General features: G+C 64.9%; 44 protein-coding genes and 3 pseudogenes. 35 read left to right on the top strand and 12 right to left on the bottom strand.

Annotation, left to right across the window (positions count from 1 at the left end; translation table 11 throughout):
* From DN412_RS31410 to cheZ, 13 genes and pseudogenes are all read left to right on the top strand, one after another.
* Positions 1-424: pseudogene (locus tag DN412_RS31410) on the top strand (methyl-accepting chemotaxis protein); the annotation flags it as partial.
* A 10-nt stretch (positions 425-434) separates the two neighbouring features.
* Positions 435-1,169, top strand: coding sequence for a DUF4088 family protein (locus DN412_RS31405; RefSeq protein ID WP_115215138.1), 735 nt, complete (start codon positions 435-437; stop codon positions 1,167-1,169).
* Between the two features lie 494 nt (positions 1,170-1,663).
* Positions 1,664-1,981, top strand: a complete 318-nt coding sequence (flhD, locus tag DN412_RS31400; RefSeq protein WP_010812713.1) for a flagellar transcriptional regulator FlhD — start codon at positions 1,664-1,666, stop codon at positions 1,979-1,981.
* Positions 1,978-2,583: a flagellar transcriptional regulator FlhC gene (gene flhC / locus DN412_RS31395; RefSeq protein ID WP_115215137.1), complete on the top strand. Its 606-nt coding sequence runs from the start codon at positions 1,978-1,980 to the stop codon at positions 2,581-2,583. Before flhD ends, flhC begins: the two co-directional genes overlap by 4 nt.
* A 119-nt stretch (positions 2,584-2,702) precedes the next feature.
* The gene (gene motA / locus DN412_RS31390; RefSeq protein WP_115215136.1) at positions 2,703-3,566 is read left to right on the top strand and encodes a flagellar motor stator protein MotA; all 864 of its coding nucleotides are present in this window, start codon (positions 2,703-2,705) and stop codon (positions 3,564-3,566) included.
* 24 nt (positions 3,567-3,590) lie between these two features.
* Positions 3,591-4,556, top strand: a complete 966-nt coding sequence (motB, locus tag DN412_RS31385) for a flagellar motor protein MotB (RefSeq protein ID WP_115215135.1) — start codon at positions 3,591-3,593, stop codon at positions 4,554-4,556.
* Between the two features lie 55 nt (positions 4,557-4,611).
* Positions 4,612-6,612: a chemotaxis protein CheA gene (gene cheA, locus DN412_RS31380; RefSeq protein WP_115215134.1), complete on the top strand. Its 2,001-nt coding sequence runs from the start codon at positions 4,612-4,614 to the stop codon at positions 6,610-6,612.
* Between the two features lie 28 nt (positions 6,613-6,640).
* The gene (locus DN412_RS31375) at positions 6,641-7,135 is read left to right on the top strand and encodes a chemotaxis protein CheW (RefSeq protein ID WP_111521529.1); all 495 of its coding nucleotides are present in this window, start codon (positions 6,641-6,643) and stop codon (positions 7,133-7,135) included.
* Between the two features lie 22 nt (positions 7,136-7,157).
* Positions 7,158-8,069 carry a CheR family methyltransferase gene (locus DN412_RS31370; protein WP_208647690.1) on the top strand — a complete coding sequence of 304 codons (912 nt, stop codon included), beginning with the start codon at positions 7,158-7,160 and terminating at the stop codon, positions 8,067-8,069.
* On the top strand, positions 8,069-8,719 hold the full coding sequence (cheD, locus tag DN412_RS31365; protein WP_115215133.1) for a chemoreceptor glutamine deamidase CheD: 651 nt from the start codon (positions 8,069-8,071) through the stop codon (positions 8,717-8,719). The genes DN412_RS31370 and cheD overlap by 1 nt, the downstream gene beginning before the upstream one ends.
* A 23-nt stretch (positions 8,720-8,742) precedes the next feature.
* The gene (locus tag DN412_RS31360) at positions 8,743-9,825 is read left to right on the top strand and encodes a protein-glutamate methylesterase/protein-glutamine glutaminase (protein ID WP_115215132.1); all 1,083 of its coding nucleotides are present in this window, start codon (positions 8,743-8,745) and stop codon (positions 9,823-9,825) included.
* Between the two features lie 87 nt (positions 9,826-9,912).
* Entirely contained in the window at positions 9,913-10,299 is a 387-nt protein-coding gene (gene cheY / locus DN412_RS31355) for a chemotaxis response regulator CheY (protein ID WP_078198988.1), read from the top strand.
* 17 nt (positions 10,300-10,316) lie between these two features.
* Entirely contained in the window at positions 10,317-10,949 is a 633-nt protein-coding gene (gene cheZ, locus DN412_RS31350) for a protein phosphatase CheZ (protein ID WP_115215131.1), read from the top strand.
* Between the two features lie 15 nt (positions 10,950-10,964).
* On the opposite strand, the gene DN412_RS31345 is transcribed toward cheZ, so the two are convergent.
* The 3 genes and pseudogenes from DN412_RS31345 to DN412_RS31335 form a co-directional block, all read right to left on the bottom strand.
* On the bottom strand, positions 10,965-11,459 hold the full coding sequence (locus tag DN412_RS31345) for a hypothetical protein (RefSeq protein WP_115215130.1): 495 nt from the start codon (positions 11,457-11,459) through the stop codon (positions 10,965-10,967).
* Positions 11,460-11,472: 13 nt separating this feature from the next.
* Positions 11,473-11,723, bottom strand: a pseudogene (locus DN412_RS31340) (GlsB/YeaQ/YmgE family stress response membrane protein).
* Positions 11,724-11,838: 115 nt separating this feature from the next.
* On the bottom strand, positions 11,839-12,324 hold the full coding sequence (locus DN412_RS31335; RefSeq protein ID WP_115215140.1) for a DUF3761 domain-containing protein: 486 nt from the start codon (positions 12,322-12,324) through the stop codon (positions 11,839-11,841).
* A gap of 393 nt (positions 12,325-12,717) precedes the next feature.
* Between DN412_RS31335 and flhB the strand changes: the two genes are divergently transcribed.
* From flhB to DN412_RS31305, 6 genes are all read left to right on the top strand, one after another.
* A complete protein-coding gene (gene flhB / locus DN412_RS31330; protein ID WP_115215129.1) occupies positions 12,718-13,860 on the top strand; it encodes a flagellar biosynthesis protein FlhB in 1,143 nt (380 codons plus the stop codon).
* Positions 13,857-15,938 (top strand): flagellar biosynthesis protein FlhA, encoded by a 2,082-nt coding sequence (gene flhA / locus DN412_RS31325; RefSeq protein WP_115215128.1) that lies wholly within the window; start codon positions 13,857-13,859, stop codon positions 15,936-15,938. Before flhB ends, flhA begins: the two co-directional genes overlap by 4 nt.
* 10 nt (positions 15,939-15,948) lie before the next feature.
* Complete coding sequence (gene flhF / locus DN412_RS31320; RefSeq protein WP_115215127.1) at positions 15,949-18,288, top strand: flagellar biosynthesis GTPase FlhF; 2,340 nt, start codon at positions 15,949-15,951, stop codon at positions 18,286-18,288.
* An 11-nt stretch (positions 18,289-18,299) separates the two neighbouring features.
* Positions 18,300-19,094 carry a MinD/ParA family ATP-binding protein gene (locus DN412_RS31315; RefSeq protein WP_115215126.1) on the top strand — a complete coding sequence of 265 codons (795 nt, stop codon included), beginning with the start codon at positions 18,300-18,302 and terminating at the stop codon, positions 19,092-19,094.
* 98 nt (positions 19,095-19,192) lie between these two features.
* Entirely contained in the window at positions 19,193-19,909 is a 717-nt protein-coding gene (locus tag DN412_RS31310) for an RNA polymerase sigma factor FliA (RefSeq protein ID WP_078199000.1), read from the top strand.
* Positions 19,910-19,947: 38 nt separating this feature from the next.
* The gene (locus DN412_RS31305; protein WP_244222848.1) at positions 19,948-20,346 is read left to right on the top strand and encodes a flagellar protein FlhE; all 399 of its coding nucleotides are present in this window, start codon (positions 19,948-19,950) and stop codon (positions 20,344-20,346) included.
* Here DN412_RS31305 and DN412_RS31300 read toward each other — a convergent pair.
* The 4 genes from DN412_RS31300 to flgA all read right to left on the bottom strand — a co-directional run bounded on the left by DN412_RS31300 (position 20,339) and on the right by flgA (position 22,864).
* The gene (locus DN412_RS31300; protein WP_115215124.1) at positions 20,339-20,971 is read right to left on the bottom strand and encodes a type IV toxin-antitoxin system AbiEi family antitoxin domain-containing protein; all 633 of its coding nucleotides are present in this window, start codon (positions 20,969-20,971) and stop codon (positions 20,339-20,341) included. The genes DN412_RS31305 and DN412_RS31300 overlap by 8 nt on opposite strands.
* A 138-nt stretch (positions 20,972-21,109) precedes the next feature.
* Positions 21,110-21,571, bottom strand: coding sequence for a flagellar protein FlgN (locus tag DN412_RS31295; protein ID WP_115215123.1), 462 nt, complete (start codon positions 21,569-21,571; stop codon positions 21,110-21,112).
* Between the two features lie 5 nt (positions 21,572-21,576).
* Positions 21,577-21,885 carry a flagellar biosynthesis anti-sigma factor FlgM gene (flgM, locus tag DN412_RS31290; RefSeq protein WP_078199003.1) on the bottom strand — a complete coding sequence of 103 codons (309 nt, stop codon included), beginning with the start codon at positions 21,883-21,885 and terminating at the stop codon, positions 21,577-21,579.
* Positions 21,886-22,048: 163 nt separating this feature from the next.
* Positions 22,049-22,864 (bottom strand): flagellar basal body P-ring formation chaperone FlgA, encoded by an 816-nt coding sequence (flgA, locus tag DN412_RS31285; protein ID WP_115215122.1) that lies wholly within the window; start codon positions 22,862-22,864, stop codon positions 22,049-22,051.
* A gap of 269 nt (positions 22,865-23,133) precedes the next feature.
* Here flgA and flgB point away from each other — a divergent pair, with 269 nt between their 5' ends.
* The 12 genes from flgB (at position 23,134) to DN412_RS31225 (ending at position 34,433) form a co-directional block, all read left to right on the top strand.
* Complete coding sequence (flgB, locus tag DN412_RS31280; protein ID WP_078199005.1) at positions 23,134-23,541, top strand: flagellar basal body rod protein FlgB; 408 nt, start codon at positions 23,134-23,136, stop codon at positions 23,539-23,541.
* A 7-nt stretch (positions 23,542-23,548) separates the two neighbouring features.
* Complete coding sequence (gene flgC / locus DN412_RS31275; RefSeq protein WP_078199006.1) at positions 23,549-23,956, top strand: flagellar basal body rod protein FlgC; 408 nt, start codon at positions 23,549-23,551, stop codon at positions 23,954-23,956.
* A 36-nt stretch (positions 23,957-23,992) separates the two neighbouring features.
* Entirely contained in the window at positions 23,993-24,667 is a 675-nt protein-coding gene (locus DN412_RS31270; protein ID WP_115215121.1) for a flagellar hook assembly protein FlgD, read from the top strand.
* Positions 24,668-24,728: 61 nt separating this feature from the next.
* Complete coding sequence (gene flgE / locus DN412_RS31265) at positions 24,729-25,982, top strand: flagellar hook protein FlgE (protein WP_115215120.1); 1,254 nt, start codon at positions 24,729-24,731, stop codon at positions 25,980-25,982.
* Positions 25,983-26,025: 43 nt separating this feature from the next.
* Complete coding sequence (gene flgF / locus DN412_RS31260) at positions 26,026-26,769, top strand: flagellar basal-body rod protein FlgF (protein WP_115215119.1); 744 nt, start codon at positions 26,026-26,028, stop codon at positions 26,767-26,769.
* A gap of 32 nt (positions 26,770-26,801) precedes the next feature.
* Entirely contained in the window at positions 26,802-27,587 is a 786-nt protein-coding gene (flgG, locus tag DN412_RS31255) for a flagellar basal-body rod protein FlgG (protein ID WP_115215118.1), read from the top strand.
* Positions 27,588-27,592: 5 nt separating this feature from the next.
* Positions 27,593-28,297 (top strand): flagellar basal body L-ring protein FlgH, encoded by a 705-nt coding sequence (flgH, locus tag DN412_RS31250; protein ID WP_425267458.1) that lies wholly within the window; start codon positions 27,593-27,595, stop codon positions 28,295-28,297.
* Positions 28,281-29,450, top strand: coding sequence for a flagellar basal body P-ring protein FlgI (locus DN412_RS31245; protein ID WP_115215117.1), 1,170 nt, complete (start codon positions 28,281-28,283; stop codon positions 29,448-29,450). Before flgH ends, DN412_RS31245 begins: the two co-directional genes overlap by 17 nt.
* Before the next feature lie 2 nt (positions 29,451-29,452).
* Positions 29,453-30,496 carry a flagellar assembly peptidoglycan hydrolase FlgJ gene (flgJ, locus tag DN412_RS31240; RefSeq protein WP_115215116.1) on the top strand — a complete coding sequence of 348 codons (1,044 nt, stop codon included), beginning with the start codon at positions 29,453-29,455 and terminating at the stop codon, positions 30,494-30,496.
* 222 nt (positions 30,497-30,718) lie between these two features.
* Positions 30,719-32,641: a flagellar hook-associated protein FlgK gene (gene flgK / locus DN412_RS31235; protein WP_115215115.1), complete on the top strand. Its 1,923-nt coding sequence runs from the start codon at positions 30,719-30,721 to the stop codon at positions 32,639-32,641.
* Positions 32,642-32,677: 36 nt separating this feature from the next.
* Positions 32,678-33,904 carry a flagellar hook-associated protein FlgL gene (flgL, locus tag DN412_RS31230; protein ID WP_115215114.1) on the top strand — a complete coding sequence of 409 codons (1,227 nt, stop codon included), beginning with the start codon at positions 32,678-32,680 and terminating at the stop codon, positions 33,902-33,904.
* Between the two features lie 334 nt (positions 33,905-34,238).
* On the top strand, positions 34,239-34,433 hold the full coding sequence (locus tag DN412_RS31225) for a helix-turn-helix transcriptional regulator (protein WP_115215113.1): 195 nt from the start codon (positions 34,239-34,241) through the stop codon (positions 34,431-34,433).
* Positions 34,434-34,671: 238 nt separating this feature from the next.
* Here the strand turns inward: DN412_RS31225 and DN412_RS31220 are convergent, their stop codons facing one another.
* Entirely contained in the window at positions 34,672-34,980 is a 309-nt protein-coding gene (locus tag DN412_RS31220; protein WP_115215112.1) for a hypothetical protein, read from the bottom strand.
* A 128-nt stretch (positions 34,981-35,108) separates the two neighbouring features.
* Here DN412_RS31220 and DN412_RS31215 point away from each other — a divergent pair, with 128 nt between their 5' ends.
* Both DN412_RS31215 and DN412_RS31195 read left to right on the top strand, forming a co-directional pair.
* Positions 35,109-35,771 carry a DUF429 domain-containing protein gene (locus tag DN412_RS31215; protein ID WP_115215111.1) on the top strand — a complete coding sequence of 221 codons (663 nt, stop codon included), beginning with the start codon at positions 35,109-35,111 and terminating at the stop codon, positions 35,769-35,771.
* A gap of 1,669 nt (positions 35,772-37,440) precedes the next feature.
* Entirely contained in the window at positions 37,441-39,906 is a 2,466-nt protein-coding gene (locus DN412_RS31195) for a DUF2339 domain-containing protein (protein WP_115215107.1), read from the top strand.
* Between the two features lie 175 nt (positions 39,907-40,081).
* On the opposite strand, the gene DN412_RS31190 is transcribed toward DN412_RS31195, so the two are convergent.
* Positions 40,082-40,456 (bottom strand): PHA-granule associated protein 4, encoded by a 375-nt coding sequence (locus DN412_RS31190; RefSeq protein WP_115215106.1) that lies wholly within the window; start codon positions 40,454-40,456, stop codon positions 40,082-40,084.
* 218 nt (positions 40,457-40,674) lie between these two features.
* A complete protein-coding gene (locus tag DN412_RS31185; protein WP_115215105.1) occupies positions 40,675-41,418 on the bottom strand; it encodes a DNA/RNA non-specific endonuclease in 744 nt (247 codons plus the stop codon).
* A 185-nt stretch (positions 41,419-41,603) separates the two neighbouring features.
* Here DN412_RS31185 and DN412_RS31180 point away from each other — a divergent pair, with 185 nt between their 5' ends.
* Positions 41,604-41,927, top strand: a complete 324-nt coding sequence (locus tag DN412_RS31180) for an H-NS histone family protein (protein WP_115215104.1) — start codon at positions 41,604-41,606, stop codon at positions 41,925-41,927.
* 37 nt (positions 41,928-41,964) lie between these two features.
* Here the strand turns inward: DN412_RS31180 and DN412_RS31175 are convergent, their stop codons facing one another.
* Complete coding sequence (locus tag DN412_RS31175; RefSeq protein WP_115215103.1) at positions 41,965-42,384, bottom strand: GNAT family N-acetyltransferase; 420 nt, start codon at positions 42,382-42,384, stop codon at positions 41,965-41,967.
* Between the two features lie 485 nt (positions 42,385-42,869).
* On the opposite strand from DN412_RS31175, the pseudogene hfq reads away from it, so the two are divergent.
* Positions 42,870-43,074, top strand: a pseudogene (gene hfq / locus DN412_RS44825) (RNA chaperone Hfq); the annotation flags it as partial.
* A 359-nt stretch (positions 43,075-43,433) separates the two neighbouring features.
* On the opposite strand, the gene DN412_RS31165 reads toward hfq, so the two are convergent.
* Positions 43,434-43,964: a GGDEF domain-containing protein gene (locus DN412_RS31165; protein ID WP_244222845.1), complete on the bottom strand. Its 531-nt coding sequence runs from the start codon at positions 43,962-43,964 to the stop codon at positions 43,434-43,436.
* Between the last annotated feature and the right edge of the window lie 557 nt (positions 43,965-44,521).

The following is a 44,521-nucleotide window of genomic DNA, read 5'->3' as shown; positions in this document are numbered from 1 at the left end:
TGAGCAGAGCTCGGGTATCGAGCAGGTGAACCAGGCGGTGGCGCAGATGGACGAGGTCACGCAGCAGAACGCGGCGCTGGTGGAAGAGGCCGCGGCCGCCGCAGGCTCGCTGGAAGAGCAGGCCGGCCGCCTGCAGTCCGCCGTGGCAACCTTCCGCCTGGCGGCCGAGGATGCGCGCGCGGATCGCTTCGACGTATTGCCGGCGGCCGCTGCGGCGCCCGTGCCGGGCAAGGTCTCCCGCACGGCAGGCGCGGTGCGTGCCATTGCTTCCGCCAAGCCTGCCGCCAAGCCCGCCGCAGCGGACCCCGAAGCCGCGCGCAATGCGGCCGAGCCAGCGGCCGCGCAGCCGGCACGGATGACTCCGGTCAGGGCGCCGCGGCCCGCGCTGGCAGCCGCTGACAACGGCGACTGGAGCGCGTTCTGACCCCGATGCCATGACGACCGATATCACCCTGGCGCTGCCGCAAGATGATGCGGCCAGGCTGCGCAAGGAATTCGACCAGTTCATCGGAGTCTCGACCGGCCTGGACCGCGAGTTCCTGCCGCCCGAGTTCAATGACTTCCTGCGCGCGCGGCTGCTGCAGCATGACGGTCCGCTCACTGAGCGCGCGGTCTCGCGGCTGCTGTCCGGGGGCGAATACGGCTGGGCGCGCCGCGTGTTCGACAAGCAGCTGCCCAATGCGCTGGCGGCGCTGATGCGCGATGCCCAGCGCTTTGGCTTCGGGCTGGCGGTCCAGCCTGGCTGGACCGCAGGGCAGCGCCTCGCGCATGCACGCGAATGGGCCGCGCAGGTGCTGGCCGAATGCGGCGCCGATACGGCCTTTACCGAAGCCCTTGCCACGCAGGTGGCGGCATCGGCGGAAGACATGCGCGTGCTGGAAGAGCGCATGCGCACGCCGGCATGGCGCCTGGCTGAAAGCCTGCGCCAGCGGGCCTATGACCTGATGTACGCGCTGCAGACCGAGGGCGACGACGCCACCGGCCGCGCGCGCGTGGGCGAGCTGCGCGGCATGCTGGGGCTGGCGCTGGAGTATGGATCGGTGCTGCCGGAAGAGGCGTCGCGCGTGCTGGAGCAAGTGGAGCGCGTGCGTCCCGCCTTGTTTCGCGAAGCGCCTGACGATGTGTTCGCGCGGCTGGCGGCATGGCTGCGGCGGATGTTCGGACATTGAGCCGCGCAGGACCGCTGCAGGGCTGAGCCAGGCGCTGATTTGCGCGCCGAGTTTCGTACGTATTACGGACAGCGTGCGTGTGAGAAGCACTGCGCGCGGCCCTCGTCAATAGAGGAATCCAGCAGGCTACCAAAGGTGACTGCTGCGCGTTGGACGCAAATGACGTTTGCTGAACAGCTTTGCGCAGGATCAAGCGTCAGGAGTGTGAATTGTTACAAAATGCGCGCCGTCATGTATGTTTCATGCGACATTTGCTTTCACCCCGCGTAAGTAGGGATTGGCATTGCGGGTCGATTGCCGATATAAACGTAACAGTCACACTTACACTCTGTAACACCTGTAACGGAGTTGATTACAGTTTGACACGGGCGTAGTTCCTTAGTCGTACGTTGTACCCGCCCAGCCGCACACCAACGATCTGGTCGCCGGGCCCGCGAGGGCAACGGTAAGCGCCGGACAAGCGGCCACGGTGGGTTTTTGGTAGCGGGGATAAATTGGAAAGCAGTGAAGTTCTCCAGGAGATCAGGGAGGTTAACCTCGCCTATCTGCTGCTCGCGCAACGCCTGGTGCGCGAAAACCAGGTCGAAGCCATGTTCCGGCTCGGGGTCAGCAAGGAAATTGCGGATATTCTTGCCAAGCTGACTTCCGCGCAACTCGTCAAGCTGGCGGCATCCAACATGGTGCTGTGCAGGTTCCGCTTCGACGACCACGCGCTTCTGTCCACTCTCACCCACACGGCCAAGAGCCATGACATGCAGCAGATCCACGCCGCGATCCTGCTTGCACGCCAGCCTGTGGAGTCGCTCAATTGACCGCGCTCCTGCAGGTTGAGCCAACCCGGAGTTACACGGCCACCTCCGTTCCCAGCCGCAAGAGCGTGCTCCAGGACGCCAACCAGACCCAGCTCGCCATCGAGCTGATCGGCCTGGGTGCGCGCCTGCAGGTGCTTGAAGCCGAGACCACGCTGTCGCGTGACCGGCTCATCCGCCTGTACAAGGAGCTGCGCGGCGTCTCGCCCCCCAAGGGCATGCTCCCCTTCTCGACGGACTGGTTCACCACCTGGCTGCCGAATATCCACTCGTCGCTGTTCTTCTCTGCCTACCAGTTCATGGTGCAGGAAGGCGAGACCGTGGGCATTCGCGCGGTGGTGGCTGCCTACCGCCTGTACCTTGAACATGTTTCGCTGCTCGGCGGCGAAATTGTCTTAAGTTTCACGCGGGCCTGGACGTTAGTACGGTTCTTCGAGAGCAACATGCTGCAGCTGTCCCGGTGCACGTGTTGCGGCGGACAGTTCGTCACGCACGCGTATGAGCCGCACGCGAATTTTGTGTGCAGCCTGTGCCGTCCGCCGTCACGCGCAGGGAAGGTGAAGAAGCTCTCGAAAGACGCCGCCGCTGTGCAGACCAACGCCTGATCCTGGTCAAGGTCCGCCGGCTGGCAAGCTTGCTGCGCTGGCGGACGGATTCTCTCCGTGCGCCCGTGCAACGGGCAAATGAGCGTGGCTGACGCGCGTTTTTAGACGGGGATCCGATCGTGCTAGTAGTTCTTGGCTATGTCGTCGTGGTAGCGGCGGTGCTTGGCGGTTACGCCATGACCGGCGGCCATATGGGCGCGCTTTATCAACCTGCGGAAGTGGTGATCATTGCGGGCTCCGCCATCGGCGCCTTTATCGCCACCAATACCGGCAAGGCCATCAAGGCCACCGCGCGCGCGCTGCCGGGCCTGTTCAAGAGTTCCAAGTACAAGAAAGAGCTGTACCTGGACGTCATGTCGCTGCTGTACGTGCTGCTGTCCAAGGCACGGCGCGAGGGCATCCTGTTCCTGGAAAAGGAAATCGCGGATCCCGCCTCCAGCAGCGTCTTCAGCCAGTACCCGCGCATCCTGACCGATCCGGTGGTGATGGAATTCCTCACCGACTACCTGCGCATGATGGTCAACGGCAATATGAATGCCTTCGAGATCGAGGCCCTGATGGACCACGAGATCGAGACCTTCCGCCATGAGGCCGAGATCCCCGCCCACGCGCTGGCGCGCATGGGTGACGGCCTGCCGGCCTTCGGCATCGTGGCCGCGGTGATGGGCGTGGTGCATGCGCTGGGCTCCGCCGACCTGCCGCCGGCTGAGCTGGGCGCGCTGATCGCGCACGCCATGGTCGGCACCTTCCTGGGCATCCTGCTGGCCTATGGCTTTGTCTCGCCGCTGGCCGCGCGCGTCGAGCTGCAGGTGTCCGAGAACGTCAAGGTCTACGAATGCATCAAGGTTGTGCTGCTGGCCTCGCTCAATGGCTACGCGCCGCTGGTGGCGGTGGAATTCGGCCGCAAGGTGCTGTACTCCACGGTGCGGCCGTCGTTCCTCGAGCTCGACGACCACGTGCGTGAAGTCAAGAGCCTGAACTGACGGGTAGCAAAGGAGGGCACCGCCATGGGCAGCGCACATGACATGCGTCCGATCATCGTCCGCCGGGCGAAATCGCACGCCAGGCCGCACGGCAACCACAGCTGGAAGATCGCCTACGCCGACTTCATGACGGCGATGATGGCGCTGTTCCTGGTGCTGTGGCTGCTGTCCAGCGCCAACAAGAAGACGCTGGAAGGCATTGCCGAGTACTTCCGCATGCCGCTCAAGGTCGCCATCGTCGGTGGCGAGAAGAGCAGCCAGACGCCCAGCATGATCCCGGGCGGCGGCATGGACGCGATGCGCAAGGATGGCGAGATCATGCGCGCGCGCGACAACGATCCCAGCGACGAGCAGCGCCGCAACGAGCAGCAGGAGGCGCAGCGCCTGCGCGCGCTCAAGCAGCGGCTCGAGCAGATCATCGAGAACAACCCGGTGCTGCGCCAGTTCCGGCCGCAGCTGCTGCTGGACATCACCAGCGAAGGGCTGCGCATCCAGATCCTGGATACCCAGAACCGCCCGATGTTCCGCACCGGCAGCGCCGCGGTCGAAAGCTATATGCGCACCATCCTGCGCGAGATCGGCCCGGTGCTGAACGAGCTGCCCAACAAGGTCAGCCTGTCGGGCCATACCGACGCGGCCAACTATTCCAATGGCGAGCGCACCTACAGCAACTGGGAGCTGTCCGCCGACCGCGCCAACGCCTCGCGCCGCGAGCTGATCGGCGGCGGCATGCAGGAGGGCAAGGTGCTGCGCGTGCTGGGCCTGGCCGCGACCATGCCGCTGGACAAGGAAGACCTGCTGGCGCCGGTGAACCGCCGCATCAGCATCGTGGTGCTTAACCATAAGGCGCAGGCGCGCTTCGAGGCCGAGAACGCCAGCGCCGCCGAGGTCACGGTGGCGGCGCAGGCCGGCAAGGCCGCGCAGGAGATGCAGGCAGGACTGGCGGCAGCCTCGGCACCGGCAGCCGCGGCCGCGGGCAGCAAACCATGACGCGCGGCCGCGCCGCCGGCGCGCCCAGCGTAGTAACCACGTGACTCAGGACGCCATGTCTGTCGATATCGATATCACTCAGTTTTACCAGACCTTCTTCGAGGAAGCGGAAGAACTGCTCGTCGAAATGGAGCAGCTGCTGCTCGGCCTGGACATCGAGTCGCCCGATCCCGAACATCTGAACGCGATCTTCCGGGCGGCGCATTCGATCAAGGGCGGGGCCGCTACCTTCGGCTTCGCGGCGCTGACAGAGACCACCCATATTTTCGAGAACCTGCTGGACCGCACGCGCCGGCAGGAACTGGCGTTGACCAGGACCATCATCGACACTTTTCTGGAAACCAAGGACGTGTTGCAAGATCAGCTCAACGCCTACCGCAACGGCACCGAACCCGATCCGGAAACGCTTGCACGCATCTGTGCCGTGCTGCAGCAGCTGGCGCAGGAAGCCGCCGGCCATGCCGGGGCACCCGCACCCGCCGCGGCACCGGCCCCCGCAGCCGCGCCCGCGGGCGGCGGCCTGAAGATCCGCCTGATCAAGGTCTCGGCCGCCGACCAGGCGCTGCTGCGCGAAGAGCTGGCCAACCTGGGCGAGATCACCGGGCAGGAGGAGGTGAACGGCGAGCTGGTGGTGTGGCTCAACACGCAATGCAGCGCCGACGACATCATCGCGGTGTGCTGCTTCGTGATCGACATGGACCAGATCGTGATCGAGGCCGCGACCGACGCACCGGCTGCCGCACCGGCGGTGGTCGAGGTGCCCGCGCCGGCGCCCGCCCCGGTGGCGCCGGCTGCCGCCGCAGCACCGGCCGCGCCCGCCGCCGCGCGCGAGAAGGCCAGGCCCGCGCCGGCCGCCGCGCACGCGCAAGGCGAGGGCTCGATCCGCGTGCCCACGGAAAAGGTCGACCAGATCATCAACCTGGTGGGCGAACTGGTGATCACGCAGTCGATGCTGGCGCAGACCGCCTCGTCGCTGGACCCGGTGCTGTTCGACCGCCTGTTCTCCGGCATGGGCCAGCTTGAGCGCAATGCGCGCGACCTGCAGGAAGCGGTGATGTCGATCCGCATGATGCCGATGGACTATGTGTTCTCGCGCTTCCCGCGCCTGGTGCGCGACCTGGCCAGCAAGCTCGGCAAGCAGATCGACCTGGTCACCTTCGGCAAGGCCACCGAGCTGGACAAGAGCCTGATCGAACGCATCATCGATCCGCTCACGCACCTGGTGCGCAACAGCCTGGACCACGGCATCGAGACCCCCGACAAGCGCGTGGCCGCCGGCAAGGACGCGACCGGCCAGCTGATCCTGTCCGCGCAGCACCACGGCGGCAATATCGTCATTGAAGTCAGCGACGACGGCGGCGGCCTGAACCGCGAGCGCATCCTGGCCAAGGCCATCCAGAACGGCCTGCCGGTGTCCGAGACCATCACCGACGAAGAAGTCTGGCAGCTGATCTTCGCGCCGGGCTTTTCCACCGCCGAGGTCATCACCGACGTGTCCGGCCGCGGCGTGGGCATGGACGTGGTCAAGCGCAACATCCAGGAAATGGGCGGCCATGTCGAGATCAGCTCGCGCCCGGGCCTGGGCACCACCATCCGCATCGTGCTGCCGCTGACGCTGGCGATCCTGGACGGCATGTCGGTCAAGGTGGGCGAAGAGACCTTCATCCTGCCGCTGAACTGCGTGATGGAGTCGCTGCAGCCCAAGGCCGAGGACGTCCACACCGCCGCCAACTCGGACCGCGTCATGCATGTGCGCGGCGAATACCTGCCGCTGCTGGAGATGCACCGCGTGTTCAACGTGGCCGGCGCGCTGCAGGAGCCCACGCAGGGCATCGCCGTGATCCTGCAGGCCGAAGGCAAGCGCTTTGCGCTGCTGGTGGACCAGCTGATCGGCCAGCACCAGGTGGTGCTGAAGAACCTGGAAACCAACTACCGCAAGGTGCCGTGCATTTCCGCGGCGACCATCCTTGGCGACGGCAGCGTGGCGCTGATCGTCGATGTCGGCGCGCTGCAGCGCACCGGCGTGCGCCGGCAAGAGCCCGCGCTTGCGCAGTAATCGTCCAATCACAGGAGAGCTAGACATCATGGCCGGCATCGGACACATCGATACCCCCGGAAGCGACGCTTCGGGCCAGGAGTTCCTGGTCTTCACGCTGGGGTCGGAGGAATACGGCATCGACATCCTCAAGGTGCAGGAGATCCGCAGCTACGAGACAGTGACCCGCATTTCCAGCGCACCGGATTTCATCAAGGGCGTGACCAACCTGCGCGGCGTGATCGTGCCGATCGTCGACCTGCGCCTGAAGTTCCGCCTGGGCAACGTGCGCTACGACCACCAGACCGTGGTCATCATCCTGAACGTGGCCGGCCGCGTGGTCGGCATCGTGGTGGATGGCGTCTCGGACGTGCTGACCCTGACGGGGGATGCGATCAAGCCGGCGCCCGAGTTCGGCGTGTCGATCTCGACCGAGCACCTGACCGGCCTGGGCACCATCGACGGCCGCATGCTGGTGCTGATCGACATCGAGAAGCTGATGACCAGCCCCGAGATGGCACTGGTCGAAGCCGAATACGCCTGACCTTGCATCGCTGAAGCAACCCATGACGCCGTTCCGCACTGCCGCCAGCGTACCCGGTCACACCGGGCAGGTCCCCGCGCCGGCCGCCCTCCTGCGGCGCGACGAGGCGCGCGACTTCCTGCTGACCGAACGCGACTTCGATAAGATCCGCGCGCTGATCCACCGGCGCGCGGGGATCTCGCTGGGCAGCCACAAGCGCGAGATGGTGTACAGCCGGCTGGCGCGCCGCCTGCGCACGCTGCAGTTGTCGGACTTTGCCTCGTACCTGGCGCTGCTGGACGCGGATGACCGCTCGCCGGAGTGGGAATTCTTCACCAATGCGCTGACGACCAACCTGACCTCGTTCTTCCGCGAGTCGCACCACTTCCCGCTGCTGGCCGAGCACGCGAAGAAGACCGGGCGCCCCTACAGCGTCTGGTGTTCGGCTGCCTCCACCGGCGAAGAGCCATACTCGATCGCGATCACGCTGGCCGAGGCCCTGGGCGATCGCGCCGGCACGGTGCTGGCCACCGATATCGACACCCAGGTGCTGGCCAAGGCCCGCAGCGGCGTCTATTCGGCCGACCAGGTGGCGCGGCTGTCGCCGGAACGGCTCAAGCGCTTCTTCCTGAAGGGCACAGGGCCGCGCACCGGCTCGGTCAAGGTCAAGCCGGAGCTGGCCGCCACCATCGCGTTCGAGCCGCTGAACCTGCTTGCGCCCGACTGGGGTATCCGCGAGCAGTTCGACGCCATTTTCTGCCGCAACGTGATGATCTACTTCGACAAGCCGACCCAGGGACGCATCCTGGAGCGCTTCGTGCCGCTGCTCAAGCCGCACGGGTTGCTGTTCGCCGGCCATTCGGAGAACTTCTCTTACGTCACGCGCGCGTTCCAGCTGCGCGGGCAGACCGTCTATGAACTGGCACCGGATGCTGCCAGGGCAGGAAGGCCGTGATGCGCACGCCCCATCTGCCCGAAGCCCTCGCCACGCGCACCTACTTCGACCGCGAGTTCGGCAAGCAGGCCATCAAGCTGCTGCCCAACGAGTATTACGTGACCCGCGAGGACGTGGTGCTGACCACCGTGCTGGGCTCTTGCGTGGCCGCCTGCATCCGTGACGAGACCGCCGGCGTGGGCGGCATGAACCACTTCATGCTGCCCGAAGACGACGGCAGCGCCGATCGCATGCTGTCGGCGTCGATGCGCTACGGCAGCTATGCGCTGGAAGTGCTGATCAACGAACTGCTCAAGATGGGCGCGCGCCGCGAGCGGCTGGAGGCCAAGGTCTTCGGCGGCGGCGCGGTGCTGGCCAACATGACCACGCTGAACATCGGCGACCGCAATGCGGATTTCGTGCTGCGCTACCTGAAGACCGAGGAGGTGCGCGTGGCGGCGCAGGACCTGCGCGGCCCGCATGCGCGCCGGGTCAGCTATTTCCCCGTAGGCGGGCTGGCGCTGGTGCGCCGGCTGACGCGGCAGGACGACCAGGTCTCGGTGGCGCGCGACGAACGCGCGCTGGCGCGGGCCATTGCCACCTCGGCGCGCGAGCCGGCGCGCACGCCTGAACTGTTTGCTCGGCAGCCTTACCCGCGCCAGCTTTCCTGAAACCCTTACAAGCACGATCAATCATGACTGCCGCCAAGATCAAGGTGCTCTGCGTGGACGACTCCGCGCTGATCCGCAGCCTGATGACGGAGATCATCAACAGCCAGCCCGACATGGAAGTGGTGGGCACCGCGCCGGACCCGCTGGTGGCGCGCGACCTGATCAAGCGCCTGAACCCGGACGTGCTGACGCTGGACGTTGAAATGCCGCGCATGGACGGCCTGGACTTCCTGGAGCGGCTGATGCGGCTGCGGCCGATGCCGGTGCTGATGGTGTCCTCCCTGACCGAGCGCGGTTCGGAGATCACCATGCGCGCGCTGGAGCTGGGCGCGGTGGACTTTGTCACCAAGCCCAAGCTGGGCATCCGCGACGGGCTGCTGGAATACACCGACACCATCGCCGACAAGCTGCGCGCCGCTTCGCGCGCGCGCGTGCGCGCGGCGGGGCAGCCGGCCGCGCCATCCGCCAGCGGCACCGCGCCCGTGCCGATGCTGCGCAGCCCGCTGTTGTCGACCGAGAAGCTGATCATCCTGGGCGCCTCCACCGGCGGCACCGAGGCCATCAAGGAATTCCTGATGCCGCTGCCGCCCGATAGCCCCGCGGTGATGATCGTGCAGCATATGCCGGCCGGCTTTACGCGCTCGTTCGCGCAGCGGCTGGACGGGCTGTGCCGCATCACCGTCAAGGAGGCCGTGCACGGCGAGCGCGTGCTGCCGGGCCACGCGTATATCGCGCCGGGCGACTCGCATCTGCTGCTGGCGCGCAGCGGCGCCAACTATGTGGCGCATCTGTCGCAGGAAGCGCCGGTCAACCGCCACCGGCCGTCGGTCGACGTGCTGTTCGATTCGGCCGCGCAGCACGGCGGCAAGAACGTGATCGGCGTGATCCTGACCGGCATGGGCCGCGACGGCGCGCGCGGCATGCTGCGCATGCGCGAAGCCGGCGCCTACAACCTGGCCCAGGACGAGCACACATGCATCGTGTTTGGCATGCCGAAGGAGGCGATTGCCGCCGGCGGCGTGCATGAAGTCGTGCCCTTGCCGGCGATGACCCAGCGCGTAATGGCGCGCCTGGCCACGTACGGCACGCGCGCGCAGCGGGTGTAAACAAATCGGGCCGAGCGCCGCGCGCATGCCTGCGCGCGGCGCTGGACCTGGCAACAAGCCATAACTGCATTAACTGGAGCCGTCAAAGTGGACAAGAGCATCAAGATCCTGGTCGTGGATGATTTCCCGACCATGCGCCGGATCATCCGCAACCTGCTCAAGGAGCTGGGTTTCGCCAACGTCGAGGAAGCCGAGGACGGCGCCGCCGGCCTGGAGAAGGCCAGGGACGGCAGCTTCCAGTTCGTGATCTCGGACTGGAACATGCCCAATATGGACGGCCTGACGATGCTGCAGGCGATCCGCGCCGACGCCAATATCGGCAAGGTCCCGGTACTGATGGTGACCGCCGAGGCCAAGAAGGAGAACATCATCGCGGCTGCACAGGCCGGCGCCAACGGCTACGTGGTCAAGCCGTTCACGGCCGCGACGCTGGACGAGAAGATCACCAAGATCTTCGAGAAGCTCGGCGGCTGAGGCGGAGGCGCGTTTCCATGACCCTGACCCTGAGCAACGATTCCGCCGAACAACTGATCCTGCGCATCGGCAACCTGACGCGGATGCTGCGCGACAACATGCGCGAGCTTGGCCTGGACAAGGAGATCGAGCGCGCCGCGCAGGCCATCCCCGATGCGCGCGACCGGCTGAACTACATCGCCGCGATGACCGAGCAGGCCGCCGAGCGCACGCTGAACGCGGTCGAACTGGCGCAGCCGATCCAGTCCGATATCGAACAGCAGGCTGAAACCCTGGACAAGCGCTGGGGGGCATGGTTCGAGCAGCCGGTGGAACTGGCCGACGCCCGTTCACTGGTGCTCGATACCCGCGCCTTCCTGTCCGAGGTGCCCGGCCAGGCCCGCGCCACCAACAGCCACCTGCTCGACATCATGATGGCGCAGGACTTCCAGGACCTGACCGGCCAGGTCATCAAGAAGATGATGGACATGATCCGCGCGCTGGAGCAGGAGCTGCTGCAGGTGCTGATCGACAACGTGCCGTCCGAGCGCCGGGTGGAGGCGCCGGCCGCCACGCTGATGAACGGGCCGCAGATCAATCCGGAAGGCAAGCCGGATGTGGTGTCGGACCAGGCGCAGGTGGATGATTTGCTGGCGAGCTTGGGGTTCTGAGGGCCTTGGATTGCCTCAAGCCTGTAGGTGATCCTTCATCTTCGCCAGCACGATGGCCAGCGCAGCCCCGCCCAGCGTCTTCACCAGCGTCGGGTGCTGCGCATAGAAATTGCCGAGCTGGTCGATCACGCCCGGGTGCGACTGCTCGGCGTGCGCGGCGATCTGCTGGACCTGCTCGGGTGTGAGCTGGCTGGCCTGCTCGCCCGTGACCTGGCTGGCGCCCGGTGCCAGCACGTTGCCCAGGGCCCCGCCCGCTGCCTGCGACAGCGCGCCCGACCCGACCGTCGCCAGCAACTGGTTCAGCATGGTGGCGCGTTGTTCCGGCGTCGAGTTGGCGAACAGTTGCGCAACCATCTGGGCAAACGGTGGCGTCTGATCCGATTTGAAGGCGTCGGCAAGCCCCTTGCCCATGACGTCTGTCGGCGCCTGCTGCGCGACCTGGTCGAAGTGCTGCTCCGGGTTCGAGCCCAGCATGCCCGCGGCCTGCTGCAATAGATCCATCAGTCCCATGATTGTCGCTCCGTTAGGCCTTCTGTCTGGTGACGAGGTGGTAGAGCACCAGCAGGATCGCGGCGCCCACCACCGCGCCGATAAATCCCGCCGACTGGCCCTGGTGATACCAGCCCAGCATTTGCCCGAGGTAGGTTGCCGCAAGAGAACCGCCGATACCGAGCGCGGCGGTCAGGAAGAAGCCCGACGGGCCGCGCCGGGGGTAAGGAATTTGGCTACGAGTCCGGCCACAAAGCCGATAAGGATGGTCCAGATCAGGTGCATGACAAGTTCGCCTTGTGCGGTGATGCCCAGGTTGGTGCGCTATAACCCTGGGGGCAAACGCAGGCGAGGGCCGCAACCGGCGCCCTCGCCATGGTCCGCCCGCCAGGTCCGGTGCTTAGCTGCAGGCCTTGCCGTGGTCGGCATGGAAGCCCTGGGAGGTCGCCTGGGCTTCCGTCATGTATGCACCGTTCTTGGTCTTGCCGTACCACTTTGACCCTGAGCAATGGTAGACCTTGGAGTCCTTGTTGACCCAGACCTGGCCGGCCCCCCCCCCGGCTGCGGGTGCAGCCGCGGCCTTCTTGGGCGCCGCGGTGGCAGCGGGCGCTGCAGGCGTTGCCGGAGCCGCAGCGGCCGGCGTGGCCGCCTTGCCCGGGCCAGCCGGCGCCGCGGGTGGTGTTGCCATCGGCGTGCTGGCGGCCGCCTGCGTGGCGGCAGGCTTGCCGGTCCATTCCTTCACGCCGCCATGGCCGGAGCAGGCGCCTTGCTTGCTGGCGCCGGAATAGGTGGTTCCATCCTTGCAGGTTGCGGTCGGGGCTGGCTGTGCCACGGCCGCCAGGGAGGTCAGCAGTCCGGCGGTAAGTACGACGAGAAAGCGCTTCATGGAGAACTCCTGCATTGACAGTTGGAGGAATGACTGCGACAGCATTAATGCTTAACTTGACAACAATCTTCGCGATTCCTGCCCCATCGTGCCTGCAATGACGGCAATCGGCAGCCATTGCCAGCCCTCTGGTGCTGGCTCCTACAACGGGCCCTGGATTGCCGGCGTTGACGGTGGGCGCGGGCGGGTTTGTAACAATTTCGCGGCGTCCAGGTGGGCCAGGCCGGTGCGCTGGCACTCAAGTCGCTCCCGCCCGCGCCGTTAATTCTCACCCCGCTGCTCATTGCGCAAACAGCAGCGAAATCCCCCGCCTTTTCCGCCTAATGCCCACCGGGTCCTGCTTCGATAATCCCTGCTGACGAATAGCGGCTTGCCGCTTCGCACGGAGCATGGATGTCCGAAGAAAGCGACCTCGAGAAAACCGAACCCGCCTCACCCCGGCGCCTGGAAAAGGCGCGCGAAGAGGGGCAGGTGGTGCGTTCGCGCGAGCTGGCCACGTTCGTCATGCTGATCGCTGGCGTCACCGGCCTGTGGACGCTGGGCGGCCAGCTGGGCCGCAGCCTGAACCAGGTGATGCAGGGCGCGCTGCGATTCGAGCCGGCGACGGCATTCGATACCTCGCGCATGCTGTCGCGCTTCGGCCTGATGGTGTGGGACAGCCTGCTGGCCTTCCTGCCCCTGCTGCTGCTGTTCGGCGTGGCCGCGCTGGCCGCGCCGCTGCTGCTGGGCGGCTGGGTGTTCTCGACCAAATCTTTCGCGCCGCAGTTCTCGCGCCTGTCGCCGCTGGCGGGGCTGGGCCGGATGTTCTCCGCGCATTCGCTGGTGGAGCTGCTCAAGGCCGTGGCCAAGTCGCTGCTGGTGGGCAGCGTGGGCGCCTGGGTGCTGTGGCGGCGCCTGCCCGAGGCCATCGCGCTGATGAATGCGCCGGTGCAGGAAGCGCTGCTGCATATGGTCGACCTGGTGATGCACTGCTGCCTGCCGGTGTCGCTGTCGCTGCTGGTGGTGGCGGCCATCGACGTGCCGTGGCAGTACTGGGAGTTCTTCAAGAAGCTGCGCATGACCAAGGAAGAGGTCAAGCAGGAGTTCAAGGAGAGCGAGGGCGACCCCCATATCAAGAACCGCATCCGCCAGCAGCAGCGCGCCATGGCGCGCCGCCGCATGATGACCGAGGTGCCCAAGGCCGACGTGGTGGTGACCAACCCCACCCACTTTGCCGTGGCGCTGCGCTATGAGGAAGGGCGCATGGGCGCGCCGCGCGTGGTGGCCAAGGGCACCGGCGATATTGCCGCCCGCATCCGCGCGCTGGCCGCCGAGCACCGCGTGCCGCTGATGTCGGCGCCGCCGCTGGCGCGCGCGCTGCACCGCCATGTGGAGCTGGGCCAGGCAATCCCCGCCGGACTCTATACCGCCGTGGCCGAAGTGCTGGCCTGGGTCTATCAACTGAAGCACTGGCACTACTCGCAGGGCCCGCAGCCGCAGGCGCCCGCCGACCTGCCGGTGCCCGATGAACTCGCCGTACCGGAAATGCGCGAATGAACGCTCTGAGCAACCTGTTCAACCTGCCCGGCCTGCGCGCCGCCGGCCAGATGAAGGCCATGACCGGGCCACTGCTGATCATCATGATCCTCGGGATGATGATCCTGCCGCTGCCGGCTTTTGTGCTGGACCTGCTGTTCACCTTCAATATCGCGCTGGCGATCATGGTGCTGCTGGTCAGCATGTACACGCAGAAGGCGCTGGACTTTGCCGCCTTCCCGGCGGTGCTGCTGTTCACCACGCTGCTGCGTCTGTCGCTGAACGTCGCGTCCACGCGCGTGGTGCTGCTCGAAGGCCATACCGGCCCGGACGCCGCGGGCAAGGTGGTGGAGGCCTTCGGCCACTTCCTGGTGGGCGGCAACTTCGCCGTGGGCATCGTGGTGTTCGCGATCCTGGTGGTGATCAACTTCATGGTGATTACCAAGGGCGCCGGCCGTATTGCCGAAGTCGGCGCGCGCTTCATGCTGGACTCGATGCCCGGCAAGCAGATGGCGATCGATGCCGACCTGAACGCGGGCCTGATCAACGAAGAGGGCGCCAAGAAGCGCCGCGCCGAAGTGGCGCAAGAATCCGACTTCTACGGTGCCATGGACGGTGCCAGCAAGTTCGTGCGCGGCGATGCCGTGGCGGGCCTGCTGATCATGTTCATCAACGTTGCGGCCGGCATGGTGGTGGGCATGGTGCAGCACGACCTGGACTTCGGCACCGCCGTGCACAACTACACGCTGCTGACCATCGGCGACGGCCTGGTGGCGCAGATCCCGGCGCTGGTGATCTCCACCGCTGCGGGCGTGATCGTGTCGCGGGTGTCGAACGAGCAAGACGTGGGCGAGCAGCTCACCGGCCAGCTCTTTGCCAACCCGCGCGTGCTGTACCTGACCGCCGGCATCATCGGCCTGATGGGCATCATCCCGGGCATGCCGCATTTTGCCTTCCTGCTGCTGGCAGGCGTGCTGGTGTGGACGGGCCGCTATATGTCGCGCCGCGCGGCCACGCAGGCGCAAGTCAAGCAGCGCGAGGAGCGTACCCCGGCGTTGGCGCCGGAATCCACCGAAGCCAGTTGGGATGATGTCACGCTGGTCGACCCGCTCGGCATGGAAGTGGGCTACCGCCTGATCACGCTGGTGGACCGCGCGCAGGACGGCGAGCTGCTGGGCCGCATCAAGAGCATCCGCAAGAAGGTGGCGCAGGAGATCGGCTTCCTGGTGCCGGTGGTGCATATCCGCGACAACCTGGAACTCAAGCCCAACGCCTACCGCATCACGCTCAAGGGCGTGGAGGTCGGCCGGGGCGAAGCCATGCCGGGCCAGTGGATGGCGATCAACCCGGGCCAGGTCAGCGGCACGCTGCCGGGCGCGGCCACGCGCGATCCTGCCTTCGGCCTGCCGGCGGTGTGGATCGATGCCGGCATCAAGGAGCAGGCACAGGCCTATGGCTATACCGTGGTCGACGCCAGCACGGTGGTGGCCACGCACCTGAACCACCTGATCCACATGCACGCCGCCGAGCTGCTGGGCCGCCAGGAAGTGCAGGCGCTGCTGGACCGCATCGCCAAGGAATCGCCCAAGCTGACCGAAGACCTGGTGCCGAAGACCATTTCGCTGACCGCGCTGCAGAAGATCCTGCAGAACCTGCTGGACGAGGGCGTGCCCATCCGCGACATGCGCACCATCCTGGATGTGGTGGCCGAGCAGGCGCCCAAGATCAGCGACCCGAACGAGCTGACCGCGATGGTGCGCGTGGCGCTGGGCCGCGCGATCACGCAGCAGCTGTTCCCGAACAACGCCGACCTGCAGGTGATCGGCCTCGATGCCGGCCTGGAGCGCGTGCTGTCGCAGGCGCTGACCAACGGCGGCGGGATCGAGCCCGGGCTGGCCGACGCCCTGCTGCAGCAGACGCAGGGCGCGGTCACGCGCCAGGAGCAGATGGGCATGGATCCGGTGCTGCTGGTGCCGTCGCAGCTGCGCCCGCTGATGGCGCGCTTCCTGCGGCGCACCATGCCGCAGCTGCGGGTGCTGTCGCATGCCGAAGTCCCGGACAACCGCAATATCCGCATCACCGCCATGATCGGCGCGTGAGGAGTCATAGATGAGCGTAGCGAAGTTTGTCGCGGCCAACGGCCGCGAAGCCATGCGCCAGGTGCGCGAAGCCATGGGTCCGGACGCGGTGGTGCTGTCCAACCGCACCGTCGAGGGCGGCGTGGAGATCGTCGCCATGCGCGATACGGACCTGGGCAGCGTGCAGGCCACGGCGCAGGTCTACGTGCCGCCCGCGCCGGTGGTCGAGCCCGCCGCCATCGGCGACCTGCGGGGCGAGCTGCAATCCATGCGCGCCATGCTGGAACGCCAGCTGGCTGGCATCAACCCCGCCGCAAGCGCGGTTGCCAGCGCGGCTGCGCACGGCGTGGCCGCCAGCGACCCGCTGCGCGAATCGCTGTTTGAATGGATGGTCGGCGCCGGCTTCTCCGGACAACTGGCGCGCACGCTGCTGGCGCGGCTGCCGCTGGGCTACGACCGCCCCGCGGCGATGGGCTGGATCCGCACCGAGCTGGCCAGCAAGCTGCCGGTGCTGGGCGACGAGGACAGCCTGTTCGCGCAAGGCGGCGTGCTGGCGCTGGTGGGGCCCACCGGCGTGGGCAAGACCACTACCACGGCCAAGCTGGCGGCGCGCTTCGTGCTGCGCCACGGCGCAGACAAGCTGGCGCTGCTGACCACCGACAGCTTCCGTATCGGCGCCCATGAGCAGCTGCGCATCTACGGCGACATCCTGGGCGTGCCGGTGCATGCGGTGAAGGACGCCGCCGACCTGCGCTTCGCACTGGCCGCGATGAAGGACAAGCACCTGGTGATCATCGACACCGTCGGCATGAGCCAGCGCGACCGCAGCCTGTCGGAACAGATCGCCATGCTGGCCGGCGTGCCCGCGCCGGTGCAGCGCGTGCTGCTGCTCAACGGCGCCAGCCATGGCGATACCCTCAATGAAGTGGTGCACGCCTACCGCCATGACGCCGCGCCCGACGGCGGCGGTATCGACGGCTGCATCATCAGCAAGCTGGATGAAGCCACCCACCTGGGCTCGGTGCTGGACGTGGTGATCCGCCACCGCCTGCCGGTGTTCTACGCCTCCACCGGCCAGCGCGTGCCCGAGCACCTGGAGCTGGCCAGCGGCACCACGCTGGTCGAGCGCGCCTTCCTGACACCGCGCCGCGGTTCAGTGTTTGCCGATGCCGATGCCGCGCGCCGGCGCGCCGCCGCCGCTGATGACGAGGTGCCCGCGCGTGGCGGCGCCGACGAGGTGCTGCGCTCGCTGACCGACAGCGCCGACGCGCTGAGCCAGTGCGTGGCCGAGTTGAATGGCGCGGGCCTGGGCTTCGACCTGGCCCGCTCGCTGTGGCAACAGCGCGGCGCCGGCGCCCCGGCCCTGCGCGCGATGTCGCAGCAGGTGCGTGAAGCGGTCTGCCGCGACGTGACCCGCCAGTGCGAGCAATATGTGCTGGCCATCGCCGCCACGCTGCAGGTGGCCGTGCCGGGCCGCCGCGCGCCGCAGCCGATGCAGCATACGCTGTGGCTGGCCGACCGCGACGGCATGCCGCTGGCCGCCACCGTGACCCCGACTGGGCGGGGTCACGGTGCGGGCCAGCCGCTGGGCGAAGCCGAGTCCGATGCCGCCAACCTGCGCGCCGCCATGAGCGCCGCGCGCAAGGTGGTCAACCTGCTTGACGCCGTGCCCTCCGCCGCCACGCTGGCGCGCTGGCAGCAGGCCGGCGAGCGCTGGGTGGCCGGCGCGCGCAAGACCGCGCGCGTGGTCTGCGCAGGCGCGGCCTGGAAGCTCGACGCGCTGGCCGACACGCTGACTTTCCACGCCGTCGGCGAGGACACCGTGCGCGAGCGTGACGCCGTGCGCTGGCTGGCCAGCGCCGACGTGCGCGTGCCGGACAGCCCGGTGCGCGGCAAGGGCACGCCCGAAGGCGGCGTCGACGCCTGCCTGGTGGTGGCCCGCTTGGCCGACCGCGCCACCGGCGAACTGCTCGATACCCGTTACCTGCTGTGCGATCCGGCGCTGGCGCAGGATGCCGCACAGGTGGCGCGCTGGGCCTTGTGGACCGACGCAGCCGATGCGCGCCTGCGCACGCTGCGCCACGCCATCGACCACTTCGCCCGGGACGTTGAAAGCGGCCACGCCGCCGGCGCCGCGCTGGCTGCGCTGCAGCTGGGCTTGTCGGTGCTGCGCCTGGAACACGCGCCGACCGCGGCCGCGCCCGCCTTTCTCGCGCGCCTGGCCGGCCGCACGGCGCGCGAGGGCGTGCCGGTGCCGGGCCCGGTGCTCAATGAAGGCATGGGCCGCATGCTGGCACTGCTCGACGTGCTGGAAAACTATCCGGGCCGCGGCGCTGCCGTGCCGGCTGAAGCGATGGAGGTGCTGCCGTGAGCGCCCTCGCCATGGACCAGGCCGAGAGCCTGCGCCGGATGCTGGCGCCGCGCACGACGCGCCGTATTGCCGTGGTCGCCAGCGAATGCGGTGCCGGCGCCACCACCGTGGCCCTGGGCTTGTCGCACGCGCTGGCCATGCAGGGCGAACGCGTGCTGCTGGTCGACGAAGACGCCTCCGCGGCGCGCGCCACGCGGCTGTCCGGCGCCAGGCCCGCCGGCACGCTGGCCGATGTCAACGCAGGCCGCCTGTCGCTGGAAGCTGCCGCGGGTACCGGCCCGGGCGGCGTGCTGTCGGTGCTGCCGGCGGGCCGGCCCGTGCCGGGCAGCGCCTTGCCGGCCGCGGCCGCGGGCGGCTTTCGCAGCGTGGTGGTGGATGCCGCCATCGATGCCGACGGCGTGCTGTCGCCGCTCGCGGGCGGTGCGCACAACGTGCTGGTCGTGATGCGGCCGGAGCTGGCGTCGATCACCGATGCCTATGCCTGCATCAAGCGCCTGCACCACCTGTATGCCTGGCGCCAGTTCCACCTGATCGTCAACATGGCGGCCAGCGAGGCCACGGTGCAGGCCATCCTGCGCAACCTGGCGCGCACTGCCAGCCAGTATCTTGGTGTCGAGGTGCTGTGCGCGGGCTGGCTGCCGTCCGACCCGCTGGTGGCGCGCGGCGTGCAGCTGGGCCGCTGCGTGGTCGAGGCGTTTCCGGCGGCGCCGGCGACCACGGCACTGCGCCGCACCGCCGGCGGCATCGGCGCCTGGCCGCTGCGTGCCGATGCCGCGGCGCCGGCCACCGTTGCCGCGATGGCCTGAGCCTGCCAGCCATGCCAACTTACCGAACCACACCCTGAGCCAGCCGGCCGCCGCAAGGCGCGCCGGTCCAGCAATCCAGCATTCACGAGAATTGCACCATGTACACGATCCAGGGAAAGCTCGAACAGGCCGATGTGGTCAAGGCGCACGCGCAACTGGTGCGCCGCATCGCGCTGCAACTCGCCGCCAGGCTGCCCGCCAGCGTGCAGATCGACGACCTGATCCAGGCCGGCATGATCGGCCTGCTCGACGCCGCCAAGCGCTATGAAGACACCCATGGCGCGCGCTTCGAGACCTACGCCAGCCAGCGCATCCGTGGCGCCATGCTCGACGAGGTGCGCGCCAACGACTGGCAGTCGCGCAGCCTGCGCCAGTTCACCCGACGCATCGAGCGCACGCAGCGCAACCTGGAGCAGAAGCTCGGGCGCACGCCGATCGATTCCGAGGTGGCCGAGGCCATGGAGATGCCGCTGGACGAATACCAGCTGCTGCTCAACGAGGTCTATGGCTGCCAGTTGCTGCACTACGAAGACTTCGAGCGCTCCGGCGAGGAGGACTTCCTGGACCGCCACCTCGGCGGCAGCGACGACGGCAACCCGCTGACCGTGCTGATGGAAAGCGGCATGCGCGAGTCGCTGATCCGCGCCATCGAGCGGCTGCCCGAGCGCGAGAAGCTGGTGCTGTCGCTGTGCTACGACCAGGAGCTGAACCTGCGCGAGATCGGAGCTGTGCTAGACGTGACCGAGTCGCGCGTGTGCCAGATCCGCGGCCAGGCGATTACCCGGCTGCGCAACCAGTTGCGCGGCTTGCTGTAATGCGCAGGGCGGGCCGCGCCGCACGGGGCGCCTGCTGGATGTTGGTTGCCGTATCGGCCTGCGCCGGGGCGGCGTTCGATGCCGGTACCCGCCATGCGTGGACCGGCTCGGTCAACGGGCCGACCCTGTCCGGCCGCGGCCAGCGCGCGGTGTCGCCGCCGATCCTGCCCACCGGCGTGCTGCCGCAGTCGGAGGGGGTCATTACCTCGGTGCGCTGGCGCTACAGCTTTGCCAGGACCCCACCCCTGGAACTGCAAGCCTATCTCTGCAATGCCCAGCGCTGCGTGCTGCTGCCGCAGGCCGAAGGCAAGACCGATGCGTTCTTCGGGGATGACGCCACCAAGGGCTTTGTGTTTGCGTTCCGGGTGCCGGGGCAGGGGAGCCTGGTGCCGGTGCTGCAGGGGCGCAGCAATGAGGTGGTGGTGGGGTTCAGGTAGGCATTGCCGATTCCGGACCACGGAAGACCAGCTCAAGATAGGGGCGCATGACGTTGGCGACGCGGCAAATCTTGGCATAGCGCCAGAGGTCGTCAGCAGATGCCTTCCGTTGTGCCCGCGCATCCTTAAGCGCTTCCAGTGCGACGTCCAGCCCTACCTTGTTGCGGTGCTTGAAGCAATCGGCCACCGTCCTGGCGGCGCAGTAGACCCGTAGCGGCACCCCATCGCGTTCGATCACCTCAATCCCTGCGGAATAGGCATCTTCGGCTACCTGGATCATCTTGATCGGTGGGAACTCGATCCTTGGCGCATGACTGCCTCGCGGCATCGCAATCCAGACTTCGCGCGGCAGTTGGGTGGTCAGTTCGTGGAACTGAAGCGCTGTCAGCAGGCAGAAGACAGCCTGGGGTGCCCTGGTGGCAATGGCGATCAGGCTCTCGTGCTCTGAACCCGGATCATTGGGCAGCCGGTAGATGCCACGATCGATTTTCTCGAGCAGGCCGGCGTCGACCATGCGGGTCAGGACTACCCGTGGGACCTCGATATTGTCGAGGTCACCAGGTCGCAGCATGCCTTTCCTGGAGACCAGGTCGAGGACGCGTTGGGCTTGGGTGTGGGGCGGCATGATGCCCGAAGTATGTTCCGTTTTTTCGTCAGTTTCAAGTAAGTGACGAAAGAATGGAACATTTTTGTGACTGGCATCCGGGGACTTCCGGCATGCTCAAAGCGCCGCTTGTGTAGAAAACTGGTCGTCAGAACGTGCTCAACCCGCCGCCAGACTCACCCCACCCACTCCCGCCGCCGCCTTCCCATCCTTCCCATACAGCCCCGCATCCCCGCCGCTATGCTGGCGCAGCGCCTGGATGGCTTCGCGGGTGAAGTCGAGGTGGGCGTTGATGACGGCGCCATTCAGGGCATTGCCGTCGCGCGCGGTGCGGGCGGCGAAGATCAGCTGGCGCCAGGCGTCGGCCACGGCCGGGTCGACCTGGCGGCCGAGCAGCTGGCCCTCTGGGCCGGCGCGCAGGCCGAGCGCGCCCATCTGGGCTTCGCGGGCCTTGAGTTGGCGGGACAGGGCCTGGCCCAGTTCAACCTTGCGTGTCAGCAGTCCACTCAGGGACTGGAAGTCGCCGCGCCTGAGGGCGTCGCGCTCTTCGGCGAGGAGTTGGCCGAAGGCCTGGATGCCTTCGGTTTCGCGCTGCAGGGACTGGATCAGGCTCTGGCTCATGATGGCTATTTGGGGTCGGCCTGGCCAAGCTCGCGCAGGGTGGCGAGCAGGCCGTCGGCAATCTTGCCCGGGTCGATCTTGATCCGGCCCTCGGCGATGGCCTGGCGGATCTCTTCGACCTTGGCGGTATCGATATCGTCGTCGCCGGGCTGCGTCAGGCGGGCGCTGATATCGCGCACCTGGGCCGCCAGCGGGCTGACGCTCAGGCCGGCGGACGGCGCGGCGGCGCTGGCCGGTGCGGCCTGGGGCCGGGCGGCGGCGTCGCCCGGGGCGGCGTCGGCGGGCCGGGACGAGGTGGAGTGGTTGATCTTCACGGGGCGTTCCTTGCTGGTTTCCTATGGCATTACGGACGCGCCGGCGAATTCTTTAGGGCGCCTGGCCCCGATTCGCTGCATGGCGGCTTCGGCGGCATTTTCGCACGCCTGTTGCCCCGGATTTCCAGTCTTTCTGGCCACGATTACAGCACTTTGCGCAGGACTATTGCAGCACGACGGTGTCGCCGCTGCGTACCAGCCCGTTGACCACCTGGCCGCTGCGCAGGCGCACCTGCACGGTATTGCCGGTGGCGGCGTCGGCCAGCACCTTGCCTTCGCTGGTGATCTGGAAGGCCTCGCCTTCCACGGCCACGGTAACGGTCTGGCCCTGACGCACGGCGATGGCCTTGCGCAGCAGGTCGCTGCGCAGCGGCGAGCCGGCAGCGATCCGGTTGGCGGTGACCGCGCCGGCAAGCTGCGCCGGGTCGGTGATCACCGCGCGCGGCAGCGTGCCCAGGTCGCCCTGGCGCACTTCGATATCGGCCTGGCTGACCGGCTCGCCCGGGCCCAGCGCGCGCGCGGCAACGTAATAGTCAGTCAGCACCGACACGCGCGCCTGCATATAGCGCACCCAGGGCCGCTCGCCGCCGCAGCGCACGCCTACCGAGACGCGCCCCCACGGCGAAGCGCCGGCGGGCAGGAACGGGTCGGGCGCGACGCATTCGGGCGCGCGGCCGCCCGACGGCGGCGCCACCTGCACGCTGACCTTGCCCGGCAGGCCGGCGGTCTGCTGCAGCAGGAAGCGTTCGACCGCCACGCGTGCGGGGTCTTCGGCAAAGGGGCCGGCAGCGGCGGTGGCAGCCGGACTGGCAGCGGGGTTGGCAACATAAGCCGCCTGCTGCTGGCCGTGCGCGGCCGGCGCCTGCATGGCGACGGGCGTGACCTGCGCCGGCGCGGCACCGGCGGCGGCCGGGCCAAGCAGGCAGGCGCCCAGCAGGGCGTATGCCAGGCTGCGGGCGTTGCGGCGATTCGGTTTCATCTGGACTTCCCGGCAAGGACGGCACGGCATGCAAGGCATGCCTTGCGCACCGCCCCGTGACTGGCCGCGCGCCCCGTTTACATCTGTCATCGGGGTCCCATTGTAGGCAGGCCCTCGCGCGCGGGCGGGCCGAAATGCGCGGATTTCCCGTCCTTATTCATCCGATTGGCGTGACAGGTCCCCGCCTAAGATGGCAACCCTGAAGAAGGTCGTTCGCTCCGTTCTCGTGAGCGATTTCGTGAGCGTTTTCGTGAGCAGGGAGATGCCAGATGATTGACAGACTCGACGCGGCGCTACGTTTCCAGCAGGAAGCGTTGAGCCTGCGCAACCAGCGGCAGTCAGTGATTGCCTCCAACATCGCGCACGCGGACACGCCTGGCTATAAGGCGCGCGACTTCGATTTCTCCAGCACGCTGGCGCAGAGCGTCGAGCGCGGCCACCGCAATGAAGGCATGTCGCTGTCCACCACCTCGGTGCGCCACCTGCCCGCGCAGGCACCGGGCCGCGAGGATTTCGACCTGGCCTACCGCATCCCGCTGCAATCCAGCGTGGATGGCAACACCGTGGAAATGAATACCGAGCGCGTGGCCTTTGCCGACAACACGGTGCACTTCGAATCCGGTCTTGCGGTGATGAGCTCCAAGATCAAGACCATGCTGGCCGCGATCCAGCAGTGAGGCCAGCATGCCAGCCATGAATATCTTCGAAGTCGCCGGTTCCGCCATGGCGGCGCAGTCGCAGCGGATGAACGTGACCGCGTCCAACCTGGCCAACGCGGACAGCATCGTCAGCCCCAACGGGCAGGCCTACCGCGCCAAGCAGGTGATCTTCGGCCTGGCGCCCACGCCCGGCCAGAGCGACGTGGGCGGCGTGCAGGTCGAAGGCGTGATGGAAGACCCGTCGCCGCCGCGCATGGTGCACAACCCCACGCATCCGCTGGCCAATGCCGAAGGCTACGTGACGATGCCCAACGTGAATCCGGTGGAAGAGATGGTCAACATGATCTCGGCCTCGCGTTCGTACCAGGCCAATGTGGAGGTGCTCAACACCGCCAAGACCATGATGCTCAAGACGCTGACGATCGGTCAGTGACGACGTCAACCAGGACAAACTGAACCGGATCGCGACATGACGACCACAACCTCAGTCAGCAGCAATACCCAGAGTACGCAGGGCATCAACGATGCCCTCAAGAGCGGCAGCGCCAGCGCCGCCGACCTGCAGAACAACTTCCTCAAGATGCTTGTGACGCAGATGAACAACCAGGATCCGCTCAACCCGATGGACAACTCCCAGCTCACTTCGCAGCTGGCGCAGATCAGCACGGTGAGCAGCATGCAGACCATGAACGGCACGTTGACCCAATTGCTGGGCCAGGTGAGCGCCGGCCGCGCGATGAACTCCGCCGGGCTGATCGGGCATACGGTCATGGTGCCGGGCTCGCAGGTCTCGGTGAAGGACGGCGTTGCCAGCCAGATCGGCGTGGACATTCCTTCCACCGCCGACGCCGTGACGGTCAGCGTGGTCGACAAGGACGGCACCGTGGTGCGCACCATTGACATGAAGGGCCAGGTGGCCGGCGTGCACGACATTGCCTGGGACGGCAAGAACGACGCCGGCGTGGCCGTTGCCGACGGTGACTACACCTTCAAGGTCAACGCCACCGCCAACGGCACCTCGGTGCAGCCGGTTGCGCTGGTCTACGGCAAGGTGCAGAGCGTCAGCGGCGATACGAACGGCGTGCTGGTCGATATCGGCAACGGCCAGAGCGCGGGCGTGGACGACGTCCGCCGCATTCTCTAGCTACGTGGCCGGCTGACTTGGTGCCGGGCAGCAATCGGAATACTGGAAAAGAGGAGAAATCATGGGTTTCGGTCAAGGATTGAGCGGCATCGACGCCGCGGCGCAGAACCTGGACGTGATCGGCAACAATATCGCCAACGCCAATACGGTTGGCTTCAAGCAATCCACCGTGCAGTTCGCCGACGTCTTCGCCGGCGCACAAGTCGGCCTGGGTACGCGCGTCAGCAAGGTGGTACAGTCGTTCAACCAGGGCAATATCGAGTCGACCGGGCGCTCACTGGACGTGGCGATCACCAACGGCAGTGGCTTCTTTCGTCTTCAAGATGCTGCCGGCCAGGTGTACTACTCCCGCAACGGCCAGTTCCTGCGTACCGACGATGGCCACCTGACCAATGCCCAGGGCCTGCTGCTGACGGGCTATCCGAGCGGCGTATCCGCCGGCGCCGGCGTGCAGCCGCAACCGATGGTGGTTTCCAATGCGCAGATGGCGCCGAAGGCCACTACAAGTCTGTCGATCCAGCTCAACCTGGACTCGGGCACGAACGTGATCACCCCCACCACGTTCCCTGTCGCCAATGGCGTTCCGCCCGCATCGAGCTTCAACTACGCCAGCACGGTGCAGGTGTTCGACTCGCTGGGCAACGCGCAGCAGCTTACCGCTTACTTCGTGAAGCAGGCCGCGGTTGCCGGCCCGCCCCCGACCTCGCCATGGATGATGTCCGTGCGTGATGCGGCCGGCAACGAAGTCGCCAACAATATCGTGTCGTTCGATGCGACCGGCAAGCTGATTCCCGCAGGCGGCGCGAATGCCCCAGCGCTGGCGAGCGCGATCACCATTCCCGCCACCGGCGCGGGCGGCCTGAACAACGGCGCGGCAGCCCTGACCGCCACGATTGATCTGACCGGCTCCACACAGTACAGCGGGCCCAACGACCCCAAATCTGTCACGCAGAATGGCTACTCCACTGGCAGCCTGCTGGGCTTTGCAGTCCAGTCGGACGGCACGGTCCTCGCCAGCTACTCCAACCAACAGACTCAGTCGCTGGGCCAGGTCGTACTGGCCGGCTTCGGCAACGCCGAAGGCTTGAAATCCGCGGGCGACAACGTCTGGACCGCCACCGGCGCGTCCGGCACGGCGCTGCTCAATGCGCCGGGCGGCACCCTCGGCCAGCTCAAGTCGAATGCGGTGGAAAGTTCCAACGTGAACCTGTCGAGCGAACTCGTCAACCTGATCGTCGCCCAGCGCAACTACCAGGCGAATGCGCAGACCATCAAGGCGCAGGATCAGGTCATGCAGACGCTTATGAACATCTAGTGATGCACGGGATCTACCGCGCAGGCGTAGCAAAGGAAAGCGCATGGACCGCATGATCTACACCGCCCTCTCGGGCGCCAAGCAGATACTCGACCAGCAAGCGGCGGTATCGAACAACCTCGCCAATGTGTCGACGCCGGGATTCCGCGCGCAGATCAACCTGTACCGCGCGGTGCCGGTGACCGGCCAGGAGTCGCCCACGCGCGCTTTCACGCTGGCGTCCACGCCGGGCGCGGACATGCGTGCGGGCCCGCTGACCTACACCGGCCGCGCGCTGGACGTGGCCCTGCAGGGCAACGGCTGGCTGGTGGTGCAGGCGCCGGATGGCAGCGAAGCCTACACCCGCGCCGGCGCCTTGCAGGTGGCGCAGGACGGGCAGGTGCAGACCCTCTCCGGCCTGCCGGTGATGGGCGACGGCGGCCCGCTCTCGGTGCCGCCGGGTTCGCAGGTGACCATCGGCAGCGACGGCACCATCACCGCGCGCGGCCCGGGTGAAGCCTCTGCCGGCCTGGCCCAGGTGGGCAAGCTGCGCGTGGTGAATCCGCCCAACGACGCTATTGCGCGCGGCGATGACGGCCTGTTCCGGCTGCGCCCCGGCGCGCAGCCGCTGGCCGCCGATCCCACCGTTAGCGTGGTCTCGGCCGCGCTGGAAGGCAGCAACGTCAATCCGACCGAAGCCATGGTCGACATGATCGCCAATGCCCGCCGCTTCGAGATGCAGATGAAGATGATCCAGGGCACGGACGGCAACGAGCAGCGCGCCAACCAGCTGCTCTCGACCAACTGACCCGACTGAACGAACGAACTAGCAAGGACCACATGATCCGCTCTCTCTGGATTGCCAAGACCGGCCTCGATGCGCAGCAGACGCAGATGGACGTGATCTCGAACAACCTGGCCAACGTGTCGACCAACGGCTTCAAGCGCGGCCGCGCGGTGTTCGAGGAACTGATGTACCAGACCATCCGCCAGCCCGGCGCGCTGTCGTCGGACCAGACCACGCTGCCCTCCGGCATGCAGCTGGGCACCGGCGTTCGTCCCGTGGCCACCGAGCGCATCCATACCCAGGGCAACCCGCAGCAGACCGGCAATGCCAAGGACGTGGCCATCATCGGCCAGGGCTTCTTCCAGGTGGCGCTGCCCGACGGCACCACCGCCTACACCCGCGATGGCTCGTTCCAGGTCGACCAGAACGGCCAGCTGGTGACCTCCAGCGGCTTCGTGATCCAGCCCGCCATCACCATCCCGGCCAACACGCTGTCGATGACCGTCGGGCGCGACGGCACGGTATCGGTGACGCAGCCAGGCTCCAGCGCCAACGTGCAGGTGGGGCAACTGCAGCTGGCCACCTTCATGAACCCGGCCGGCCTGGAAAGCAAGGGCGAGAACCTGTACGTGCAGACCGATGCCTCGGGCGCGCCCAACACCAGCGTGCCGGGCCTGAACGGCGCGGGCATGGTGCAGCAGAACTACGTCGAGGCTTCCAACGTGAATGTCGTGGAAGAGCTGGTGAGCATGATCCAGACCCAGCGCGCCTACGAAATCAACAGCAAGGCAGTGCAGACCTCCGACCAGATGCTGCAACGCCTGTCGCAGATGGGATGAACGAAGTGAACATGGCCGCCTCGCTGTCCCGCTTCGGGGCGCTCGCGCTGCATTGCCTGGCTGGCCTTGCCGTGCTGGCCAGCGGCGGCTGCGCGCTGGTGCCGCGCGAGCCGCTGGTGCAACTGCCCACCACCGCGCGCGCGGAGCCGCGGCCGATGGGCCCGGCCTCGGGCTCGATCTACCAGTCGTCGTACGCCGGCAACCCGCTGTTCGAGGACCGGCGTCCGCGCAATGTGGGCGACATCCTGACGATCCTGATCACTGAGAACGTCAACGCCACCAAGAATTCCGGCACCAACACCAGCCGCACCGGCAACGCCGCGCTGGCGTTCGATGCCGTGCCGCGCGCGCTCGGTGGCCTGTTCGGCAGCAGCCAGAACGCCAACATCAACGGCGCCAACACCATGAAGGCCAGCGGCGGCGCCAGCGCGGCCAACACCTTCAACGGCACCATCACCGTCACGGTGCTGGAGGTGCTGACCAACGGCAACCTGGTGGTCTCCGGCGAAAAGCAGATGGCCATCAACCAGGGGGCCGAGTTCATCCGCTTCTCCGGCGTGGTCAACCCGCGCACGATCACCGGCGACAACGCCGTGCTGTCGACGCAGGTGGCCGACGCGCGCATCGAATACACCGCCAAGGGCGTGATCGACGAAGCGCAGAACATGGGCTGGCTGCAGCGCTTCTTCCTCAATGTTTCTCCGTTCTGACCGCGCCATGTCTGCTCCCATGCTCGCCCGTTTCCTGTCCCGCCTGCTGCGCCTGAGCGTGATCGGCCTGGCGCTTGGCGTGGCCTTTGGCGCCTTTGCCACCGTCGCCAAGGCCGAACGCCTGAAGAACCTGGCCACCTTCCAGGGCGTGCGCGAGAACCCGCTGGTGGGCTACGGCCTGGTGGTTGGCCTGGACAACACCGGCGACCAGACCATGCAGACGCCGTTCACCACGCAGAGCCTGACCAACATGCTCTCGCAACTGGGGATCACGCTGCCGGCCGGCAAGAACATGCAGCTCAAGAACGTGGCGGCGGTGATGGTGACCGCGTCGCTGCCCGCGTTCGCGCAACCCGGCAGCCAGCTCGACATCGTGGTCTCGTCGATGGGCAATGCCAAGAGCCTGCGCGGCGGCACGCTGCTGATGACCCCGCTCAAGGGTGCCGACGGCCAGGTCTACGCCATCGCCCAGGGCAATATGCTGGTGGGCGGCGCGGGCGCGTCGGCCAACGGCAGCAAGGTGCAGATCAACCAGCTGGCGGTGGGCCGCATTGCCAATGGCGCCATCGTGGAGCGCGCGGTGGCGCCGTTCCAGCCCGATGGCGGCGTGCTCAACCTGGAACTGAAGGACACGGACTTCGGCACCGCCGAGCGCGTGGTGGAGGCCATCAACCGCTCCATGGGCGGCGGCGTCGCGGCGGCGCTGGACGGCCGCGTGGTGCAGGTGCGCGCGCCGGCATCGGCGGCGGCGCGGGTGGGCTTCCTGGCTCGCATCGAGAATATCGACGTGACCCCGGCCAAGGCCGCCGCCAAGGTGATCCTGAACGCCCGCACCGGTTCCATCGTGATGAACCAGGCGGTGACCGTGGAAGACTGCGCGGTGGCGCACGGCAACCTGTCGGTGGTGATCAACACGCAACCCGTGATCAGCCAGCCCGCGCCGTTCAGCGGCGGGCAGACCGTGGTGGCGCCGGTGTCGCAGATCGACATGAAGCAGCAGGGCGGCTCGCTGCAGATCGTCAAGGCGGGCGCCTCGCTGGCCGCCGTGGTCAAGGGCCTGAACGCGCTGGGCGCCACCCCGGCCGACCTGCAGACCATCCTGGAAGCCATGCGCGCGGCCGGAGCGCTGCGCGCCGAGCTGGAAGTGATCTGAGCATGAACGCCGCACTACCGCCGCAAGGTGCCGACCTGACCCAGCGCTTTGCGCTGGACACGCAGGGCTTCGAGGCGCTCAAGCACAGCGCGCGCAGCGGCGCCGACGCCAATACGCTGCAGGCCGCCGCCAGGCAGTTCGAGGCGGTGTTCACGCAGATGGTGCTCAAGAGCATGCGCGATGCCACGCCGCAAGACGGCCTGTTCGACAATGAGCAGAGCAAGCTCTACATGTCGATGATGGACCAGCAGCTGGCGCAGCAGATGTCGTCGCGCGGGATCGGCCTGGCAGATGTCATGGTGCGCCAGCTGGCGCGCGCCACGGGCACGGCAATGCCGCCTGGCATGAATGCCATGAGCCCGGCCGAATCCGGCAAGGCCGCGGATGCCGAGATGGCAAGGCTGCTCGACAGCCGCGGTGCCGCTGCCACGCCTGCCGACGGCAGCGAGCTGGCCGACCTGGCCGCCATCGGCACCATGGTGCCGGGGCAGCACTGGAATCCCACTGCCGGCCTGCGGCAGTACCAGCCGCAGTCGTACGCGGACCGTGGTCAGGGTGACGACAGGCTGGGACGGTTGCCGGACGACGCACCGGCTCACGTCAGCGCCTTTGTCGCGCGCATGGCCGGGCCCGCTGAAGCCGCCGCGCGCGCCAGCGGCGTGCCGGCCCGGCTGATCGTCGGGCAGGCCGCGCTGGAGTCCGGCTGGGGCCAGCGCGAGATCGCGCACGCCGACGGCTCAACCACGTTCAACGTCTTCGGCATCAAGGCCGGCCCGAACTGGAAGGGCCGCGTCGCGGAGATCACCACCACCGAATACATCGACGGCCAGCCGCAGAAGGTGCGGGCGAAGTTCCGCGCCTATGGCTCGTACGACGAGGCCTGTGCCGACTATGCGCGCTTGCTGACGACCAACCCGCGCTATGCGGGCGTGGTCAGTGCGGCGTCCGCCGAAGAAGCGGCGCACGGCCTGCAGCGCGCGGGCTATGCGACCGATCCGGCATACGGGCACAAGCTGGTGAAGATCATGAAGAAGGTGGCGGCCTGAGGGCAGGGGTGTAGCCCTGGCGCCAGCCGTAGCTGACACCGCATGAACCCGGCACCCCTCTCCCGCCCGGCGGGAGAGGGGAGAAAACCGCCGCGCAGCGGGCGACAGTGCGTTTGAATCCATTTTCCGGCCTAAAGTCCCGCCCCCAATCAGCCGATATCTTCCACATCCACACCGCCGGCCCACGCCGCGGCAGTCCTACAAATCCGGGGTCAGAGCACCATGTCTCTCTTCAGTATTGGCCTTTCCGGCCTGAACACCGCGCAGAACGCGCTGACGACGACGGGCCACAACTTCGCCAATTCGGCGACCGAAGGCTATTCGCGCCAGAACACCATCGTGGCGTCGGCCGGCGGCCAGTACACCAGCCAGGGCTTCTTTGGCTACGGCTCGAACACGACCACGGTGATCCGCGTCTATGACGAGTTCCTGACTGGGCAGTTGCGTGGCGCGACCTCGGCCAGCTCGGCGCTGTCGACGTACTCCGACCAGATCAGCCAGATCGACAACCTGCTGGCCGACCAGAAGGGCGGGCTGGCGCCGCTGATGCAGAAGTTCTTTGCCGCCGTGCAGGCGGTTGCCGATACCCCGGCCGACCCGGCTGCGCGCCAGGGCATGCTGTCCGCCGGACAAGCGCTGGTGGGCCAGGTCCGTTCGGCCAGCAACTACTTCAAGCAGCTGCAATCGGGCGTCAATGAACAGGTCGGCACGGCCGTCACCCAGGTCAATGCCTATACCAAGCAGATCGCCAACCTGAACCAGGAAATCACCAAGCTCAAGGCCGCGTCGGGCGGCCAGCCGCCCAATGACCTGCTGGACCAGCGCGACCAGGCCGTGGCCGAGCTGACCAAGCTGGTGGGCGCCAAGGTGGTGGTGCAGGACGGCGGCACGTACAACGTGTTCGTCGGCAATGGCCAGCCGCTGGTGATGGGCAGCGACTCGTACGACCTGAAGGCCGTGCCCTCGGCCGCCGATCCGAACCGTACCGCGGTTGCCTACACGCTGGCCAACGGCGGCGTCTTCGAGAGCGAAGCCGGCGCCATCGCGGGCGGCTCGCTGGGCGGCCTGCTCCAGTTCCGCTCCGAGACGCTCGATGCCGCGCAAAGCGCGATCGGCCGGCTCTCGCTGGTGATCGGGCAGACCTTCAACGACCAGCACAAGCTGGGCGTGGACCTGAACGGCGCCATCGGCACCGACATGTTCCAGCTGGGCACCGCGACCGTGCTGCCCAATGCCAACAACAGCGTCAAGACCACGGTTGCGACCGCCAGCATCACCAATACGTCGGCGCTGACCACCAGCGATTATTCGCTGCACTTCGACGGCACCAACTACACGCTGACGCGCCTGTCCGACAACCAGCAGGTCACCGCCGCCGTGCCGGCTGCGGGCGCCACCTATCCGCTGAGCTTCAGCGCGGACGGCTTCAACGTGCAGATCAATGCCGCGATGGGCGCCAACGACTCGTTCATGATCCAGCCGACCCGCAATGCCGCGACCGGCTTCGACATGGCGATCTCCGATCCGGCCAAGGTGGCGGCGGCATCGCCGGCGCGCGCCGATGCCGCGGCTGCCAACACCGGCAGCGGCACGGCTTCGCTCAGCAAAGTTGCGCCAGGCTTCAGCCTGCCGGCAGGGAAGATCACGGCCAAGTACAACGGTGCGGGGTATGACTTCACCGATTCGACCGGCGCAGCGCTGGTGCCCGCGCCCGTGGGCGTGCCGAACGGCGGTAACACCGACTACACCATCAACGGCCTGACGTTCAGTTTCGGCGGCACGCCCAGTACGGGCGATTCGTTCACGCTGTCAAGCAATGCCGGTGCGGTCTCCAACAACGGCAATGCGCTGGCACTGGCCAAGCTGCAGACGGCCAAGACCATTGGCGGCGTGTCGAGCTACAGCGATGCCTATGCCCAGCTGGTGAACGATGTCGGCACCCGCGCCAAGTCAATCAAGATTGCCTCGACCTCGCAGGACAGCATCACCACGCAGATCAAGACCGCCCAGCAGTCGGTGTCTGGCGTAAACATGGATGAGGAAACGGTTTCCATGCTGAAGTTCCAGCAGCTCTACCAGGCCAATGCCCGCGTCATCCAGACCGCCACCACGCTGTTCGACACGATCATCGGCATCGGCAGGTAAGCGCCGCCAGCCAACAGAACTGAGAGGGAATACGAAATGCGCGTCGCAAGCTCAACCCTGTACCAGCAAGGCCTGGCCTCGATGAACCTCCAGCAGGGCTCCCTGCTGCACATCCAGCAACAGCTCGGCACGGGCCGCAGCATACTGACCCCGTCCGACGACCCGGTCGCCGCCACGCGCGCGCTGGGCGTTTCGCAGGCGCAGGCCGTCAACGGCCAGTACGCCACGTCGCGCAAGCAGACCAACAATGCGCTGTCCACCGAAGAAAACGCGCTGCAGTCCGTTACCACTGTCACGCAGAATATCCAGACGCTGCTGGTCCAGGCCGGCAACGGCACCATGAGCGACAGCGACCGCGCCTCGGTCGCCACCGCGCTGAAGGGCCTGTACGACCAGCTGCTGGGCCTGGCCAACTCCGACGACGGCAACGGCCAGTACCTGTTCGGCGGCACGCAGACCGGCTCGGCGCCTTTCTCGGAAAACGCGGGCGGTGTGTCTTACCTGGGCGATACCGGCCACCAGATGATGCAGGTGGACGTGTCCCGGCAAATGGCCGGCGGCGACAACGGCCGCGACATATTCCAGAGCGTGCAGAGCTCCTCGGGCTACGTGCTCAAGGGCAGCAGCACCAATACCGGCACCGCGACCTACGGCCAGGTATCGACAACCGATCCGACCGATCCGCTCTACGGCAAGCCGCTGAAGCTGACGTTCCAGGCCAATGGCGCCGGTACGATGCAGTACACCATCACCGACGAGAGCACCACGCCGGCAACGCCGGTCGGCGGTGCGGTCAACTTTGGCTCGCCATCGCAGATCCAGGTGGCGGGCGTCAGCTTTACGGTCAGCGGCACGCCCCAGAATGGCGACACCATCAGCGTCGAGCCGGCAAAGCAGGCCGGCACCGACATGTTCTCCAACCTGAAGTCGGTCATCAACGCACTCAATGCTCCGCTTGCCACCGACACCGATCGCGCCAACCTGAGCAACACCGTCGCCACCGGCATCCGCCAGTTCGCCAACTCGCTGGACAACGTGCTGACGGTACGCGCATCGGTCGGCTCGCGCATGCAGGAACTGGATTCGCTCAATACCGTCGGTACCAATCGTGACCTGACTTACTCGCAGACGCTTTCGGGCCTGCAGGACCTGGATTACGCTTCCGCGATTACCGATTACTACCAGCGGCAGACGGCGCTGCAAGGGGCGCAGCAGTCGTTTATGCAGATTCAGGGGCTGAATTTGTTTAAGTATTTGGGGTGATGCGCTTGGGTGATGGGCCATTCATGTGGCAATGAAAAATACATAACTGCGAAAGCCACAAATAAATAGCTGCCCAGCACAACTCAATCCGGCTGCATCCCTTGTCCAGCAAGGCTTGCAGCTATATTTTTGCGATGATGCGCACTGGACGTTCCGGAGCACCACCCGCGGTTTTTGGGTCGAAGATATTGGTTGGTGATTACTAACTTTATGGAGTGGCGGTCTCCGGAAGCTGGTATCAGCTAAACAGTACAAATAGTCGGTTTTAAATTTAGCAGTTTGGCTCGCGTGTAAATTCCTGACTTGCTTCGGGAAAGAGGTTGCTATACAGGTTATGAACCTGCCGCCAGCCGACTACCTCGACGCCCACGACCTTGCCGCCATCTTCAAGGTCACCCCGGTCACCATTCTTCGCCGCGCGAAAACCAAGTCGCATTCTTTGCCACCACCTGCGCATCTTGGCCCCAATTTTCCACTTCGCTGGCGCCAGGCGGACGTCGATTTCTGGCTAGCGCGGAATGCGCCTTAACTGCGTCGGCCGCGGCTTCCCGGCGTCGCTCCTGGCCCGCGGGCCGAAGCATCGTTGTACTGCAGTCGCCAGTCCTCAAAAGCCAGCGTGCAAGGGACGGGTCAGCAGCATCCTTGCCGAGCGGGTTGGCACGGAGCAAGCAGGCGACGGTGTCAACCACCGATTGCATCAGCATGCCCACGCTGGCGGGGCCAGAACTGCGGGGATGGCACATCGTCGACACGCCGTAGGCAGCGCCTCAACTCGCCAGCGTGCCCAAATTAATGGTCTGCGGATTGTCGGTAAAGACCCGCACCGGACGGTGGCGCTCCTTCACTGCGGCGTCGAGCCAGTTACCGACTCGTGCCCCAAGCGGGGCGTTGTCTATGGCGGTCGCTGGGCACGTGCCCGCTCGGATATCAATCAGCACATGCAGATAAGCTGGGGCGCGACCCGGCTGCGGCAGCCGGTTGGACAACACGAGCCACGTGCCGTCCCACCAGAGTTCGGGGAGCGCATCGGCAAGCGTCGCGTGAGCGGTTGCTGCGGTGGGCGTGCGACGGAGCATGGCAAGTCTCCAGGTCAGTGTGCGTGCCAAGTAAGTGCGGAGAGGCCGGTTATTATGCTACTGCGCCAACGGCCTCGTTAGCACAACCGTAGTCGAGCCAAATTGGTCAGCGAGAGTAGGAGACGTTATTGGAAACGAATGCTTCAGGCACCGTTGCCGGCATCGATATCGGAGGCGCAAGGAAGGGATGTCACCTTGTCATCTTGCGAGGCCGCGAGATTGACTGCGTCGGGAAGAGCAGCAATCCGGGCGACTTGTACCAGCAATGTCTTCGGCACAACGTTGCAGCCGTTGGCATCGACTCACCATGCCGCTGGAGTCTGGATGGGGCGGGGAGGCTTGCGGAAAAGGAACTCTCCAGAGAGAGAATATTCTGCTTTTCGACTCCGACACAGGAGCGAGCCCTGGCAAGCACCAGTGGATTCTATGGTTGGATGTTTAGCGGGGAGAGGGTCTTCCAGACTTTCGCCCCGAGTTACCCGCTGCTGACCGAGAAGCTCTACCTCGGAGGAAGGGTCACCTTCGAGACGTTCCCGCACGCTATTACTTGTTCGCTGCTCGGCAAAGAGGTCGCCTCTGCCAAGCTGAAGCGCGTTCAGCGACGCAAGTTGCTGGAAGATGCGGGCATCGATACCAGGTCTCTAACCTCTATTGATGCCGTGGATGCCGCGCTCTGCGCACTGACAGCACAGCTCTTGCTCCGGGGGAAAACGCGAGCCTACGGGGACGGTCCTGGCGGATACATCTTCGTACCCGATGCTGACATCTGGGAAATTCGCTCCCTCCTTTGAACTCCGCACCGCGGAACGCAGCCTCTACGGTACTGGGGTAATTCCAAGAGAAGTAAGTTTGTGCTCACATTTAGTTTGTTGTGCGGCAGCATGAGCCAGCCACGTACCCTAGACGCCTTTGGCGCGCGGCACCTTCCCCTACGCAACGGGGGAGGTTCGCAGGCCAGGAACGGAGATACTGAAGCCTCGGCGACACCAAGAAAACTTTTCCATCGAATGTGGGTTTCAGATTCCTCGGTTGATGAATAGATTTTCGTTCAGGGCGACGCATCGCCCGCACGAAAAACCAACGAAACAGTGAGGCAATCATGTCGACTACATCAAAACCGGCGAAAGTACGTGGTCGGACCGCAGGCAACAACCAAGGCGTCCAACGACAAGTCGGAAACCAAGCGAAGCCCAAAACGGTGCCGATGACTATTGAAGCCGCGAGCCGTATTTATAGGGCTACTGCACTGAAGAATGGCGGAAGAATCCCCGCCGGTAGGAACCATGTAATTCTCGGGTCGTTCATGCATGGATGGGAACGCATCAGAGATGCTGCGGCCAGGAGTCGCAGGGTGCCAATAAACCACCGCATAGTCCTGACGTCTCGGGACTTCTAGTTAGAGGAACGAGAGCGTAGGCAGCAGCGACCCCGCGCAAAACGCATCAGAGCGGATTCTCAACGCTCACCGGCTCCGCACGGTACACCGACCAGAAGTAGTGGGAGTGCCGGTGGTGCCGGGCTCGCATTTTCTCTGCGAAGAAGCGAACTCTTCCTGCAGGTCCTGCATCCATTTCAATCTCTTGATGGCGCGCCAGCGTTGATGCCGCAGGTGGCAGGAGGCCCAGAGCGGCCGAAACGTACTGTCCCGGGATACGGGCGAGGATGCCGTTAGCCCCAAGCACTGGGGGCTCGTTGAGGCTGTCTCCTCGGAGATGGCACTTCGAAGCCCTGTGGCTGTTACCCATGATTCGATTCCTCAATCGGCGCTGCCTCGGCTGGTCGGGCCGCCGTGGGCAACTGAGTGCCGACGACTCTCCTTAGTGCGACTGCACGACATGGCACGAGGGCGCGCATGCCCTATACCCGGCTAGGGCCTACCCGCACACCCTGCTTATCGCGCTGGATGAGCGGCAGATGTCCATACGCCCGCATTCGCACCACGTCTTGCCGTGTCGAAGCAGGGGCAAGCAGGCAAGCCAGCGCCGCAGACTCGATGGCGAACGAGCCACACGACGGGCAGGTGTATTTGAACCCGCGTAGCGGGGACGACCGTATCCGTTCGGCGGCCGCGCCGCACAACGGGCAATTCGCAGGTTCTGGAAGCATGGCCTGTTTACAGATACTGTATGAATATACAGTGTAGCCGAGCCTTGGCCAAAGGAAAGGGCCCGTAGAAACCTGGCGAGCCCTCGCTGAGCCGACCAGCGCCCCCTAGCCGCCGCGACCCGACCCAACATGGTCACGACAACCATTTACGCTTCTGGCTGTGATTTCGAGGTGCTATTTTGAGCACAATGGTGGAGGCCTATCATCCAGATGCTGCTGACGTTCCTGCCGGCGAAATTGTCGGCCTCAGAGGCCTAACCCATTGATTTTCAGGAATTGGCCGTTCAAAAGCGAAAACATCAAAACTAACGGCCAATCAGATACTAGGCACATCAACTCCGAAAGGAAGGGCCTATGACTTCGGTGGACATTCTTGCCTTAATCCTCGCAGGGGGCGGCCTGTACGCTGCGAACCATGCCTTGAAGCGCATCTCCGAGCTAGAAAGGCGTATCAAGGGGCTGGAAGCAGAGGCTAAGCAGCTTATGAGGGAGGGCAAGCCCACTGCTTCCGACGCGGAAGTGGGTGGCCCGGTTACCGTTCTTGACTCGCTGGCCCCAGAAGCCGCGAAGTACACGTCACCAACCGAGGACATGAGACCCGCGCGGCCAACTCCCCCAGTGCCCGTAGTCGAGCGACCGGTACCCACTCTCTCCGTACCCGCCGAGCCATCCGCCTTTAGCCAGGTCACAAACTCTGTCGCCAACCTTGTGAAGCGCAACCCATTTGCGTTTCTTGGCGTTTTACTGGTGTTGGTAAGCGTCGGGTTTCTGTTCTCCTGGCTTGCTGCCAACAACGTTCTCCCGCCGGCAGTGCGCATCGTTCTGGTCGCGATGGCCGGTCTTGCCGTTTTCTTGGGAACGTTGCGCTTTGCCGACGAGCGAAGTGCGATGGCTTCCATCCTTCAAGGTGGTGCACTGGCTGTTCAGTATGTGTGCGTGCTCTGGGCCTATCAAGGCTACGAGCTGGTCTCTACTGCTACAGCCTTTACTTTGCTAGGCGTCGTTTCAATAGCAGCGTTTGGATGGGCGATATGGCGAAGAGAGGGACTCTTCGCGTTCATGGGACTCGCGGGCGGATTGCTGACCCCAGTGATTGCCTCAGCTGGAGGCTCATTTGACGGTCTGGCACTTTACACTCTTGGTGTCAGCCTGCTAAGCCTGGGAGCAGCGTTGAGACTTGATATGCCCTCCTTGGCCAGCGCTTCGCTAGGTGGGGTTGCTCTCTTGCTGGGGAGCGCCTGGACTCTTCAGAGCGACTCAAGTATTGCCGCCGCAGGCGGCTTGCTTTCGCTCATTACCGTCTACAGTGCAACGGGGCTGTATTGGGCGGCAGCTCGAAGGGCGCGGCCGCTTCCTCAGCTGGCTTCAATTGTTGGCCTGCTGACATTTGCGCCTGTAGCCATGGACATTTTTTTGCATCAAAAAGCAGGCTTCTCGAGGTCATTTTGTGCGGTGACCTTGATTCCTGTTGTCGTGGTCTACCTTGTTACCTGGTGGTTTGCCCGAGGCCGCCAGATGCGAACTTGGCTACTGGTCATTGCCGCTGTACTTGGTCTTGTCAGCATCGGTATCGGGTTGGAAGGCGCAACCCGGGCATTGGCGCTGTCGGTTTCCGCAATGGCATTGGTCATGCTTGCTTGGTCCACAGAGAACATCTGGGCAGAGCGAGTAGCCTTTGTCTACTGGGCCCTGGCGTCTTTGGCGAGCTTCATTACTATGACGGAAGTTAATCGGTTGCCTTTGGCGCTGGCTGGGATAGTTGCTCTGCTCGCAGGCTTCTTTGCAAAGGGCTCTCTGGTTCGAGCCAAAGCCTACGTGGTATTTGCGCCGCTGTTGCTATGCTATGCCTCGCTCGGAGATTTGGTTCATCAGCCGGTGCACCCCACCTGGTGGTTCCTCGGGTGGGCCTTGGTAAGTACTGCGATTGGGCGTCAGCTGAACTGGAATGAGCTTCGCTGGAGCGCTCTCTGGGTGGTGGTGGCGGGGTTTAACCTGTGGGTGTCCGAGCTACCGAAAGACGCGCCTGCATTCTTGGCAAGGCGGGAGTTGGTTCTGGTCGCATGTTTGGCTGCTAGTGCGTACCTCGTATCGACTACCTTGGGGGTGGTATCAAAGACCGAGCCGAAGGCTGCATTGCTCAGAGGGCCGGCATCCCTTTTGTTGCCGGTAGTGGCGTCGGTCGAATTGCTGCGAGTGGTGCGCCTGTTCTCCATGTCGCTCAGTCTGCAAGTCACCGCCATCGGCCTGCTCTGGGCGGGCTGGGCCGTATGCGCCTGCGCCTTGACCAAGAGGCAAGGCACCGACTATCGGGCTGATGAGGCAGGGATTTTTTCCGGCTGTTTGCTACTGCTGTCGACAATGGTCGGCCAGTTCAATGGCGTAGCTGAATTGCTGAAATGGCTATCGGTTGCGATGCTGCTTCTGGTTGCTCGCAACGTTGGCAGCAAGTGGGGTGCGGCTTTCCGGGCCGGCGTGTATGGACTGAGCGGCGCGCTACTTATCGGAACCGCGCTGCAGCTAATTGGTCTCGCGTATCAGTTGGATAAGGGGGCTATCTGGCTGTTGCTGGAAAGGGCGATGCAGCCTTGGGTTTCCATACTTTGGGCGGCTGGCGGTATTGCTACTGTCGTGTATGCCACTAAGGCTCGGAATCGAGGTCTGTGGTCTGCAGGGGGTACCGCAATCGTGCTTCTGATTGGCAAGATGCTGTTTCTTGACCTGTCGACTTTCTCGCTGGTGTCCAAAGTTCTCGTGTTTCTGGTGACCGGCGTAGCCTTTATTGGGTTGGGCTACCTGTCCCCACGACCGCCTGAAGAGTAGCCACGACCGTTACGGGTAACCTGAATAACCCCGACTCTCGCTACCCGTTCCGAAATGGGGTTGGTGGCTCACCGGCGGGCGTTGCCACATCAGCTTCGGCGCACAGTTGGGGGTTACCTCCAGTCGGGGTGGAACCGTGTGCAGTGCTAGGGGGAGGCGGGCCTCAGACGACGGGTTAGTCTGCCCACTCTGCATCCACCTCTCTCATCAAGTGCCCTGCCAGGATGTAGTCCCCAACCTTGGCCGCCTTTGCCTCCAACAGCTCCAGTTCACCTGCCGACAATGCACTTAGTTCGAACTGACAGTACAGATTGCGCTGACGGAACGTTATCTTTGGTCGCGACAAGCCCGCAACCAATGCCGCCACCGACTTGACGGCAATATTCTCGTGGCTGCGATACTCGACGCGTATCCCTGTCTTCTGCCCCCGCCGGCCGAGCTCGATAGCGTCCTGCCACCCTGACTCGTAGTCCAAATCCAGCGCGGTTATCCCCCTGGTGTCAAGAAGGCGCAGCGCTTCCGTCTTGCTCCTGGCGCATGCTGTTGTCACGGTGCTTCCTCCCTCACTTCATGTTGCGCGCGCCCGCCTTTGTTGCGGTGCGGCGATGCACACACCCTAACCGCTGCCGCACGCTTGCGCAATCGCGGCTTCGCTACAGGGGAACAAGTGCTTGGAGAAAGATTGCTAGGCGGGCCGGAGGGCCCGCCGGTGTCAGCTGTGCAAGGCTTGACGATGACAATTAAACGTCAGCATGTCTTAGCTGAGCGTCATTCCGCTATTGGGACACTGGGAAGAAAGTCCACGCCAGTTCGTTTGACAAGCTCACGATACGTAATGGGCTGTCCAGCGTGCGCTGAATCTGAATTCTCAATCCAATGCGCCCAAGCGCGATGGGTTGTCGAGTCATACACAAGCTTGAACAGGTATTGCGGCACCCACACTTGGTCCGGTCCGATGGTGGTTGGAGCGGCAGCCCCGAACACCGGCCCGGTGATGACGTACACATCCCCCTTGGCGCGCCGAACGTATTTGCGCGTTGATTTCTCGATGCCTGCCCAGCTCTTCCTATTATTCTGTGGGGCCTGGGGCACCATATTGGCCAGCGAGAAGCTCTGCGCCATGGCCGTGGCATTCGGCATATCTCCAGCGGGCGCCATGTGGCCTCGGTCATAGCCGGAGCTCTTGTAGTCATCGAGCTCAGCGCGTTCTGCCCGGGGTAGTCGAGCATCAGCGAAGAAGCGGTTTGTCCGTTCTTCATCCTGCGCGTCAGCGACTTGCTCTGCATTCAGTCGCTCGGCGACATAGACTGGTGTCTTCGTCGTGCCGGAATGCAATACGGCAAACGAATCAAAACACAGGGCGCGCGGCTTAAGGTTTTGGCTTCGGACCTGCGGGATAGCCCCTTGTGCAAAGAACTGCGGGCAACGGTCAAAGTCCGTTGCTGCTTGAACCGGGGCGGTGAAGCTAAGGCAAATGGCGGCGGCTGCGGCCAGCCGTGAAACAAGATGCATTGATTCCTTCCTTTGGCTGTCTATCCCTTCCTGATTGCGAGGAAGGGGCCGGAAGGATAGCACTCACAAAGGGATAATTCAGCAGCTACCTAATCTCTCACGGATAGGTTCGACTCGCAAAGTCAGTGAAAACTCAGAAGAGTGCTGTACGATATGAGTCACCAACAAAGAAAAGGATATTTTAAATGGCCACATACAAACAACTGATTGCAGAGAAGGAAGCGCTCGAAGCCCAATTGGCCGAGGTTCGCGCGACAGAAATCGCTGGCGTCATCGAGAAAATTCAAGGCCTGATGGCTGAGTATGAGCTCACCGTGGACGACATTGCCGCGAAGCGCCGCCGTGGCCGTCCTGCTGGCGATGGCAAGGCCAAGGCTGCGACGAAAGCAAAGTCCGAACTGCCGCCAAAATACTTGGACCCGAAGACTGGTGCGACTTGGTCGGGACGCGGGCGCGCGCCGGCGTGGCTCGGCAAGAATCGGACGAAATTTTTGATTCCAGAAGCCTGAGTGGGAGTGTACGGCCGCGTGCGGAGGAATTTGGGGGCTAGTCGACGGGATGCTTCGAGCGTCGATTAAAACCAAACCTCCGCACGAAATCAGCAGACAGACTTACCTCTTCGGGCAATTCGAGCTCAGGGGGTGAGAAATCATCGCCCCCTGCAGCGATAAGCACAGCCTTTGTACAGCCTTCCGCTCGGGCTCGCGTTAGAGCAGTGCCAACAAGGTGGGTGGTGATGTGTTGGCCATGATGTTCAGGAGTCACGGCCACAGACCGCACAACAACGGTTTCGTCGTATTGCTCTGTACAAGCACATCCTACCACCTGCTCGCCCAATACCGCGACTTGAAAGAAGTGTGATGAATCGCCGACGAAATCAGTTGGCAAGCCACAGCTATCTAAAATATCAACGATTGAAGGCCAATCAGCCGCCTTTGCTGCCCGAACCTGCACGCTCATTACCATCGCAGCATCTCCCCGTGTTACGTGCGAGCTGAAGACGGGAGCGCAGCAATTTGAGTCACTAAGTTTGCAGCTGCTACGGTCCGTTGAGCTCAGCCAATGGGGTGCCAGCGAGCCGGTGCTGTTCTCCACCTGCTTCAGAATTGGCACGCTCCTGTGTCGCCGCTTCTTGCTCTTGAACGCTGCAGCTATTAGTTCGATAAGGCTATCACTGCAGGGTGTCGCATTTTGTAAGTGATTGTAAGTCGCTCTGCTTGACGGAACTCGGAGCAAGAAAGTTCTTTGCAATCTGGAAGCGCATCTATATTTTTCCAACCTGGGGGACTCTCTTCGTCGCGGTCGAGACGCCGGTAGTGAGGCGCAGCGGCCGAGGCGAAAGCCTCTCCCCCCGTCTAATAACTAGCTTTGCACGTCGTCCTGTTTGGCCCGCAGGGAAGCCGAGCAGTGAAAGGCGGGTGGGGCAAGCGACTGCGTCTGTCGAGACATTTATGCAGCCTGAGCAATCCTCTCCGCAAAATGACTTTCTCAGCAGAGCGCGCAAGGAGCGGAAGCCTGTTGAGGTGTACCTGGTCAATGGCGTCAGACTGAGCGGGTCAATCGTGTCGTTCGACCAGTTCGTAGTGATACTAAGCGCGCCCAGCGGCGCACAGGCCATTTACAAGAGCGCGATATCCACGATTCAATTACAGGGGCAGGTGCGTGAGTCGTCGGGCTCCGGGACGCGTACCGCCCAAGACAAGACCCCAGACAATGAGTCTGCGACGCCTCGCGTGGTCACGCGAAAGCGTCGTCCTGCGAATGGCAATGGAGGAGAGTAGTATCCTGCAGCGCCATTTCTTCGACAGGCGAGTAGAGAATCGTGTCAGCCAACGCGGAAGTCTTGTGGCGTCGGGCGCGGCTGCGCGGAATGTTTGCTGTGGCGCTCGTTTCTACAATCCGCTAGCCGTGAGGCCGAGCCGCTGCGTTTTTCCGGGGCGCATAATGGCAACGCGCGGCGACCTGGGGCCGTCGGCAGTTGCAGGCAGGGTGGATGCCGCGCGGTGGTGATTCGACTACTGGCACGTGCCAGACGAAGAACTGGTCGCTTCGGGCATAGCTGGTCCCGATTCGGCCATGCCACCAAAGAAGCGAAACGCTCCCTTTCCTGCTGCCTTTGCTGAATACAGAGCCGTGTCGGACCGCTTAATCAACCGCTCGAATGAGTCGCCGTCGGCGGCGAGCGCAATCCCGATGCTGATGCCGATGCGTACTGTACCGCCGGTTGACAGCAAATAAGGCTCGGAAATCTGGTGGATAATCTGCCGGGCAAGCTCGGAGCAAGCGGCAGGCGAGGCGTCTTCCACGACAACCGCGAATTCATCACCTCCCAGGCGTGCTGCCAACTCGCCTCGCTGCAGCATCTTTGCCAATCGGTTCGCAGCGCTTACCAGGACTTCGTCGCCGGCATAATGCCCGAACTTGTCGTTCACCGGTTTGAAGCCGTCGAGGTCGAGATACATCACTGCCAAGGCTGAACCATGCCCTTTCGCACGCTTGGCCAGCATCCGTTCCAGCCTATCGCGCAGCTCGCGTCGATTTGGCAATCTATCTGCGATGCGAGTTGCGGTAGCCCCAGCACTAGCGTCGTTGGAAGCAAAAAATTGCAGTGATTACGGACGCCGAGCTGACCAGCGGAAGTAAGGCTATCCAAGACGTGCATGCGAAGATTCGGCGGATGGAGGACATTTCAGGGCTCCGTCGACTAGCTGTGCGCAGGTGAGTGCCAATGTCTAGCTGGAAAACTTGGCGCTAAGTCGGCATCGACGTCGCCGAGCACCGAACGCAAAGCCACGCTGGCTTCGAAGCCGGTGACGACATTGCCTCTGAATACCAAGATGCGGGTCACAATGGCGGAAAGCGCAGCAAACGAAAAGCCCTTCACAATGGCGGAGGGCTTTCTTGTTTGCTGCAGAGGTGCGCTGCGGGAGTTAAAGCTTGCGAATCTGCGATGCTTGCGGCCCTTTAGGGCCTTGCCGGACTAAAGTGGACCCCTCGGTCAAGACAGATTTCAACCGAGTTTAAGCTGCATCCATTTCTTCACATGCAGCGGAACAGCGCTGCCCTGATTTTGCGCGGGGAGAATCCCCTGCGCAGCGTAGCG

The organism is Cupriavidus lacunae (assembly GCF_003353055.1).
Taxonomy (GTDB): Bacteria; Pseudomonadota; Gammaproteobacteria; order Burkholderiales; family Burkholderiaceae; genus Cupriavidus; species Cupriavidus lacunae.
The sequence above is the reverse complement of the archived record's forward strand: the minus strand, read 5'-3'. Positions and strand labels throughout refer to the sequence as shown.

Bases quoted from the DNA above. Each gene is read 5' to 3' on its own strand.
- DN412_RS31405 (WP_115215138.1), top strand. From the start codon at position 435: ATGACGACCGATATCACCCTGGCGCTGCCGCAAGATGATGCGGCCAGG.
- motB (WP_115215135.1), top strand. From the start codon at position 3,591: ATGGGCAGCGCACATGACATGCGTCCGATCATCGTCCGCCGGGCGAAA.
- cheA (WP_115215134.1), top strand. From the start codon at position 4,612: ATGTCTGTCGATATCGATATCACTCAGTTTTACCAGACCTTCTTCGAG.
- DN412_RS31375 (WP_111521529.1), top strand. From the start codon at position 6,641: ATGGCCGGCATCGGACACATCGATACCCCCGGAAGCGACGCTTCGGGC.
- DN412_RS31370 (WP_208647690.1), top strand. From the start codon at position 7,158: ATGACGCCGTTCCGCACTGCCGCCAGCGTACCCGGTCACACCGGGCAG.
- cheD (WP_115215133.1), top strand. From the start codon at position 8,069: ATGCGCACGCCCCATCTGCCCGAAGCCCTCGCCACGCGCACCTACTTC.
- DN412_RS31360 (WP_115215132.1), top strand. From the start codon at position 8,743: ATGACTGCCGCCAAGATCAAGGTGCTCTGCGTGGACGACTCCGCGCTG.
- cheZ (WP_115215131.1), top strand. From the start codon at position 10,317: ATGACCCTGACCCTGAGCAACGATTCCGCCGAACAACTGATCCTGCGC.
- DN412_RS31345 (WP_115215130.1), bottom strand. From the start codon at position 11,459: ATGGGACTGATGGATCTATTGCAGCAGGCCGCGGGCATGCTGGGCTCG.
- DN412_RS31335 (WP_115215140.1), bottom strand. From the start codon at position 12,324: ATGAAGCGCTTTCTCGTCGTACTTACCGCCGGACTGCTGACCTCCCTG.
- flhB (WP_115215129.1), top strand. From the start codon at position 12,718: ATGTCCGAAGAAAGCGACCTCGAGAAAACCGAACCCGCCTCACCCCGG.
- flhA (WP_115215128.1), top strand. From the start codon at position 13,857: ATGAACGCTCTGAGCAACCTGTTCAACCTGCCCGGCCTGCGCGCCGCC.
- flhF (WP_115215127.1), top strand. From the start codon at position 15,949: ATGAGCGTAGCGAAGTTTGTCGCGGCCAACGGCCGCGAAGCCATGCGC.
- DN412_RS31315 (WP_115215126.1), top strand. From the start codon at position 18,300: ATGGACCAGGCCGAGAGCCTGCGCCGGATGCTGGCGCCGCGCACGACG.
- DN412_RS31310 (WP_078199000.1), top strand. From the start codon at position 19,193: ATGTACACGATCCAGGGAAAGCTCGAACAGGCCGATGTGGTCAAGGCG.
- DN412_RS31305 (WP_244222848.1), top strand. From the start codon at position 19,948: ATGTTGGTTGCCGTATCGGCCTGCGCCGGGGCGGCGTTCGATGCCGGT.
- DN412_RS31300 (WP_115215124.1), bottom strand. From the start codon at position 20,971: ATGCCGCCCCACACCCAAGCCCAACGCGTCCTCGACCTGGTCTCCAGG.
- DN412_RS31295 (WP_115215123.1), bottom strand. From the start codon at position 21,571: ATGAGCCAGAGCCTGATCCAGTCCCTGCAGCGCGAAACCGAAGGCATC.
- flgA (WP_115215122.1), bottom strand. From the start codon at position 22,864: ATGAAACCGAATCGCCGCAACGCCCGCAGCCTGGCATACGCCCTGCTG.
- flgB (WP_078199005.1), top strand. From the start codon at position 23,134: ATGATTGACAGACTCGACGCGGCGCTACGTTTCCAGCAGGAAGCGTTG.
- flgC (WP_078199006.1), top strand. From the start codon at position 23,549: ATGCCAGCCATGAATATCTTCGAAGTCGCCGGTTCCGCCATGGCGGCG.
- DN412_RS31270 (WP_115215121.1), top strand. From the start codon at position 23,993: ATGACGACCACAACCTCAGTCAGCAGCAATACCCAGAGTACGCAGGGC.
- flgE (WP_115215120.1), top strand. From the start codon at position 24,729: ATGGGTTTCGGTCAAGGATTGAGCGGCATCGACGCCGCGGCGCAGAAC.
- flgF (WP_115215119.1), top strand. From the start codon at position 26,026: ATGGACCGCATGATCTACACCGCCCTCTCGGGCGCCAAGCAGATACTC.
- flgG (WP_115215118.1), top strand. From the start codon at position 26,802: ATGATCCGCTCTCTCTGGATTGCCAAGACCGGCCTCGATGCGCAGCAG.
- DN412_RS31245 (WP_115215117.1), top strand. From the start codon at position 28,281: ATGTTTCTCCGTTCTGACCGCGCCATGTCTGCTCCCATGCTCGCCCGT.
- flgJ (WP_115215116.1), top strand. From the start codon at position 29,453: ATGAACGCCGCACTACCGCCGCAAGGTGCCGACCTGACCCAGCGCTTT.
- flgK (WP_115215115.1), top strand. From the start codon at position 30,719: ATGTCTCTCTTCAGTATTGGCCTTTCCGGCCTGAACACCGCGCAGAAC.
- flgL (WP_115215114.1), top strand. From the start codon at position 32,678: ATGCGCGTCGCAAGCTCAACCCTGTACCAGCAAGGCCTGGCCTCGATG.
- DN412_RS31225 (WP_115215113.1), top strand. From the start codon at position 34,239: ATGAACCTGCCGCCAGCCGACTACCTCGACGCCCACGACCTTGCCGCC.
- DN412_RS31220 (WP_115215112.1), bottom strand. From the start codon at position 34,980: ATGCTCCGTCGCACGCCCACCGCAGCAACCGCTCACGCGACGCTTGCC.
- DN412_RS31195 (WP_115215107.1), top strand. From the start codon at position 37,441: ATGACTTCGGTGGACATTCTTGCCTTAATCCTCGCAGGGGGCGGCCTG.
- DN412_RS31185 (WP_115215105.1), bottom strand. From the start codon at position 41,418: ATGCATCTTGTTTCACGGCTGGCCGCAGCCGCCGCCATTTGCCTTAGC.
- DN412_RS31180 (WP_115215104.1), top strand. From the start codon at position 41,604: ATGGCCACATACAAACAACTGATTGCAGAGAAGGAAGCGCTCGAAGCC.
- DN412_RS31175 (WP_115215103.1), bottom strand. From the start codon at position 42,384: ATGGTAATGAGCGTGCAGGTTCGGGCAGCAAAGGCGGCTGATTGGCCT.